This is a genomic window from Streptomyces sp. NPDC046716 (assembly GCF_040645755.1).
In the GTDB taxonomy this organism is placed as follows: domain Bacteria; phylum Actinomycetota; class Actinomycetes; order Streptomycetales; family Streptomycetaceae; genus Streptomyces.
In genome coordinates this window covers 57,672-106,552 of sequence record NZ_JBEYYU010000009.1, presented here as the reverse complement: position 1 = coordinate 106,552, position 48,881 = coordinate 57,672, and the positions used below count along the sequence as shown (strand labels likewise).

Sequence of the window (48,881 nt, the reverse complement as noted above, 5' to 3'; positions counted from 1 at the left end):
GGCCGGTGGGGACTTCTCGCGCAGTTCCCCGCGCCCCTGGGTGGTTCTTCGGGTGCCGGCCGGTGGGGACTTCTCGCGCAGTTCCTCGCGCCCCTGGGTGGTTCTTCGGGTGCCGGCCGGTGGGGACTTCTCGCGCAGTTCCTCGCGCCCCTGAAGCATGCGCTGCGCGCAGCTTCTCCGATGAGATGCCGCACGCAGTGCGCATCTCAGGGGCGCGGGGAACTGCGCGACCAGCCACGACGAGAGCCGCGGACGAAGGCGCGAGCTCTCGGGCCCTTTCGCTCCGGGGGCGGAAAGGGCACCGTAACAACGATCACGTTTCCGCCAGCCACTGGACGACATACCGACTGGTCGGCATGATGAGTCGCACCCGTCCCGGATTCTCGGAGGACCACGATGAGTCACCCCCCAGGCCTCGACCTCGCCCAGCTGCGCGCCCACCTCGATCGCGAGCGGCCGGGCCTGGTCGGCGGCCCGCTGTCCGGGCGGCTCATCGAGGGCGGACGGTCCAATCTCACGTACGAGGTGAGCGACGGGACGTCGAAGTGGGTGGTGCGCAGGCCGCCGCTCGGCCACGTACTGGCGACCGCGCACGACATGAAGCGCGAGCACCGCGTCATCGCCGCGCTGCACGACACCCCGGTCCCGGTCCCCGAGGCGCTGCTGCTGTGCGAGGACGACAGCGTGGTCGGGGCGCCGTTCTACGTCATGGAGTTCGTCGACGGGACGCCCTACCGGACCGCCGAGCAGCTCGCCCCGCTCGGCGCGGAGCGCACCCGCGCCGCCGTGCTCGGCCTCGTCGACACCCTCGTCGACCTGCACGCCGTGGACCCGGCCGAGGTGGGACTCGGCGACTTCGGCCGGCCCGACGGCTTCCTCGACCGCCAGCTGCGCCGCTGGGGCAAGCAACTGGACGCCTCCCGCAACCGCGAGCTGGCCGGCATCGACGAGTTGCAGGCCGCGCTCGGCCGCTCGCTGCCCGACTCCCCCGCCGCGACGATCGTGCACGGCGACTACCGCCTGGACAACGTCCTGGTCCGGCGGGACGAGGTGGACGGCGTCGACCGGATCAAGGCCGTCCTCGACTGGGAGATGTCGACGCTCGGCGATCCGCTGACCGACCTGGGCCTGCTGGCGATGTACAGCGCCCGGCTCGAACTGCCCGACTCCCCCATCTCCACGACGGCGTCGGCCGCCGGGCACCCGGCCCCGGCCGAGCTGATCGAGCGGTACGCCGCGCGCTCGGGGCGCGACGTCTCCGCGGTCTCCTGGTACACGGCGTTCGCCTGGTTCAAGCTCGCCGTGATCCTCGAGGGCATCCACTACCGCTACACGCTCGGTCAGACGGTCGGCGCCGGGTTCGACCGGATCGGCGAGCTGGTCCCGGTCTTCATCGAGCACGGCACCGACACCCTCCAGAAAGGCTGACGCGCATCATGGACTTCGCATTCGACGCCCGTACCGAGGAGCTGCGCGGCAAGCTCCTCGCCTTCATGGACGAGCACGTCCACCCGGCCGAGGCGGTCGCCGCCGAGCAGCGCGCCGCGCTCGGCTCGCCGTGGGAGACCCCGGCCGTGGTCGAGGAACTGAAGGCGGAAGCGCGTCGGCAGGGCCTGTGGAATCTCTTCCTTCCCGACGCCGAGCACGGCGCCGGGCTCACCAACCTCCAGTACGCGCCGCTGGCCGAGATCACCGGCCGCAGCCCGCAGTTGGCCCCGACCGCGCTGAACTGCGCGGCCCCCGACACCGGGAACATGGAGGTGCTCGCCCAGTTCGGTGACGACGCGCAGAAGAAGCAGTGGCTGGAGCCGCTGCTCGCCGGGGAGATCCGCTCCGCGTTCGCGATGACCGAGCCGGAGGTCGCCTCGTCCGACGCCACGAACATCACGACCCGGATCGAGCGCGACGGCGACGACTACGTCATCACGGGCCGGAAGTTCTACATCTCGGGCGCCATGAACCCGAACTGCAAGATCTTCATCGTCATGGGCAAGACCGACCCCGACGGCGCCGACATCCGCCGCCAGCAGTCCATGGTGCTGGTGCCGCGCGACACCCCCGGGGTCGAGGTGCGGCGGGCCATGACCGTCTTCGGCTACGAGGACCACTGGCACGGCGGGCACGCCGAGGTGATCTTCGACGGGGCCCGGGTACCGGCGGGCAACCTGATCGGCGAGGAGGGCGGCGGCTTCGGCATCGCCCAGGCGCGGCTCGGTCCGGGCCGTATCCACCACTGCATGCGGCTGATCGGCATGGCCGAGCGGGCCATCGACCTGATGTGCCAGCGCGCCGTGGCCCGCACCGCGTTCGGCAAGCCGCTGGCCCAGCAGGGCGTCGTGCAGGAGTGGATCGCGGACGCGCGGGTGGCCGTGGAGCAGTTGCGGCTGCTGGTGCTGAAGACGGCCTGGCTGATGGACACCGTGGGCAACCGCGGTGCGCACACCGAGATCCAGTCGATCAAGATCGCGACCCCGCGGACCGTGGTCGACATCATCGACAAGGCGGTGCAGTTGTACGGGGCCGGTGGGGTGTCGCAGGACTATCCGCTGGCGGAGCTCTGGGCGGGGGCGCGGACGCTGCGCTTGGCCGACGGTCCGGATGAGGTGCATCAGCGATCGCTGGCTCGGCGGGAGCTGAAGCGGTTCGCGTAGGTCTCTTCGCCGGGTGCGGGTGAGCTGTGGCTGGTCGCGCAGTTCCCCGCGCCCCTGGGTTGTTCGTCGACCGCGGGCCGGTGGCCGCTTCTCGCGCAGTTCCCCGCGCCCCTGAGGCAGGCGCTTCGCGCTGCCTCCCCTGGGGGCCGCAGGGGGAGGTCAATAGCCGCCGCCCGGCACATGGTCGGCCAGGGCCAGGTGTCGCAAGAAGCGGCGGGCGCGCCGGAGTTGGCGGGCGGCGGAAGTCCGGAGGGCGCGTACGTGGTCCATGCCCACCAGACTCCCGGCATCGCCCTCACCCCGTCCAACAGATCGTTTCGCTCGGACCCATCCATAGAATCGATGGATGGAGATACGCCAGCTGCGCCACTTCGTGGCCGTCGTCACCGAGGGCGGTTTCACCGCGGCGGCCCGCGCCGAACTCATCGTCCAGTCCGCGCTCAGCACGTCGGTCCGCAATCTGGAGCGCGAGCTGGGCGCGGAGCTGTTCGACCGCACGGGCCGCCGGGTCGTGCTCACCGAAGCAGGGCGGGCGCTGCTGCCGCAGGCACGGCAGGTGCTCGCCGGGGCGGCCGCGGCCAGGGAGGCCGTCGCGCAGGTGTCCGGGCTCGGTACGGGCCGGGTCGCGATCGGCACCATCCAGACCCTCACCTGTGTGGACCTGGCGGCCGAACTGGCCGGATTCCACCGGGAGTTCCCGGGCATCCAGGTGTCGGTGCGGGAGGCGCCGGTGGCGGAGCTGACGGAGGGGCTGCGGGCCGGCGAGCTGGACCTGGCGTTCCTCGCGCCCGACGCGCGGCGGCTCCCGGACGGACTTGCCGCGTTCGCGACCTGGCGGGAGGACCTCGTGCTCGTCACCGCGCCCGGGCATCCCCTGGCCGGTGCCGGGCGCACGCTCATCAGGGATCTCGCGGACGAGCCGTTCATCGACTTCAAGGCCGGTACGGGGCTGGAGACCGCGGTGCGCAGGCTCGCCGCGCACTGCGGTCTGGAGCGGCGCATCACCTGTGACGTGACGCAGATCGGGCTGCTCGTCGATCTCGTGCGGGCCGGGATCGGCGTGGCGATCGTGCCGCGGCGGATCGGGGAGGCGGCCGGGCTGCCGTGCGTGACCATCCGGCAGCCGGAGCCGGGCCGGGCCGTGGTGCTGGCCGGGCGGGCGCCTCGGCCGCGCAATCCCGCGGCCGAGGCGCTGCTCGGCCGCTTTACGGGCGCAGCGCGCGCAGCAGCAGATCCGCCAGCTGGTCGGCGAGCTGCTGCGGGGTGAGCTGGCCGCCCGGCCGGTACCAGGTCGACAGGTGGTGCACGGAGCCGAAGTGGTAGTCGACGACGAGGTCGGCGGGTGTCCGCGTCGAGAAGACGCCGGCCTTCTGGCCCTCCTCGATCAGCGCCCGGAACCGCTCGTGGTAGCGGCGCCGCTCGGCCCGTACCTGCTTGTTCTTCTCGGGGCTGAGGTGGTGCATGGAGCGGAAGAAGATGGCCGCGTCGTCGAGGTTGTCGATGGTGGTGACGACGACGTCGGCCGCCGCCTCGCGCAGCCGCTGCTCGACCGGCTCGTCCCGGTCGGCGAAGGCGTCGAGCCGGTCCTGCTGGAGGCGGAGCAGCCGCGCGTACACCTCGTGCAGCAGATCGTCCTTGGAGCCGAAGTAGTGGTAGAGGGCGCCCTTGGTGACGCCCGCGGCCTCCACGATCTCCTGGACGGAGGTGCGGTCGTAGCCCTGCTCGGCGAAGAGCCGGGTGGCGGCCGCGAGGAGGCGCTGCGGAACGGGTGTGCCGTCGCCGCCCGTCGTCGTCCTGGGCACTGCCGCCACCTGCCTTTCGTTGTTCACTGTCCGTGGCTTGCGGGAGAACGCAGTTCCCGCCGGAGGATCTTCCCACTTGCCGTCTTGGGCAGCTCGCGCAGGACCTCCACCTCCCTGGGATATTTGTACGCCGCGAGCCGGTCCTTGCAGTAGGCGGCCAGCTCCTCGGGGGACGCTTCCGCGCCGGGACGCAGGCTGACGTACGCCTTGACGCTCTCGCCGCGGTAGGGGTCGGGGATGCCGACGACGGCCGCCTCCCGCACGCCGGGGTGGGTGTAGAGGACGTCCTCCACCTCGCGCGGCCACACCTTGAAGCCGGACGCGTTGATCATGTCCTTCTTGCGGTCGACGACGTACAGCCAGCCGTTCGCGTCCATGAAGCCGATGTCGCCGGTGCGCAGTTCCCCGTCGGGGAAGCCCTCGGCGGTGGCTTCGGGGCGGCGCCAGTAGCCCGGTACGACCTGCGGGCCGCGGACCGCGATCTCGCCCTGCTCGCCGAAGGGCACCTCGTTGCCGAGGTCGTCGACGATGCGGACCACCGAGTCGGGGCCCGGTACGCCGACCGCGAGGGTGCCGGAGACCGGGTCGACCGGCGCCTCGGTGCCGGGCGGCACGGACGCGCAGGGCGCGGTGCACTCGGTGAGGCCGTAGCCGTTGTGGATGTACGGGCCGAAGGCGGCGCGGAACTTCTCCACCAGGGCGGGCGGCACCGGGGCGCCGCCCGACGAGATCGAGGAGAACGACGCGAAGTGCTCGCGGGTGGCCTGCGGCTGGGCGCCGAGGGCCATGAAGGCGGTGGACGGGCCGACCGTGTACGCGGGCTTGTGCTCGGCGAACGCGTCGAGGACGACGCCCGGCTCGAAGCGGTAGGCGAGGGCGAGGGTGCCCGCGTTGGCGAAGGAGGCGACGAGTTCGCACACCATGCCGGTGATGTGGAAGAGCGGGGCGAGCGCGAAGTAGGTGGCGCCCTCGGGCAGGCCGAGGCCGGTGCGCTGGCGCTCCGCGTTGTACGTGATGTTGCGGTGCAGGTTGGTGGCGCCCTTCGGGGTGCCGCTGGTCCCGGAGGTGTAGCTGATGAGGGCGATGTCGTCGCCGGTCAACTCTCGGTCCGCGGGCGCCTTGTGGCCAGCGCGGGCGACGGCGAGCAGGTCGTCGGCGTCCGTGGCGGCCGGGGTGACTCGCTCGAAGTTCAGCACCCGCTGGTCGCCGCGCGTCTGGAGGTCGAGTTCGCAGGCGGTCAGCACGATCCGTACGGGCGAGTCCGCGGCGGTCTCGCGCAGGTACGCCTCCCAGGCGCGGTCCGTGCAGACGAGCCCGGTGACCTCGGCGTCGTGCAGGACGTGCCCGACCTCGCCGGACTTGTACATCGGGTTGACCGGGACCACGACGGCCCCGGCCTTGAACGCGCCGAGCAGCGCGAGCACGAAGTGCGGCGAGTTCTGCAGCATGACCGCGACGCGGTCGCCGCGGGCCAGGCCGCGCTCCGCGAGGTGCCCGGCCACCGAGTCGGACAGGGCGTCCACCTCGGCGTAGGTCAGGCGACCGTCGAAGTAGGCGAGGGCGGTGGTGTCGGGGGCCCGGCGGACCGCGTCGGCGAAGGCGTGCGCGACGGAGGCGGCCGGGACGACGGGGGCCCGCTGCGCCTCGTTGAGGACGCCGAGCCAGGGCTGGGCCGCGTAGATCGAGGACACGGTCGGGTCGCTCACTGTGCGGCCTCCCACTTCTGCTGGATGTGGTTCATGTTCGTGAGCCAGCGGTCGGGGACGGCGGCGCGGGCCGTGTAGTACTCGGCGACCTCCGGGTGCGGCAGGATCAGGAAGCGGTCCTCCGCCATGCCCGCGAAGAGCGCGTCGGCGACGTCGGACGGCTCGATGGCGGTCGGGGCGAGGACCAGGTCGCCGGCGGAGCCGGAGGCGGTGAGCATGTCGGTGCGCACGCCCTGCGGGCAGATCGCGTGGACCTTGAGGCCGCGGTGGCGGTACGTGAGCGAGAGCCATTCGGCGAAGGCGTACGCGCCGTGCTTGGTGACGCTGTACGGGGCCGCCCCGACCATGCTGAGCAGGCCGGCCGCGGAGACCGTCGAGACGAAGCGGCCGGTGCCGCGCTCCAGCCAGTCGGGCAGCAGGACGTGGGCGGCGCGGACGTGCGCCATCACGTTGACGTCCCAGGCCGCGGCCCACACCTCTTCGGGCGCGGCCTCGGTGCCGCCGGAGGCCAGGCCCGCGTTGGCGCAGTAGACGTCGACGGTGCCGCCGAGGGCGTCGCGGGCCTGCTCGACGACGGTGGAGGCGTCTCCGGGTACGGCGATCGCGCCGATCTCCTCGGCGACGGCCCCGGCCCTGTCGGCGTCCAGGTCGTTGACGACGACCCGGGCGCCGGCCGCCGCGAAACGGCCGGCGAGCGCGGCACCGATGCCCCCGCCCGCGCCGGTGACGACGACTGACTGGCCTTGCAGACTCTCCACCATCGGTCTCCTTCGACACGATTTCGACAGGACGGGATCGGCTCGCCGTCCCAGCAGACTAACCAGTCGGTATGGAGCGGTGGAAGGGGTTCGGACCTGGTGATCCGCCGCGGCTCGTTCCGCGCGGCCCGTCCACGGGCTAGCGTGCATGGCCATGCCAGTTCCGATGATCACGGAGGTTCCCGCATGAACATGTCGAGACGGGTGCTGCTCGCGGCGGGCGCGGGGGTGGCGGGCGCCGCCGGCGTCAGCGGTACGGCGCGCGCCGCCGGGCGGGGCCACGGGGGCCGGCCGCTGCGCACGGGCTTCGAGCGGCTGGAGGCGGACGGCTACCGGCTCCTCGACGGCGAGAAGGTCGGTGTCGTCACCAATCCGACCGGCGTCACCCGCGACGTCCGGCACATCGTGGACGTGATGCACGACGACGACCGCGTCGACCTGAAGGCGGTGTTCGGCCCGGAGCACGGCTTCCGCGGCACCGCGCAGGCGGGTGGTTCGGAGGGCCGCTACGACGACCCGGCGACCGGACTCCCGGTCTACGACACGTACTTGAAGAGCGGGCAGCCGCTCGCGGACGTCTTCACGGCGTCCGGCGTCGACACGATCGTCTTCGACATCCAGGACGTGGGCGCCCGCTTCTACACCTACATCTGGACGCTGTACGACTGCATGGAGGCGGCGCAGCTCGCGGGCAAGCGGTTCGTGGTCCTCGACCGGCCGAACCCGATGACGGGCCGGAACGCCTACGGGCCGGTGCTGCACAAGGAGTTCGCGACGTTCGTCGGCCGCCGCGAGATCTCCCAGGCGCACGGCATGACCGTCACGGAGCTGGCCCGGCTGTTCAACGGCGAGTTCCTGACGCACTCGGTCGAGCTGGCCACGGTCCCGATGACCGGCTGGCGGCGCGGCGACTTCTACGACGCGTCGGGCCTGCCCTGGGTGCCGCCGAGCCCCAACATGCCCACGCCGGACACCGCGCTGGTGTACGCGGGCACCTGTCTGTTCGAGGGTACGAACCTCTCCGAGGGGCGTGGCACGACCCGACCCTTCGAGCTGCTCGGCGCCGAGGGCGTCGACCGGGCGTGGGCCGCGGCCGCGAATGAACTCGCGCTGCCCGGGGTGCACTTCAGGGAGGCGTACTTCGCCCCGACGTTCTCCAAGTTCCAGGGCAAGACGATCGGCGGGGTGCAGCTCCACGTCGACGACCGGGAGTCGTTCGACCCGGTGCGCACGGGCATCGCGCTCCTCGTCACCGCGAAGCGGGTCTGGAAGGACTTCGCCTGGCGCTCGGACAACTGGATCGACAAGCTCACCGGGTCGACCCAGGTCCGCACGATGATCGACGCGGGGGCCTCTGTCGAGGAGGTCGTGGGGGGCTGGCAGCGGGAGTTGGCGGCGTTCCGGGCCCAGCGCGCCCGCTATCTGACCTACAAGTAGGCAGGCTTGCCAGGGGCGCGGGGAACTGCGCCCCTGGCGGCGCTCATCTCACCCCGCGAGACAATGTGTCCCATCCATTGACTGCACCGTACAGCTAACGCGACAGTGCACGGCGTGCTCAAAGACGACTCCATCAGGGAAGACGCGGCCCAGGACCGGACGGGACAGCCGGAGAGCCTGCGCCGCGTGGCGGTGGCCAGTTTCATCGGTACGGCCATCGAGTTCTACGACTTCTACGTCTACGGAACCGCCGCCGCGCTCGTCCTCAACGACGCGTTCTTCCCGAACCTCTCCGACCTGAACGGCACCCTCGCCTCCTTCTCGACGTACGCCGTCGCGTTCGCCGCCCGCCCGCTCGGCTCGCTGGTCTTCGGCCACTTCGGCGACCGCGTCGGCCGCAAGTCGGTGCTCGTGGCCTCGCTGCTCCTGATGGGCCTGTCCACGGCGTGCGTGGGACTGCTGCCCGGCTACTCCACGCTCGGCGTGTGGGCGCCGATCCTCCTCGTCCTGCTGCGCTTCCTCCAGGGCGTCGGGCTCGGCGGCGAGTGGGGCGGCGCGGCGCTGCTCGCCGTGGAACACGCGCCGCGCGGCAAGCGCGGCCTGTTCGCCGCCTTCCCGCAACTCGGCCCGTCCGTGGGCTTCTTCGCGGCCACCGGCATCTTCTGGCTGCTGTCGGAGACGCTGTCCGACGACGCGTTCACGTCGTGGGGCTGGCGGGTGCCGTTCCTGCTCTCCTTCCTGCTCGTCGCGGTCGGCCTGTTCGTCCGCCTGAAGATCAGCGAGACGCCGGTCTTCCAGAAGGTGATGGATCAGCAGGAGGCCAGCAGGGCACCGGCGTTCGAGGTGTTCAAGCGGCACCCGAAGGAGATCCTGCTCGGCGCGGGCGGCATGGTCATCGCGTACGGGCTGTTCTACACGGCCACCACGTACTGCCTGGCCTACGGCACCAAGACGCTCGGCGTCCCGCGCGGCACGATGCTCACGACGCAGCTCGTGGCCTGTCTGTTCCTGGCCGCCGGCACCTGGCTGGCGGCGACCCGCTCGGACGCGGGCGGCCGGCGCCGGATGGTGCTGATCGGCTCCGGGATCGCGATCGCGTGGGGCCTGGTGCTGTTCCCGCTCATGGACTCCGAGCAGCCGGTGCTCATCGCGCTCGCGCTCGGCGGCGCGCTGTTCTGCATGGGCGTGGTGTACGGGCCGATGGGCGCCTATCTCCCGGAGCTGTTCGGGGTGCGGGTGCGGTACTCCGGCGCCTCGTTCGCGTACAACCTGGGCGGGGTGCTCGGCGGCGCGGTGGCCCCGCTGGTGGCGACCCGCCTCCAGGGTTCCTTCGGCTCGGCGTCGGTGGGCTGGTACGTGAGCGCGATGGCGGTCGTCTCGCTGCTGTGCGTACTGGCCCTGCCGGAGACGCGGGAGCGCGAACTCGGCTAGCCGTACTTGACTTTGACGGGCTGTATGGCCAACTCCCGGGCCCGGCGGGACGATGCGGCACACCGCAGGGACACTGCCACGGGGGTTGGCCATGGCTGCACCGGAAGTACACGTACGCCCTTACTGGGAGCTGACGTTCGACGCCGACGGGGACCCGGACCGCGGACAGCGGGACGCGCTGGTGCGCGGGGTGCGCGAGCGCGGGGTTCGGGACCTCGTCCTCCTCACGCACGGCTGGAACAACGACCACGGCACCGCGACCCGGCTCTACGACCGCTTCTTCGCGCCGTTCCCGTCCCTCGCGCCCGGCGCGCACCTCGGATACGCGGGGGTGCTGTGGCCGTCGATGCGGTTCACGGACGAGCGCGTCGCGGACTTCGCCCCGGCGGCGGCCGCCGCGGGCCCCGCCGTGCCGCGGTCGGCTCTGGACGGGGAGACCCGGCAGGCGCTCGACGCCGTCTTCCCGGGGCGCGGCCCCGTCATCGACCGGCTGGCCGCGATCCTCGACGAGCAGCCGCCGGACGCGTTCGACGAGTTCGGCGGTCTGGTACGGCAGTTGACGGGGGTGCGGACGGACGGGATCGCCGCCGACACGGTGCCGGAGCTGTCGGCGCACAGCGCGCTCGCCATGTTCCAGCGGGACACCCGGGACATCTGCCTGGAGTTCGCCGACGCGCTGGCGAAGACGGCCGGGGACGTCGCCACGTTCACCCTGCCCGGCGGCCTGTCCAAGGTGTGGAACGGCGCTCATGAACTCCTGCGCCAGGCGACGTACTTCGCCATGAAGCGGCGGGCGGGGACGGTCGGGCAGAAGGGCCTCGGGCCCGTGCTCGGGCGGCTCGCCGCCGACGCGCCGGACGTACGGGTGCATCTGGTGGGGCACAGCTTCGGCGCGCGGCTCGTGTCGTTCGCGCTGGCCGGGCTGCCCGCGACGGCGCGGAACGTGAAGTCGGTGACGCTGCTCCAGGGCGCCTTCTCCCACTACTCGTTCGCGCGGCGCGGGTCCCTGGGCGGACAGCAGGCCCGTGTCGACGGCCCGCTGGTGGGCTGCTACTCCCGTTTCGACACGGCGCTGAGCGTGCTGTACCCGATGGCGTCCCGCCTCGCGGGCGACGACCGCGGCCTCGTCGATCTCGGCCTGCGCTGGGGCGCCCTGGGGCACGACGGGATCCTGGAGGTGAACGGGGCGGTGCGGAAGTCCCTGGCCGACGTGCTGGGGTCCGGGGTGCCGGTCTCGGGGTGCGTGAGCGTGGACGCCTCGCAGGTGGTCCGCACCGGACCTCCCCCGTCGGGCGCCCACAGCGACATCTGCCATCCGGAGCTGGCCCGCGTGGTCCTGGGGGCGGGCCGGATCGGCCCGTGAGGGGCGCGGGGCGAGCCCCGCGCCCCCGGAAGGGAGGCTACCGGTGTGCCGGGAACTCCACGACCTGCTGGTACGTCGGCCGGTTCTGCCACTGCATCGAGCGGTGGGTGATCCCGCCGAGCGCCCGGTGGACGATGGTGTCCGCGCACCACTGGTCCCCGGCCTTGCAGTTGTCGTCACCGGGGTAGACCTCGGTGGCGGGCTTCGCGGCGGCCGTCGTCAGGGTCTTCAGGAGCGCGTCGCGGCAGGCGGAGAGGTCTCCGGCGCCGCAGTACTGCGCCCCCAGCTTCCCCTGCACCGGCTGGCCGAGCACCGCCCGCAGATCCTTGTCGACATAGCCCCACCAGCCGTACTGGAACGAGGATCCGGCGTGCGAACCCGTCGGCCCGTGCCCGGCGGACGGTGCCTCGTCCACGGTCAGTTCACCGGTCAGCGCCTGGTAGAGGTCGTCGCCGAGACCCGGCCTGAACTCGGCCTCGACCAGGAGCGGCCACCACGCGTCCATGATCCGTACGGCGTCCGGATGCGCGTACGTCTTGGAGCCTGCGGACGTCTGGTTGCGCTGGGCGCCCCCCTTCTGCCAGGCCTCCAGCTGCTGCACGGCCTTCGCCTGCGCCGGGTCGTCGACCGGCTTGCTGCGGATCACCTTGAGGATCTCCGGCAGCACCTGTTCGCCGCGCAGATCGGTGACCGCGGCCTCCTCCATGGCCTGCGTCAGCGAGGCGCGGGTGACGCCGCCCTGCTCGGCGAGCTTCTTCACCCGGTCGTTCAGCAGATCGGCGCGGTGCACGGCGCCGAGGCTGAAGTTGGCCGACCCGAAGCCCTTGGCCTGCTTGTTGTTCCAGGAGATGTAGTAGTCCTGGTTCACCGAGTTCGGGTGCTGGTCCGGCGGGGTGTAGGCGGCCGTGTTGTCCGCCGGGTCGAAGTCCTTCCACTCGTAGGCCGGTTCGGCCTTCACGGGCAGCGAGCCGTCGACGTCGGCCGCGCGCACCGGGTTGCTGCCGCTGTTGTAGTACGCGATGTCGCGCGAGTCGGCGTAGAACCAGTTGAAGGCGTAGCTGATGTGCTGCGCCGCCTTCTCGAAGGACGCGGCGTCCTTGACGTAGGACGGGTCGTTGAGCATCTGGAAGCCGATGATCGAGTCGGCCTCGTGCCGGTAGGTGGAGCGCAGCGCGGTGTACGCGACGGGCTTGCCGTCGGCCGTCGCGCGGTGCGTGACGATGCCGTACTTCGTGCGGAAGACCTGCATGCGGTAGGAGCCGGCCGCCGTGGAGTCGGCCACCGTGGGCTTCCAGGAGTTCTTCTTCTCCAGCTTCTCCATCGGCGTGCAGGTGCCGTGGTAGAGGTACGACGTCGACTGCCTGGTGGGCGTCGAGCCGTCGGCCTCGCAGAGCGGGACCGCGTAGGTGTCCGTGATGTCCTGTCCGGCCGAGGTCGCCGACCAGGAGTAGTCCTGGCCGCGGCCGAGCTGGATGTACATGCCGACACCGGCGAAGGAGACGCCGCGCGCGCTGATGCCGGGGCCCTGGAGCTCCTGCATCATCAGCAGCTGGGGCGCGAAGTAGCCGGTCTGCGGGCCGAAGACGGCGACCGGGTGGCCGGACGCGGAGCGCGCGCCGGAGACGAGCAGGGCGTTCGACATGCCCTTCCTGGTCCCGGAGTCGTTGCCGGCGAAGAGGTCGGCGGGGAGCACTCCGTCGTCGTACATGCCCTGGAGCGGCTTGAGCTTCTTCGTGGTCTTCACGGGGTCCTTGGCGATGCTGTCGCCGGACGTGGCGGAGGCCGTGGCGGCCGAGCCGGTGCGGTCGTAGACGACCGGCTCGGTCTGGACGGATCCCTTGTCGGGCAGCGCCTGGCCGCGCGCGTTCGCGGGTTTCTGGCCGTAGGGGAAGCTGGTGCCGTCGTGGATGGTGCTGACGGCTTCGGGGTCGTCGCGGCCGCGGAAGGACTCCCAGACCTCGGTGCCCTTCTGGACGCCGTACTTCTCCTGCGCCTGCATCAGCGAGAGGGCCTGGCCGACCTCTCCCCCGCCGCCGTTGCCGAACAGACCGCCGACCACCGAGGCGAGCGCGATCATGTCGGTCACCTTGAACGGCTGGATCTCGCCGATGTTCGTGATCGCGTCGACCTTGCCGGTGAGCACGTACTCACCGGGGAAGTGGCGGCCGTTCTTCGACTTGACCCGGTAGGCGTTGAGGCCGTCGATGTAGGCCTGCGCGTCGTCCATGGCCTGCTGTCCGCGGGCGCCGCCCTGGCTCTTGATGAAGTCGACCTGCTTCTGCAGATCGTCCTCGGTGTAGGGGGCCTGCGGCCAGAACTCCTGTTCCAGTCCTTGGTTGGCCAGCGCGCCGCCCGCGAAGGACGTCAGCTCGCCGCGGCCGATGTGCCGGAACAGGTCGATGAGCCACATGCGGTCCTGACCTGCGGCGAAGCCGGCGCCGAACTCGGTTCCGTAGCGCGTGGAACCTTTGATGTGGGGTACGCCGTTCTTCTTGTCACGGGTGATGGTCACGTCGTCGCGCGGGCGCGTGACGGAGGCGACCTGATCGTCCCGTACACCGAAGGAGGAGTCGTTGAAGAAGTTCGAGAGTGTGTCGTCCGTGAGCGACGGGTAGCCGGACGACAGCGCGTCATAGGGACCGAGCTGATCGTCAGCGTGCTGCGGCTGCGTGCCGAACAGCTTGTTCCCGAGGATCTCGGCGAGCGTCGCGCTGCCGTTCGCCCCGGGCGGCAGTATGTCCGAGCACTGCCCCTTGCAGTAGTCGGTGACCGGGACGGGCTCATCGGCGGCGCTGGCCGCCGAGGTCGTCAGTGGGGAAAGCAGTCCCGCGGTGAGCAGGAGAGCCGCGGCGGCCGTAACTCTCCGCAGAGGACCGCGAGTCCTGCTGGGCACTCTGTTCAGGGTGGTGCGTGGAATGCGTCGTCGCATGCCTGGTCCTCCCGACGATGGGTGTGCCGGAGGTTACCGGCGGTTAGCCAACGACAGAAGATGAACATGCGTCACGTTTTCGGAATCATCACAGGGATCACAAAGCAAGTCCCCGGCCTCACAAGGTGCCGGTGATGGACCCCATCGGAAATCGAATGGGAATCGGCGGCCCTTGAAGGGATCCGAATCGTGTGTCGGTACGTCTACTCGGCGACGTCGCTCCATAGCTGCGGCGACGCCGACGTACGTGTGACGGAGGTGCAGGGCGATGGCTGGATTCCGGAGTCTGGCAAGACAGGTGCGCGATCCGCGCAACGATCTGGCACTGCGGCGTTACTCACTGCGCAAGTGCCTTGAGAGATTCGCCCCCTACGGGCACCGGGCGACCTGGGACCACCTGTGTTCACGGGCCGGTTTCGGGCCCGAGGACCGCTCCCCGGAGCCGGCCAGGCTGGTCGCGGCGCTGGAGGAGCTGGAGGAGGCGCGGGCCGTGTGGCTCGCGTACGAAGTCGCCTTCGCGGAGCGCAGGCGCAAGGAGAAGCACGACGGGCTGCGCCGCCCGGGCACGGTGGACGACTGGCACCGGCTGACCTGGGGCGGCTTCGGAGTCGCCTGGTGCGACGACCCGTCGGTGCACCCCACCGGAGCGCTGGCCGAGGTTCTCCGCCGGCTGATCGCCGCTCTGGAGCGCGACCCGGGCGCGTGCTGCCCGGTCTGCGCGGACAGCGGACTGGTCTGGATGCACGACCTGGCGCACGAGCCGTCGTCGGGCCCCGTCTGCACCCACTGCGGCATCGTGGTGCCGCGCCCCGTTCTCACTGCCGAGGCCCTTACCGAGGCCCGCCGGGCACGGCTGCTGGTCTCGGCCTAGCGCTCCCCGCGGGGAGCGACGTACAGCGCGACGGGGGTGCGGGCCGGCGCATCGGCCACCATCGCACCCCCGGTTCACACCGCTGCCCTCAGCCCCGGGCGAGCGAGTCGGGGATCGCTTCGAGACGTCCCCGGTCGAGCAGATGCCGGGGCAGGAACGGCTGGTCCGTGCCGACCGGAAGCTCCCCGTCGTACGCGAGGCAGGCCAGCGCCAGCGGGCCGAGCGCGACCCGGGAGCGCGGCGCCGTGGACCCGGCCCAGTAGCCGCGGTGCTCCTCCAGCGCCTGCGCGAGCAGCGCCGTGAACCGGTCGTCCTCCTGGGTGAGCAGCCGGTGGAAGAGGCCGATGGGCTGGTAGTCGACGGCGTTGACGAAGTCCTTCGGCGCGAGCGTGGCGGTCTTGGGGTGCGAGGCGTCCATCGCGGCGGCCAGCTTCTCGACGACCTCGTCGACGGGGCGGCGCAGCCAGTACGCGCGCAGGGTGTCGGCGAAGTGCCGGACGTGGTCGTCGGCCGGCGTCCGCTCGTCGCGCGGGGTGCCGGGCTCGACCTGGCACAGCCGCTCCGTGCGCTCGCGCTCCCGGGTCACCAGGGTCAGCCAGAACACGTCGAGCCAGGCGCGGGCGTCCCCGCGCACCTCGGGTCCGGTGGCGGGGACGGTCAGTTCCCGCTCGCCGAGCCGGGTCGTGACCTCCTGGGTCGCGGTGAACAGGGCGGTGCCCAGTTGCAGCGCGGTGACCCAGGCGTCCCAGGTCTCCACCCGGTCCGCGTCGGGGTCGTCGGCCGCGTGCGCGTGGGCGAGGGTGAGCGCGGCGTCGAACGCCTCGGGCAGCCGGTCCGCGTCCGCGGCGGCCTCGATGATCGATTCGGCGACGGTCCCGGTGAGTTCGGGCACCCCGACGGCCGGCGCCGAGGTCACGAGCCGTCCGGCCCGGTCGAGTCCGCGCAGGTCGCGCAGGATGTCGAGGAGTTCCCGCGGCGGCCGCTGGGCGACGGTGCGGGTCTCGTCGTCGATGACGGTGAGCGAGGTGAGGCGCCCGTCGTGCCACCAGTAGACGCGCGGCGAGAGCGATCCCGGGCCGTCCGCGTGGGCCTTGACGGCGTACGTGGCCAGGTCGTCGACGGCGTCGGCCGCGGTGCCGTCGACGATGGGGTGGAACGCGAGCAGGTGCCGGGTCGGGACGACGACGAGCGCGCCCGCGTCCGGCATCCGCTTCCCGGTGGCCTCGGCGACGAGGTCGGGCAGGATCAGCGCCTTGGTGGAGACGAACGGCGAGTCGCCGTACACGGAGTACAGGACGGGGTGCCCGTCGAGCCGCACCTCCTCGTGCCGCATCTGCGCGCGGACGAGGTTGCGCTCGGCGGCGGCCCAGAGCGCGTCGGCGCCGGCCCGCTCGACGTCGGCGTCGGTGAGCAGCCGCACGGAGGTGGGCGCGTCGAGGGCGAGGGTGAGGTTCAGCCCCTCGGCGACGCCCCTCATGTACCCGTATTCGTCGGCCGCTTCGGCGGGGACCGCGCCCGGCGGCACGAGTCGCAGACAGGTCCGCTCCAGCAGCTCCTCGGCGCTCTCGCCGCCCCGGGACGCCTCCGCCAGGTGCGCGAAGAACGCCTCGACCGTCGCGGGCCACTCCGCCTCGGGTGCGACACGGCAGCGCTGCGCCAGATTCGTCAGCGGGTGGCGGTGTCCCTCGGACTCGGCCGCGTCGCCGGTCATCGTGGGGTGCGCGCCGGTACGGGCGTGCAGGTGGCCGGCGACGAGGGCGCGCAGGTGGTCGGCCTGGGCGCCGGTGAGCATGGACAGGTGCGGGTCGGACGTGTCGTGTGAGGTCACGGCCCCGACTCTACGAGGCGCGCCGCCAGCGCGTCCTCGTCGGGCAGGAACCAGAGCTGGCCGCCGCGGTTGCTCTCCCGGACGAAGTCGCGAAGTGCCGTACTGGTGGCTGTTCTTGACCGGATGTCGCCGAGAATCGCCAGTCCCATGCGGTAGTTGGCGAACTTCTGGACGATGTCGCCCGCGATCCGGGTGCGCAGCCGGAAGAAGTCGTCGCCGCAGCGCGCGGCGGGGACCGCGACCCAGCGCGCGCCCCGGTACCCGGCGTCGCCGATCAGGTCGAGCGCGGCCCGCTCGTCGGCGAGCGGCGGCCCGTCGGCGCAGACGAGGACGGTCACGCCCGCCATGTCCCGCATCGTGAACGGCTGTTCCGTCATCGGGGGTCCTCCACCAGGGTGTCGACGATCCTGAGCACTTCGGCCGTGTCGGCGAGACCGCCGAGGACGATGATCTTCAGCGTGGCGCGCTCCTCGTCGTACACGCTCTCCACGCGCAGCCGTCCGCCGCCGTCCCCGCGGCTTCCCGCGCTCGCGACGACGGTGTTGGACAGCCGCATCGCCGCCTGCGGGCCGACCCCGTCGACCTGGACGACGACCGAGGCCTCGGCGTGCGGGGTCCCGGCGGACGGGAGGCCGGCCGGCGGGGTGCCGGTGAACTCCTCCAGGTCGGCGCGGGTGACGCGGTACCGGCGGCCGACCTGGGCGGCCTTCAGCCGCCCGTCGCGGACGTAGCCGCGCACCGTCCGGACATGAAGTCCGAGCAGCTCGGCCACCTGGTCGAGGGAGTAGTACTGTTGCTGCACTCCCTCAAAGTACCTCAAACGAAGAATTCGAGGGAAGGTGAAGGTATGAAAGGGACTCTTAGGGGCGGATCACCTCGGTCTCGATCGCCAGCTTGAACTCGGCCAGCGCGAGCGGCACCGCGAGGTGCGTGTCGCCGCGGCGGGCCGCGACCTTCAGCCCGACCGGGGTGCCCGGGTGCACGAACATCTGCCAGGTGTAGGAGCGGTACTGGCCGCCGCCGGTGGCCGCGATGTCGGTGGTGGCGGTCGAGTCGTAGCCGGTGGACAGGTTCAGCGGGTCGCGCACGAAGCGGGCGCGGTACTCGGTGGCCCGGTCGTTCGCCGCCCAGAAGACGAGCGCGGACAAGGTTCCCCAGCCGTCGTGGCTCGGCCAGATCAGGCCGGAGCGGGCGTCCGGGTACTTCGAGGAGCCGCCGCCGGCGGTCGGGGCGTGCATGTTCCAGGGGTCGTACGACTCCTCGGCCTTGGCGTACGGGAACCGCACCAGGTGATAGCCGTCGCTGTCGTACGTGATCTTCTGGGCGCCCGAGTGGGCGGCCTCGAACTTCAGTGAACTGATCGCTACTGCCATGTGCTGCGCACTCCTCCGTCGTCGTGGTTCGGCTGCTGTCGTCGGTGGCCGGTGGCACCATCACAGGGATGGAGTTCGTACAGGTGTGTCTCAACGGCGCTCGCGGCGCGGGCGACGGAGCGGTGGTCCCGCTGTCTCCCGGCGCGCTGGGCGACGCCGCGGCGGCGGCCGTCGCCGCCGGTGCGTCGGATGTGCATGTTCACCCCAAGTCCCCTTGCGGACAAGACTCGTTGTCCCCGCGGGCGGTCGCGGCCACACTCGACGCGATCCGGTCGCGGGTGGCGGTGCCGGTCGGGGTGACGACGGGCGCGTGGGCGGAGCCGGACCCGGCGGCCCGGGTGGCGCGGATCCGTTCCTGGACGACGCTGCCGGACCACGCGTCCGTGAACTGGCACGAGGAGGGCGCGGAGGCGGTCGCCGCGGCGCTGCTGGAGCGGGGCGTGGGCGTGGAGGCGGGGCTGTGGTCGGGCACCGACGGCGCCGCGCGGTTCGCGGCGTCGCCGCTGGCGGGGCGGGTGCTGCGGGTGCTCGCCGAGGTCACGGACGCCGATCCGGGCTCCGCGCGGGGCTCGGCGTCGGCGCTGCTGGCGGAGATCGGCACCGGGTGCGGCAGGCCCGTGCTGCTGCACGGCGAGGACGGCGGGGCTTGGCCGGTGCTTCGGCTCGCGCAGGAGTTGGGGCTTGCGATCCGGGTCGGCCTTGAGGACATGCTGGTTCTGCCGGACGGGCGGCGGGCCGTGAGCAACGCGGAGTTGGTGGAGAGCGCCGTTCGAGGGGGCGCTCAGTCGTAGAGGAGCCGCGGGCGCGTCTGCTCGGCTGATGAGCGGTCGCGTCTGCGGCCTTCGCCGTGGCTGAGCGCGCAGTTCCCCGCGCCCCTCACGGGGCCGCGACTCCCACCACCAGGACCCTCGTTCCCGGTTCCAACGGGCGCCAGCGGTGCGGTAGTTCGGCCGCGCAGTACAGGGTGTCGCCGCGCTCCAGGCGGTAGCGGACGCCGTCCGCCTCCACCTCGGCCGCGCCGTCGGCGACGTAGAGGAGTTCGTCGCCGCGGTGCCGGTACTCGCGGTCCCAGTCGTGGTCGCCGGTGAACTCCAGGGCGTGCAGCCGCTGCGCGCCGCGGACCAGGGGCCGGGTGCCGTCGGCGGTGGCGGCGCCGTCGGCGGCCCGGACGACGTCGACCGGGCGGGGCTCCTGCGCCGCCGCGAGGATCTCGACGGCCGTGGTGTCGAGCGCGTCGGCGATCCGCTGCAGTGAACCCATGCTGGGCCGCGACCGGCCGTTCTCCACCTGGCTGAGGAACGGGACGGAGACCCCGGCCCGCCGGGCCACCTCGGCCAGGGTCAGTTCCAGGGCGCGGCGCCTGCGCCGGATGCCGGGTCCCACGTTCATGAACCTGTAACGCCTTTCCGCCGCTCTCCCTGTTCCTGGCACCTTACCGTCGTGGTTAACTCCTTCACCGTCACTTAAAAAAGTTAACCACTGGAGGGAGAGCCCCCATGGCTCGCGTGGACCAGAACCAGCGGCGCCGCCGCGGCACCGGCCTGATCGCCCTGGACGAGGACGCCTCGTACGGCGGGTACACGCTGTTCGCGCCGCTGACCGGAACGGGCGAGGTGTACCTGATCGACCTGCGCGGCGAGACGGTCCACCGGTGGAACCTGCCGCACCGCCCCGGGCGCCACGCCCGCATCCTGGGCAACGGCAACCTCGCCTACAACGGCGTGCTCCCCGACGAGCCCGCGCTCTTCCCCATGTGGCACAAGTACCGCGGCGGCCTGATGCAGGAGATCACCCCGGACGGCACGGTGGTCCGCGAGCACCGCGACCCGCTCCAGCACCACGACGCCCACCACTACGGCGACGGCCGGATCCTCTACACCGCCCTGGAGCCGCTGACCGAGGACGCCGCGGCGGCCGTGCGCGGCGGGGTGCCGGGGTCGGAGGCGGCCGGCGGGACCGTCTGGGCCGACACGATCGTCGAGGTCGACGCCGAGGGAAACCGCACCTGGGAGTGGAAGGTCTCCGAGCGGCTCGGCCGGGACGGGTTCCCGCTCCACCCCGACTACGCCCGCGAGCACTACCCGCTGATCAACAGCGTGCTGCCGCTCGCCGACGGGAACGTCCTCGCCAGCTTCCGCTCGGTGTCGGCGGTCGTCGTCATCGAGCGCGCCACCGGCGACATCGTCTGGCGCTCCGAGCCGGGCACGGTCTCGCAGCAGCACTGCCCGACGGAGCTGGAGAACGGCAACTTCCTGGTCTTCGACAACGGCGTGTTCCGGCCGCGCTGGGACGTGCCGTTCAGCCGGGTCATCGAGATCGACCGCGGCAGCGGGAAGATCGCGTGGGAGTACCACGACCCGGCGCGCGAGTCGTTCTTCGCGCCGTTCATGGGCAGTGCGCAGCGCCTGCCGAACGGCAACACGCTCATCACCGACTCCCCCGCGGGCCGTCTCTTCGAGGTGACCGCCGACGGCTATCTGTGCTGGGAGTACATCGTCCCGTTCTTCGGCGGCTACGCCGAGGAGGAGGTCCGCAGGCTCTTCCCGTCCGAGCCGAACGCCGTCTTCCGCTCCTACCGTTACTCCGCGGCCGAGCTTCCCTGGCTCGGCAAGTGAGTGCCGCGGTCGACGAGTTGCCGCCGGCGCGCCGCCTCGTCCCCCTCGCCTGCCAGCACGTGCTGGCGGGCGTGGCCGCGCCCGTCTCCTCCGTCATCCTCATCGCGACGACGCTGCGGCTGTCGGCCGACCGGACGGCGTCCCTGCTCAGCGCGACGCTCGTGCTGTGCGGGGTGGGCGCGCTGCTGCAGTCCCTCGGGGTACGGGTGCTGCGGGTCGGGGCCCGGCTGCCGTTCCTGATGCTGCCGGGCGGCGCCGCCGTCGCGATCTTCCTGCAGATCGCGCAGGAGTACGGCCCGGCGACCGCGTCCGGCTCGGTGCTGGTGGCCGCCGCCTTCCTGCTGTGCGTCCTGCCGTTCTACGGGCGTCTGGTCCGGCTCTTCCCGCCGCTGGTGATGGGGACGACGGTCGTCCTCATCGGCATCAACATGATCAAGGTGACCGCCCCGATGGTCGCCGCGGGCCCGGGCCTCGGCTTCGCCACCCTCGGCGTGATCGGCCTCTTCTTCCTGGTCCTGCGGGGCGTGTGGCGGCAGATGGCGGTGCTGCTGGGCCTGGTCGGCGGCACCCTCGTGGCGGTGCTGACCGGCACCGAGCTGCACGTCGCGCACGGCGGCACGTTCGCGCTGCCCGAGCCGTTCCCGTACGGCACCCCGCACATCGACCTGCTCGCCGCCGTACCGCTGCTGGTCTTCGCCCTCGCCTCGCTCGCCGAGGCCACCGGGCAGACCGTGCTCAACAGCGAGGCCGTCGGCCGCACCCCCGACCCGGGCCGCGACGTGCCGCGCATCGCCCGCGCCGACGCGCTGGTCTCGCTCGGCTCCGGCGTCTTCGGTACGTCGCTGATGGTGACCAGCGCCGAGAACATCGGCATCGTCCAGCTCACGCGCGTCCGCAGCCGGTTCGTGACGGCGGCGGCCGGTGTGCTGCTCGTCGTGTGCGGGCTGCTCACGCCGCTCACCCGGGTACTGGCCGCCGTACCCGGGCCGGTCGTCGGCGCGGCGGGCCTCGTCATCTACGCCGTCATCGCCGTCATGGGGTTCGGGATGCTCTCCCGCACCGATCTCGCGCACGGCACCGACAGCGTCGTCATCGCGCTCGCGCTGGTCGTCGGCATGCTGCCCATCGTGGAGCCCGGGATGTACGCGGGCCTGCCCTCCTGGGCCCGCACCCTGTTCGGCAGCGGGGTGGCGGCCGGGGCGATCGCCGCGGTCGTGCTCTGCGCCGTGTTCCGGGCGCTCGGGCCCCGGGTCACGGGCGGGAGCGGCGCTCCCCCATCAGACGCGACCCCGTGAGCCGCTCGCCGAAGACGTCGTCCGGGTTGGACAGCACACAGGTGTCCAGGGAGAGGCAGCCACAGCCGATGCAGTCGGTGAGGTGATCGCGGAGCCTGCTCAACTGCGTGATCCGCTCGTCCAGTTCGGATCGCCAGGTCTCCGACAGGCGTGCCCAGTCCTCCTGGGTCGGGGTGCGTTCCTCGGGGAGTTCGGCCAGCGCCTCGCGGATCGTGGCGAGGGGGATGCCGACGCGCTGCGCGGCCCGGATGAAGGCGACGCGGCGCAGGGTGTCGCGACCGTAGCGGCGCTGGTTGCCGGAGGTGCGGCGGCTGGCGATCAGGCCCTTGGACTCGTAGAAGTGCAGCGCGGAGACGGCGGCGCCGCTGCGCGCGGCGACCTGCCCGACGGTGAGCTCGTGGATCTTCTCCGGGATCTGTGGCACCCGGTCGAGCCTAGTCGCAGCGCGACCTCGTTGTTAGCATGCTGAGCAAGCGCTTAGACATTGCGATGGAGGATGGACAGCATGGCGGAGCCGCGGGTTTTCAAGGACGTCGACGAGCTGAAGGGCGCCGTCGGCGAGCAGCTCGGACACAGCGACTGGGTCGAGATCGAGCAGAGCCGCATCGACCGGTTCGCCGAGGCCACGGGTGACCACCAGTGGATCCACGTGGACCCGGAGCGGGCGAAGGCCGGGCCGTTCGGCACGACGATCGCGCACGGCTATCTGACGCTGTCGCTGCTGCCGCTGTTCGGTCCGCAGCTGATCGCCGTCGAGGGCGTGAAGATGGGCGTGAACTACGGGACGAACAAGGTGCGTTTCCCCGCGCCCGTCCCGGTCGGCTCGCGGCTGCGCGCCACCGGGAAGATCACGTCCGTGGAGGACGTGGCGGGCGGTGTGCAGGTGTCGGTGGCGTTCACGGTGGAGCGGGACGGCGGCGACAAGCCGGTCTGCGTCGCCGAGTCGGTGTCCCGCTACTACCTCTGAGCACCGGGGGCTCACGCGCGGGGCGCGGCTCCCACCATCCTGAGCACGAGGTCGGCGTAGAACACGCCGACCTCGTCGGGCGTCCGGCGGCCCTGTGTGTTGAACCAGCGCGCCACGTCGATGCAGAGGGAGAGGATCGCGACCGTCGTGCCGGGCACGTCGGGCACCTGGAACTCGCCCTTCGCGACCCCGTCGTCGATGATCTCCCGCACGGCGGCGTCGCTCTCGCGGCGCAGCGCAACGATCTCCGGCCGGTGCTCGTCGCCGAGGGAGTCCAGCTCGTACTGGACGACGCGCGCCGTGGTGTGGTGTCCGGCGTGCCAGCGGACGAAGGAGCGCACCGCCTCGGTGAGCCGCTCGGTGGCCGTGCCCTCGCCGTCGGCCGCCCGGCGCAGGATGCGCAGCGCCTTCTCGTGGCCGATGCGGCTGATGCGGAGGAGCAGCTCCTCCTTGGTCTTGTAGTGGATGTAGAGCGCGGCCGGGCTCATGCCGGCGCGGCTCGCGATGTCCCGGGTCGTCGTGGCGTGATAGCCGCGCGCGGCGAAGGCCTCGACCGCGGCGACGAGCAGGCGCCGGGCGGCGTCGGGGGTGACCTCGGCCCAGGGCATCTCTTCGGCGTCTTCGGGGTGCAGGCCCTCGACCCGCTCGTCCTGCGTCATCGCTGTCGCTCACATCCTGTCGGTGGGGCTGGTGCTCACCCTACCTCCCGAGGTGAGCGGGCGCTTAGGGCTGCTTCGGCCCCCGCCCCGACCTCGGGTGTGCCCCTCAGGCGACCGGCTTGAACGGATCGTGCTCGGCGAGGATCTTGTCGATGCGGGCCTTGTCGACCCGGCTGACGATCTGGTCGGCCTCCTGGCGGTCTCTGATCACCTTGGCGAGGGTGAACGCGGACGTCGTCAGGTAGAGCACGGCGATGGCCAGGAAGGCTCTGATCCAGCCGCTCGCGTCGAGGCGGTAGATGCCGATGGTGACGGCCGCGAGCGCGATGGCGAAGGACGCGATGGCCTGTCCGTAGTAGGCCGTGGTGTTCTGCTGCTTGACCGGTGTCTCACTCATGCCGCACAGCATGGAGCGGACGGGGCCGGTGCCCCATCCGCTCCCGTACTCATCTACGTACTCAGGCCGTTGGCCGTCAGAACGCCGATACGCCCGTCAGCGCGCGGCCGATGATGAGCTTCTGGATCTGGCTGGTGCCCTCGTAGAGGGTCATGACGCGGGCGTCGCGCAGCAGCTTGCCGACCGGGTACTCGTCGATGTAGCCGTAACCACCGAAGACCTGGAGGGCGTTGTTGGCGCAGCGCACGGCCGCCTCGGAGGCGAAGAGCTTGGCCTTGGACGCGGCGACCTGGAAGTCCTCGCCGCGGTCGATCAGGTCGGCGACGCGCCAGGTCAGCAGGCGGGCGGCGTCCACGTCGAGGGAGATGTCGGAGATCATCTCCTGCACCAGCTGGTACGAGGCGATGGGCTTGCCGAACTGCTCGCGCTCCTTGGCGTAGCCGACGGCGGCGTCCAGCGCGGCCTGGGCGATGCCGACGCAGCCGGCCGCGACGGACATCCGGCCCTTGGCGAGGGCGGACATGGCGACGGAGAAGCCCTTGCCCTCCGGGCCCATCATCGCGGAGGCGGGCACCCGTACGTCCTCGAGGACCAGCTCGGCGGTGGCCTGGCCGCGCAGGCCGAGCTTGCCGTGGATGGTGTTGCGGGTCAGGCCGGGGGTGTCGGTGGGGACCAGGAAGGCGGAGATGCCCTTGTGGCCCGGGGTGTCGTTGGTGCGGGCGAAGAGCAGGACGACATCGGCCCAGGTGCCGTTGGTGATGAAGATCTTGGTGCCGTTGACGACGTAGTCGCCGGTGGCGTCGTCGCGGACGGCCTTCGTCCGCAGCTCCGCCGGGTTCGAGCCGTGGCCGGGCTCGGTCAGGCCGAAGCAGCCGAGCGCGTCTCCGGCCGTGAGCCGGGGCAGCCAGTACCGCTTCTGCTCCTCGTTCGCCCACTGCTGGATCGGCTTGGTGACCAGACCGAGCGAGACCGAGACGATGCCGCGCACCGACGAGTCGCCGCGCCCCAGCTCCTCCGTGACCAGGCAGTACGAGAGGTGGTCGCCGCCGGAGCCGCCGTACTCCTCGTCGATCGTCAGGCCCAGGAAGCCGACCTCGCCGAGCTTCTTGACGATCGAGCGGTCGACCTCCTCCGCGCGGTCCCACGTCACGACGTTCGGCGCGATCTCGCGGTCCACGAAGTCCTTGGCGAGCCGGCGGACGGCCGTCTGCTCCTCGTTCAGCTCCAGATTCATGGACGACACTCCCAGGACGGACCGCAGGCTTCTTCTTTAAATTAGCACTGCTAGTTTAAAGCGGACAGCCCTACTATGTGCGCCATGGCCCGACCGCGCAAGCCCCTCCTCAGCCGAGACCGCATCGTCGACGCGGCTCGCGCCCTCGTCGACGCCGAGGGGCTCGCCGCCGTCTCCACGCGGCGGCTCGCGGCCGAACTCGGGGTGAGCGGGCCGTCCCTCTACAACCACTTCCGGACCAAGGACCAGATCCTCGAGGCGGTCGCCGACTCGGTGAGCGCGCAGGTCGATCTGTCGATGTTCGGGCCGGACGACGCGCGCGACTGGCGGACCGCCCTGCACGACTGGGCCGTCTCGTACCGGGCGGCGCTGCGCGAGCACCCGAACATCGTGCCCGTGCTCGCGCAGGGGCCCGGGCGGCGGCCCGCCGGTCTGCGGCTCGCGGACGCCGTGTTCGGGGCGATGGTGGACGCCGGGTGGCCGCCCGCGCAGGCGACGTCCATCGGCGCGCTCATGCGGTACTTCGTGATGGGGTCCGCGCTCGGGTCGTTCGCCGGTGGCTTCGTGGACGACGAGACCGCCTACGATCCCGCCGACTATCCGCACCTCGGGCAGGCGCACCTCCTCGCCGACAAGCAGGAGCTGATCGACGACCGGGCCTTCGAGACCGGGCTCACGGCGCTGCTCGACGGGCTGTCCGTGCAGTACGCGCAGGTGGCGACGGCCGCGCACTGACGGTTCGGCGCCGGGCGAAACGTGCCGGGCGCATCCTGGGGTCATGGCCGCTTCCAGAGATCCCCGCGCCCGGCGACTGGCCGGGCTCGCCGCGCTGGTGTCCGACGAGACCCGTGCCGCGTTCCTGCTCGCGCTGCTCGACGGGCGGGCCTGGACGGCGGGCGAGCTGGCCCGGCACGCCGGGGTCGCGCCGTCCACCGCCAGTGAGCATCTCGGGAAGCTGACCGCGGGCGGGCTGCTCGCCGAGGAACGGCAGGGGCGGCACCGGTACGTGCGGCTCGCGGACGCGCGGGTGGCGCAGTTGGTGGAGGGCCTCGCCGGGTATGCCGCCCCGGACGGCGCGGACCCGCCCCGGACGCTGCGGGACGCGTCCGCGCGGGATGCGATGGCGCGGGGGCGTACGTGTTACGACCATCTCGCGGGGCGGCTCGGGATCGCGGTGACCGACGGGATGGTGGCGCGGGGGCTGTTGCGGGTCGACACCGGGTTCGCGTTGACCGAGGCCGGGGTGGGGTGGTTCCGGGGTCTCGGGGTGGAGCTGGGCCCGGGTGGGCGGCGGCCGTTGGTACGCGGGTGTCTGGACTGGACGGAGCGGCGGCAGCATCTGGCCGGGGTGGCCGGGGCTGCGCTGTGCCGCCACGCGCTGGCCTCCGGCTGGGTCGAGCGGATCGGGTCGGAGCGGGCGGTTCGGGTGACCGGGGGTGGGGCGCGGGTGTTGTGGGACGAGCTCGGGGTGCGGGGTGATGTCTGAAGGCGCGCCCTCCCGTCTGCCGGGTCCCGTTGTCCGGCGGCCGCGGACCCGTCGTGGCCGGCCGCGCAGTTCCCCGCGCCCCTGAGGCATGCGCTGCGCGCAGCCTCCCCTTGAGGCTGCGCTCCGCGCGCCTTCCCCCCTGAGGCTTCGCCGCGCCTCCCCTGGGCGAGCGGAGCTCGCTTCCAGGGGCGCGGGGAACTGCGTGGCCGGCCACAGGGCACCCGCGCCCCTAGAACACCACCAGCGCCCGACCCCCCTTGCCCGCGACCATGTTGTCGAACGCGGCCGGGATGCCGTCCAGGGCGATGTGCTCCGTGACCAGCGCGCTGAGATCGAGGCGCCCGGCACGGATGTGCTCGGCGAGGACCGGCAGGTCACGGGCCGGGTCGGAGTTGCCGTAGACGCAGCCGGACAGCGTGCGGCCCCAGTGGAAGAGCTCCAGGGCGTTGAAGGTGACCTGCTGGTCCTTGCCGCCGATGCCGACGACGGTGGTGCGCCCACCGCGCCGGGTGGACTCCCAGGCCGTCCGGATGGTCACGGCACGCCCGACGCACTCGACGGCCACGTCGACGCCCTGCTTGCCGGTGAGCCCACGGATCTCCCGGGCCGTGTTCTCGGAGGCCACGACATAGTCCGTGGCACCGGCGGCGAGCGCCAACTCCTCCTTCTCCGGGGAGACATCGACCGCGATGATCTTCGAGGCGCCCGCGATGCGCGCCGCCTGGATCGTGGCGAGGCCGACGCCGCCGACGCCGTACACGGCGACGGTCTCACCCTCGCGCACGCGCGCCGAGTGATGGACGGCGCCGTAGCCGGTGAGGACGGCGCAGCCCAGCAGGGCGGCGTCCGTGAGCGGGACGCCGTCGGGGACCGGCAGCACCGTGTTCCCGGCGACGACCGTCTCCTCGGCGAACGCGGCGACGTTCAGCCCGGGGTGCAGATCGGAGCCGTCCGAGGCCCGACGCGCGTACACGTTGCCCGCGCCGGCCAGCGCGTTGGCGCACAGCCAGACCTCGCCCAGCGAGCAGGCGTGGCAACAGCCGCACGAGGGGGCCCAGTTGAGGACGACGGAGTCGCCGGGCGCGACATGGGTGACGCTCTCGCCGACGGAGACGACCGTGCCCGCGCCCTCGTGGCCGAGGACGGCCGGGAGCGGCACGCGCATGGTGCCGTTGGTGAGGGACAGGTCGGAGTGGCAGACCCCGGCGGCGGCGAGCTTGATGCGGACCTGCCCGGGGCCGGGCTCGGGCAGGTCGATGTCGGTGATCTCCAGCGGGGAACCGACGGCGGTGCAGACAGCGGCGCGGACCATGGTGATCGGTGACTCCCTTAGAACTGGAGGGACTTGGTCTGGAGGTACTCGGACAGGCCGTGCGAGCCGAGCTCCCGGCCGACGCCCGACTGCTTGTAACCGCCGAACGGGGCCTGCGGGTTGAACCGTCCGCCGTTGATGTCGACCTGGCCGGTGTCCATGCGGCGCGCGAACGCCACGGCCTCCGCCTCGTCGCCCGCCCAGACCGCGCCCGCGAGCCCGTACACGGTGCCGTTGGCGATCCGCAGGGCGTCGTCCTCGTCCTCGTAGCGGATGAGGGAGACGACCGGGCCGAAGATCTCCTCCTGCGCGATCGTCATCTCGGGGGTGACGTCGGCGAAGACGGTCGGGGCGACGAAGTAGCCCTTCTCGTGCGGGGCCTCGGTGCCGCCGACGACGAGCCGCGCGCCCTCCGCGACGCCCTTCTCGATGTAGCCGCGCACCCGCGCCTGCTGCTTGGCGTTGACGAGCGGGCCGATGCGGTCGCCGTACTTGGCGGCGGCGGCCCCGGCGAGTTCGACCGCCTCGTCGTACTGGTCCGTGTGGACCAGCATGCGGGTCCAGGCGCTGCACGTCTGGCCGGAGTTGCCCATGACGTTGGCGATGCCGACGTTGACGGCCTTCGCGAGGTCGGCGCTGGGCAGGATGACGTTGGCCGACTTGCCGCCCAGTTCCAGTGCCACCCGCTTGATCGCGGCGCCGGCCGTGGCGCCGATCTGCCGGCCGACCGCCGTCGACCCGGTGAAGGAGACCAGGTCCACGTCCGGGTGCTCGGCGAGGGCCTGGCCCGCGACCGCGCCGATACCGGTGACGAGGTTGAAGACACCGGCCGGGATGCCCGCCTCGGCGACCGCCTCCGCGAACAGCTGGGCCGTCAGCGGGGTGTCCTCGGCGGGCTTGAGGACGACGGTGCAGCCCGCGGCGAGCGCCGGGGCGACCTTCGCGACGATCTGGTGCAGCGGGTAGTTCCAGGGCGTGATCGCGCCGACGACGCCGACCGGCTCGGCGTAGACGGTGGAGTTGCCGACCTTCTCCTCGAAGGGGTGGGAGGCGGCCAGCTCCGCGTACGAGCCGGAGACCAGGATCGGTACGCCCGCGTGCACCATCTGCGAGAACGGCAGGGGCGCGCCCAGCTCGGCCGTGACGGTCTCGGCGACCTCGTCCTTGCGCGCGACGAGCACGTCCCGCAGCGCGGCGATCCTCGCGGCGCGCTCGGCGGGGGCCGTGGCGGCCCAGGCCGGGAAGGCGGCGCGGGCGGCGCGCACGGCGGCGTCGATGTCCTCGGCGGTGCCCGCGGGGACCTGGCCGATCACCGACTCGTCGACCGGATTGACGACGGCGATGGTGTCGCCGCCCGCGGCGGCGCGCCACTCTCCGCCGATGTACATCCCCTCATGGGCCTTCATGGCACTCCTCCCGGTACTTGCTGCTCGTCCGACGACCAAACTAGCGGTGATAGTTTTCTGGCGCCAGAGACCCACCGGAGACCCCGGTCACGCTGCCGGTAATTCCTCAGTAACGCCGCCTTTCTAGCGTGCGCACTCCCCCGTACCGTTCCCGGAGGAGTGCCCCCGATGCACCTGCCCCGACCGCCACGGCGCAGTACAGCCGTTTGGGCGGCGGCCGCGTTCACCGCGACCGCTCTGGCCGCCGGCGCCCTGCCCGCCGCCGCCGCAGCAGCCGACACCTCGTCCGCCGCCGCCACCGCGAAGATCGACTCGTCACTGAGCAAGGCCGTCGCCAAGGGCGGTGACGCGACGTTCTTCGTCACGCTCAAGGACAAGGCGGATCTGAAGACCGCCAAGAAGCAGTCCTCGCACGCGAAGGCCGCCAAGGCCGCGTACAAGGCGCTGAAGACGAACGCCGAGGACAGCCAGAAGTCCCTCGCCTCCTTCCTCGACAAGAAGAAGGTCGGCCACAAGGACTACTGGATCGCCAACACCGTCAAGGTGACCGGCGACCAGGCCCTGGTCGACGAGCTCGCCAAGCGCTCGGACGTCAAGTCGATCGTCAAGGAGCAGACGTTCAAGCTCGACGCGGGCGAGACGTCGAACACCAAGGTCACCAAGACGCCCACCAAGGCGGGCACCGACTCGTCGGCCAGCGGTGACGACACCCCCGAGTGGGGCGTCTCGGACATCAAGGCCGACCAGGTCTGGAACCAGTACGACGACCGCGGCGAGGGCATCGTCATCGCCAGCGTCGACTCCGGTGTGCAGTACGACCACCCGGACCTCGTGGACAACTACCGCGGCAACAACGGTGACGGCACGTTCACCAACGACTACAACTTCTACGACGCGACCGGCGCCTGCGCCACCACCAGCACGCCGTGCGACGACAACGGTCACGGCACCCACACCATGGGCACGATGGTCGGCAAGAACGGCATCGGTGTCGCGCCGAACGCGAAGTGGATGGCGGCCAAGGCCTGCGCGACCTCGCAGGGCAGCTGCCAGGACGACGACCTGCTCGCCGCCGGTCAGTGGATCCTCGCGCCGACCGACGCCAACGGCCAGAACCCCCGCCCGGACCTCGCCCCGAACATCGTGAACAACTCCTGGGGCGGTGACGGCACCTTCTACACCGACATCGTCAACGCCTGGAACGCTGCGGGCATCTTCGAGGCGTTCGCGGCCGGCAACGACGGCGACGGCACGACCTGCTCGACGACCCACCCGCCGGGCGCGCAGACCGAGACCTACGGGGTCGGCGCCTACGACGTGAACAGCAAGATCGCCAACTTCTCCGGCTTCGGCCCCTCGCCGATCGACGGTTCGGCCAAGCCGAACATCTCGGCCCCGGGCGTCAACGTCGAGTCCACCTGGCCCGGTTCGTCGTACAACGCCGAGTCCGGTACGTCGATGGCGACTCCGCACGTGTCGGGCGCCGTGGCGCTGCTCTGGTCGGCCGCCCCGTCGCTGATCGGCAACATCGCCGAGACCCGCGAGCTCCTCAACGAGGGTGCCCGCGACGTCGATGACACGCACTGTGGTGGCACCGCCGCCATGAACAACGTCTGGGGCGAGGGCAAGCTCAACATCCTCGCGTCCATCGACAAGGCCCCGCACACCGCCGTGACGGTGTCCGGCAAGGTCACCGACAAGGACACCGGCGCCGGGGTGCAGGGCATCTCCGTCAAGGCCGGCAACGACACCGAGGGTTACCGCACGGTCGTCACCGGCGCCAACGGCGGCTACCGTCTGTCGTTCACCCCGAACACGTACGACTTCACGCTCAGCGGCTACGGCTACGCGACCAAGACGGTCTCCGGCGTCGAGCTGTCCGGTGACCAGCCCGTCACCCAGGACTTCTCACTGACCGCCATGCCCGTCCACAAGGTTTCCGGCACGGTCCTCGACGTCACCGGCAAGGCCCTCAAGGGCGCGACCGTCCAGGTCGTCGGCACCCCGCTCGACACGGTCACCTCCGCCGCCGACGGCTCGTTCACGCTGCCGAAGGTCGCCGAGAGCACCTACACCCTGAAGGTGACGCCCGCCGCGCCCATCCTGTGCAACGGCGTCTCGACCACCAGCCTGGTCGTCGCCGGTGACGAGACCCGCACCATCCGGCTCCCGGCCCGCGCCGACAACTCGGGCAACAGCTGCACCCCGGCCACCTACTCCTGGATCTCCGGTTCCAGCAAGGTCGCGCTGTCCGGTGACGAGGACGCCAAGACGGTCTCGCTGCCCTTCCCGGTCTCGTTCTACGGTGTGAAGTACTCCAGCGCCGCGGTCACCACCGACGGCCTGATCGACTTCCTCTCGCCGCGCATCGGCGACTACGCCAACGAGGCCCTGCCGACGGAGGCCCAGCCGAACGGCATCGTCGCCCCGCTGTGGGACGACCTGACCCTCGACAAGAAGTCGACCGTGCAGACGGCCACCACCGGCAAGTCCGGCAGCCGTAAGTTCGCGATCGTCTGGAACAACGTCCTGTTCGCCGACGGCGGCAAGGACCGCGCCACCTTCGAGGCCGTCTTCGACGAGGCCACCGGCGCGCTCACCTTCCAGTACAAGTCCGTCCCGGGCAACGGTTCGTCGGCCACCGTCGGCATCGAGAACCAGGCCGGCACCGACGCCCTCCAGTACTCGTTCGACCAGGCCGTCCTGAAGGACGGCTCGGCGATCCGCTTCGCGCAGGGAGCCAAGTAACCATGAGAGCCACCACCTCCCGGCGGGCGCTGACGCTCGCTTCCGCCCTGGTCGCGGCGGGCCTGACGCTGACGGCGGCGCCGCACGCGCTGGCCGCCGACAACTCGACCGACGCGATGACGCTGACCAGCTCCGAGGCCACCACCCTCGCCGACCACGTCAACGTGGACGTGTACGGGGACGACAACGAGTACGCGGCGAAGGACGACACGTCCGCCGACGACTCCGGCTCGGGCACCTCGAACTCCTCGGGTTCGTCGGACTCCTCCGGCAGCGGGTCGAAGCTGGACGCCGCCGGCACCGACGCCACCACCTCCGTCACCTTCACCGACAAGTCCACGCTCGAAGGCGTGCGCGGCGTCGGTGCCACCGTCCCGGCCGGCTCCGACGGCAGCTACTTCACCGTGCACAGCCTGGGCAACGTCCAGCTGCACAAGGCCGACGGCTCCACCGCCTGGGCGCGCTCCAACGCCTCGTTCTACACGGACTGGCAGGCCCAGCCGACGCAGGTCTGGCGGACCGAGCCGTACCCGGCGCGCATCCAGATGGGCTACAACGCCGTCTCGCCGTACGGAACCTACTCGGACCAGGGGTACGACACCGCCGACCTGACCGGTGACGGCACGAAGGACATCGTGATCTCCGCGTCCGTCGGCATCGACGACGCCCGGGCGATCACCACGCCCGACTCGTCGCTCAAGGCCGGCACCTTCGTGACGGTGCTCGACGGCAAGACCGGCAAGACGCTGTGGTCGAAGCTGTACGCGTTCGCCGGCAACATCAAGGTCGTCGACGGCACGCTGCTCATCGCCAACTCGCCGCGCCTGAACTGGAACGCGCCCACGACGGACACGGCCACCCTCACCGGTATCCGCTTCGCGTACGCCGACGGGAAACTGACCCCGTCGAAGACGTGGACGTACGACACCGGCTCGACCACGGGCGCCACCTGGGCCGCCCTGGAGTCCGTCGGCGACGGCAAGGTCGCCGCGGTCTGGGACCTGCGCAAGACCGCCACGAACGCCTCGCGCGGCCGCACCCTCGTCCTGGACACGGCCGACGGCTCGGTCGCATGGCAGACGGACAGCGCGCTGTACGGCCGCCAGCTGCACCTCGACGCCTCCCGCAAGCGGATCGTCGCCCTGGAGCAGGCGGACACCTCCGACGCCGTGAAGTACGAGATCGCCGCGTACGACCTGGCCGACGGCAAGCGCACCACGCTCGACAGCCGCGTCAACGTCCTGCCCACCGCCCTGACGATCGGTGACGCGGCGTCGGGCGGCGGCGACGAGATCTCGGTCAGTGAGTCGGTGCTCAGCTCGTCGTTCAACGTCACCGCCAGCACGATCCGGGTCCTGGACGGCTCGGACGGCGCGACGGTCAAGTGGACCTACACCACCAAGCGTTCCGCCGACAACGACCACGACGGTGCCAGCACCTGGAACCTCGTCGCCACGAACGGTTCACTCACCGCCTCCGCGATCGACGACCAGGACGAGAGCAACGCGCTCAACCCCGGCGGTCTGCGCTACGGCTCGCTGACCGCGTTCACCAGCGGCGGCAAGGTCAAGTGGCGCCGGCACGGCTACAACGCCTCACCGATGTACCAGCAGGTGTACTCCTCCGGCGGCAAGGACTACGTCCGCACCGTCGACCAGCAGCAGAACATCCGCGAGTACAAGCTGGGCAACGGCGGCCAGAAGAACCTGACGCCGCTGCAGGGCGACCTGTACACCGGTAGGACGGCCGACTTCGACGGCGACAAGAAGCCGGATGTCGTCGTCGGCGGCTCCTCGCACGGAGTGTGGGCGTACTCCGGCACCTCCCTGGTCAGCGGCGAGCCGAAGCTGCTGTGGAAGGCCACCGTCCCCGGCGAGGTCCACAACATCGCCACCGGTGACGTGAACGGCGACGGCACCCCCGACGTCGCCGTGGCCGCGGACAACGCGACCGCCGTCATCAACGGGAAGACCGGCAAGGTCCTCTCCACGGTCGACGGGGCCGGCCAGTACGTCCGCTCGGTGACCCTCGCCGACGTCAACGGCGACGGCAAGGCCGAGGTCATCGTCCCGACCGACGCCCTGCGCGTGTACAACGCCAGCGGCAAGAAGCTGTGGTCGTACTCCGCCCCGGCGAGCGCGGGCGACGTGGTCTTCTCCGACACCACCGTCGCCGACGGCAAGGTGTACACGCAGTACAGCTCCCTGAACGCGTTCCACGATTCGGACGCCGTCGTCAACGGCGTCGCGCTGAACGGCAAGGGCGTCGTGCAGTGGACCGCCGACCCGAAGGCCCCGGCCGCGGCGGCCGACGGCAAGCTGCACGGGGCGCTCCTGGTCAATGGCACCTTCGCCTCGCCGGACATCCCCTACGCGGACGGGCACGCGGTCGTCTACACGTGGATCGCGATGACCGACCCGACCACGGCCGGCGATCTCTCCACCGCCTCGCCGACCGTCGTCATGGAGATCCGCGACGGGCGCACCGGCGAGGTGCTCCACCAGGTCATCAGCAAGAGCAGCCCGTACTCCCAGGGCAACTTCTTCACCGACGCGGACACCAAGTCGCTGTACTGGGCCACGCTCGGCACGCTCCAGACCTTCGGCGCCGACGGCAACGACTCCAAGTTGTCGTTCGTCGCACCGATGCGCACCCTGCAGTCCATCAACGGCCCCGGGGGCCTCAAGCTGCTGGCCGGCGGTGTCGGGGGCGGCCTGAGCGCCTACGACCTGTCGTCGCTTTCCGGTGGGGCCTTCAAGGCCCCCAACGGCTCGGCCAAGCTCATGGGCGGCCAGAACTTCCTGGCCGCCGACCTCGACGGTGACGGCACCGACGAGATGGTCTCGCTGAACTACGACCACCACGGCATCAACCGCATGGCCGAGCAGCTGGGCGGAGGCGTCCTCTCCCTGGACGACGCCATCCACCAGATGTCGACGTTCAAGCTCTCCTGACCTCCGCGCAGCGGCAGTCCACGAAACCCCCTGGGCCCCGCCCAGGGGGTTTCTCCCGCTCACGGCCACCCCGCCACCCGTCCCCAACTCCCAGTAATTCCACAGTAACGGCGGCTCCCTACGGTGCACGCGATCTCGTCCCGACCCGGAGGAGCACACCCCTGATGCATCTGCCCAGACCGCCCCGACGTAGATCCGCCTCATGGGCGGCGGCCGCGTTCACCGCGACCGCACTGATCACCGGCGTGATACCGGCCGTCGCCGCCGACACCCCGGCCGCGGCCGACACCGTCGCCGCGAAGATCGACTCTTCACTGAGCAGCGCTGTCGCCAAGGGCGGTGACGCGACGTTCTTCATCACCCTGAAGGACAAGGCCGACCTGTCCGGCGCCAAGAAGCAGAAGACGCACGCGAAGGCCGCCACGGCCGCCTACAAGGAGCTGCGCGCGCACGCCGACGACAGCCAGGCCTCGCTGCGGTCCTTCCTCGACAAGAAGAAGGTCGGCCACAAGGACTACTGGATCGCCAACACGATCCAGGTCACCGGCGACAAGGCCCTCGTCGACGAGCTCGCCAAGCGCTCGGACGTGGCGTCGATCGTCAAGCGGCGTTCGTTCAAGCTCGACGACATGGAGACCTCCGACAAGAAGGTCACCACGTCCCGTACCGCGTCGGCGAGTTCCGACGTATCCACCGACAGTGACGCGACGCCCGAGTGGGGCATCTCGGATGTCAAGGCCGACCAGGTCTGGGACCAGTACAAGGACCGCGGCGAGGGCATCGTCGTCGCGAACGTCGACTCGGGTGTGCAGTACGACCACCCGGACCTCGTCGCCAACTACCGCGGCAACAACGGCGACGGCACGTTCACGAACGACTACAACTTCTACGACGCGACGGGCCAGTGCGCCACCAGCAGCACCCCGTGCGACAACGCCGGTCACGGCACCCACGTCATGGGCACGATGGTCGGCAAGAACGGCATCGGCGTCGCGCCGAACGCCAAGTGGATCGCCGCCAAGGGCTGCGCGTCCGACACGTGCTACAACGACGACCTGCTCGCCGCCGGTCAGTGGATCCTCGCTCCGACGGACCACAACGGGCAGAACCCGCGCCCGGACCTCGCCCCGAACATCGTCAACAACTCCTGGGGCGACCCGGAGGGGACCGAGCCGTTCTACCAGGACATCCTCGACGCCTGGAACGCGGCGGGCATCTTCGAGGCGTTCGCGGCCGGCAACGAGGGTGACGGCACGACCTGCTCGACGACCCACCCGCCCGGCTCGCAGGCCGACTTCTACGGTGTCGGCGCCTACGACTCGGCCGGCAAGATCGCCCATTTCTCCAGCTTCGGCCCCTCCCCGATCGACGGCTCGATGAAGCCGCAGATCACGGCGCCGGGCGTCGCGATCAAGTCCGCGTGGCCGGGCTCGACGTACAACACCATCCAGGGCACGTCGATGGCGACCCCGCACGTCGCCGGCTCCGTCGCGCTGCTCTGGTCGGCGGCCCCCTCGCTGATCGGCAAGATCGACGAGACCCAGAAGCTCCTCAACGAGGGCGCGCGCGACGTCGACGACACCCACTGCGGTGGCACCGCCGACGCCAACAACGTCTGGGGCAACGGCAAGCTCGACATCCTCACCTCCATCGACAAGGCCCCGCACACCGCGGCCGACGTCACGGGCAAGCTCACCGACAAGGCGACCGGCGCCGCTCTGCCGGGCATCACCGTCACGGCCACCGAGGCCGGCGGCACGGTCCGCACCGTCACCACCGGTTCGGACGGCACCTACCGCCTGACGCTGATCCCCGGCACCTACGGCTTCACGTTCAGCGGCTACGGCTACGCGAACGGCTCGGCGAGCGCGGTCACCCTCACCACCAGCCAGACCTTCACGCAGGACATGGCGCTGACCGCGGCGGCCTCCCACAAGGTCTCCGGCACCGTCCTCGACGTCACCGGCAAGGCCCTCGCCGGTGTGAAGGTCGAGCTGACCGGCACCCCGCTGGACGCCGTCACCACCGACGCCAAGGGTCAGTACTCCTTCGCCAAGGTCGCCGAGGGCACCTACAGCCTCACCGCCACGCCGGCCACCCCGGTGCTGTGCAACGGCGTGTACAACGGCTCCGCCACCGTCGGCTCCGCCGATCTGGCCAAGACCGTCCAGGTCCCGAACCGCACCGACGCCTCGGGCAACTCCTGCGCCCCGGCCGCCTATGCGTGGATCGCGGGCTCCAAGAAGGTCCCCCTGTCCGGTGACGAGGACGCCGCCACGGTCGCGCTGCCCTTCCCGGTCAAGCACTACGGCGTCTCGTACACCACCGCGTCGATCACCACCAACGGCCTGGTCGACTTCCTGGCCCCGCGCGTCGGCGACTACAACAACACCGCGCTGCCGACGACCGGTTACAACAGCGCGAAGGGCTTCGTCGCCCCGCTGTGGGACGACCTGACGCTGGACAAGAAGTCGTCCGTGCAGACGGCCACCACCGGCACAACCGGCAGCCGCAGGTTCGCCATCGTGTGGAACAACGCCGCCTACGCGAACGGCACTTCGGGCCGCGCCACGTTCGAGGCCGTCTTCGACGAGGCCACCGGCGCCGTGACCTTCCAGTACCAGTCCGTGCCGGGCAACGGAGCGGGCGCCACGGTCGGCATCGAGAACCAGGCGGGCACCGACGCCCTCCAGTACTCGTACAACCAGAACGTGCTCAAGAACTCCTCCGCCATCCGCTTCACCCCTAAGGGCGCGTGATGAACAAGACTTCCAGACGAGGCCTGCGCCTCGCGTCCGCCCTCGCAGCGGCGGGCCTCGCGCTCAGCGCGGCCCCGGCCGTCGCGATCGCCGACGACGGCAACGGCGTGCTCTCCCTCACCGACTCCCAGGCCGAAAAGCTCAGCCGGCGGCTCCAGTTGGACGCCTACGGAGACACTGCCGCGACGGACGACACGTCCTCCGACGCGGACGGTGCAGCGGGGGCTGTCTCCGGTTCCGCCGACTCCGGTTCCGCGGACTCCGGCACCACCGACGCGACCACCGCCGACTCGGCCACCGCCGCCCTCCCGACCCCGACGGTCACCGCCAAGGGCTACTCCGAGGGCGCGACCGGCATGGCCGCCACCACCCCCGTCGCGGGCAGCAACGGCGACTACTTCACCCTGCACGCGGGCGGGAACATCTCCCGGCGCTCCGCGGACGGCAAGGAGACGTGGACGCGGGACAACAACTCCCTCTACAAGGAGTGGGACGTCCCCGTGATGTCCCCGCGCTACGCGAAAGAGCCGTACCCGGCCCGCATCGTGATGGGCTTCAACGCGGTCACGCCGTTCTCTCCCGTGTCCGACGAGGGCTACGACACCGGCGACCTGACCGGTGACGGCGTACCGGACCTGGTGTTCACGGCCGACGTGGGCACGTACCCCTACCGGCCGTTCGTCCACGGCGACAGCAGCCTGCACACCGGCACGTTCGTCACCGTCCTCGACGGCGCCTCGGGCAAGACGCTGTGGACCAAGCTGTACGAGGGCGCGTACCAGATCAAGCTCGTCGGCAAGACGCTGCTGGTCGCGAACACGCCGTACTACAACACCTCCGCCGCCACCACCTCGACGTCCACGCTGACCGGCGTCCGCTTCGACCACGCCGACGGCAAGCTCACCGAGGCCGACTCGTGGACGTACGACACGGGCCTGTTCAAGGGCGCCGCCTGGTCGAGCCTGGAGCCCCTGGGCGGCGGCCTGGTCGCGGCCTCCTGGAACAAGCGCAAGACCTCCGCCACCGACACCACGGCCGGTCACACCCTGGTCCTCGACACGGCCGACGGCAGCGTCAAGTGGCAGTCCACGAACGGGCTCTACTCACGCCAGCTCCACCTGGACGCCTCCCGCAAGCGCCTGGTCACGCTGGAGATGTCCGACGTGAACGACGCCGTCGGGTACGAGGTCGTCGCCTACGGCCTCGCCGACGGCAAGCGCACCACCCTGGACAAGCGGACCAACGTCTTCGCCATGGACCTCGAGGTCGGCGACATCCAGGGCGACGCGAAGGCGGAGTACGCGGTCAGCGAGGACTCCCTCGACGAGAACATGTGGGTGAACGCCAACACGGTCCGGGCCCTGAACGGTTCCGACGCCTCCGTGCTGTGGCAGCGCACCGTCAAGCGCGACCCCGACAACTCCCAGGACGGGGCCACCGCCTGGAACCTGACGGCGGTCGACGGCACTCTCGTCGCCTCCTACAAGGACGACCAGAAGTTCAACGACGCGGTGAACGGCCACGCGGGCAGATTCGCCCGGCTCTCCGTGCTCAAGGGCGCCGACGGCTCGGTGAAGTGGGAGAAGCGCGGCGTCGTCGCCTCGCAGGCCTGGGCCCAGCCGTTCGCCGAGGGCAAGAGCCGGCGTCTGCGCACCGTGGACACGGACCAGAACATCCACGTCTACGCCCTCGGCAACGGCAAGCAGGACTCGCTCACGCCCATCCAGTCCCAGCTGTGGTCGGCCGCCCTGACGGACGTCAACGGCGACGGCAAGCAGGACATCGTGGCCGGCGGCCAGTCCCAGGGCCTGTACGCCTTCGACGGCCCGTCGATGACGGCCGGCAAGAAGAAGCTGCTCTGGCAGACCACCGTCCCCGGCCAGATCCACAAGATCGTCAAGGCTGATGTCGACGGCGACGGCACCGACGAGATCGTCGTCGCGGCCGACAACTCGACGGTCGTGGTCGACTCCACCACCGGCAAGGTCCGCTCGACCATCGACGGCCAGGGCCAGTACGTGTGGTCCCTCACCACCGGTGACCTGAACCACGACGGCAAGGACGAGATCATCGTCCCCACCGACAAGATCCGCGCCTACGACGGCAGGGGACGCCAGAAGTGGGCGTACACCGCCCCGGCGGCGAACACCGTCTTCGGTGACGTCAGCGTCGTCGACGGCCAGGTCTACGGCCAGTACGGCAGCCGCAACGCGTTCACGTACGACCACTCGGACCCGAACGCGAGCTCCCCCGGCGGGCAGCCGACCGGCGCCGTCGCTGTGCGGGGCTCCAACGGCAAGGCCGTCTGGGAGGACGCGGACCCGAAGCCCGAGGGCGCGAAGATCCTTTACGGCACCGCCATGCGGGGCGCGGCCTTCGCCTCCAAGGAGATCCCCTACGCGGACGGTCACGCGGTCGCCGAGACCTGGTACATCCGGGACGCCAAGGGCGGCCTGAGCGCGGTCGTCGAGATCCGCGACGGCCGCACCGGCGAGGTGCTGCACTCCGTCGCCACCGGCGGGGCCTGGACCCAGGGCAACTGGTTCACCGGCCCCGAGGGCCTCTACCTGGTGGGCACCGCCAGGATCACGCTGTTCGGTCCCGACGGCCAGGACTACGCAGCGTCCAGCACCGGCATGATCCAGACCGGCGGCTTCCTCACCGGCCCGAACGGCGTGCGCTACCTGGTCGCTGCGGGCGCGACCGGCTTCGACCTGGTGGACCCGGCGCAGGTGAAGCAGGGCTCCCTCCCCCGGATCGCCTACGGCAACGTCTACGGCGGCCGCGAGTACGTCTCCGGTGACCTCAACGGCGACGGCACGGACGAGGTCGTCTCGCTCAACTTCGACGACGTCGGCACCAACCGGATGGCAGAACTCGAAGAGGGCGGCTACTCCGTCCCGTACACCGCGATCCGCCAGCTCACGGTGTTCACCGTGTCCTGACGGCCGGACGGGACCGGACGGACGGGACCGGACCGACGGACCCCCTGGGCCTGGCTCAGGGGGTTCTCAGTCTGCTCGGTTACAGTTGCGCCCTCATGAACGAGCAGCAGCCAGCCCGCACGAATTCGGCCACTCCGCTGCTGCGTCTGCGCCTTTTCGGGGGTTTCGCGGCGACTCGTGCCAACGGGCCCTCGCCCGCCGAGCGTTGGACCCGGCCGAGCGCCCAGACCTTGGTAAAACTGCTCGCCGTCACCCCCGACCACCAGCTCCATCGCGAGCAGGCCATGGACATCTGCTGGCCGGACGCCGACCAGCACTCCGCGACCGGCTCGCTGCGCGTCGCCCTGCACGCCGCCCGCCGCGCCCTGGAGCCCGAACTCGCGCCCCGCGCCGCCTCCTCGTACCTGATAACCGACGGCGCGCTGCTGCGACTGGATCCGGCCACCGTACGGATCGACGCCGACGACGCCGAGGCGACGGCACGGGCCGCGCTCGCCTCCCCGACTCCGGGGCAACTCGCCACCGCTCTCGACCTGTTCACCGGCGAGCTGCTGCCCGAGGACCGCTACGCGCACTGGGCCCAGTCGCGCCGCGACCAGCTGGCCGCCCTGCGCGAGGAGGTGCTGCTGGCGCTCGCCGCGGCGCACATGGCGCAGGGATCCCCGGCCGAGGCCGCCGCAGCCGCCGAGCAGGTGCTTCTCGGCAGCCCCGCCGAGGAAGCCGCCCACCGGGCCCTCATGGAGTCGTATCTCCAGCGGGGCCTCCGCCGGCTCGCGGTGCGTCAGTACCACGTGTGCCGTCAGGCGCTCGACGCCGAGCTGGGCGTGCGGCCCGGACCCGGTACGGAGCGGCTGCACCGGATCGCGCTGACCGACTCCCCCGGGCCCGCCCTGACCGCGCCGACGCTGCCCGCCCCCCTGCGCGCTCCCGCCGCGCCCCTGCACGGTCGTGACAACGTTATCGAGCGCCTGCTGGAGACGGCCCGGCCGCCGGTCACCCTGCTCACCGGCGAGGCCGGCGTCGGCAAGACCACGCTGGCCCGGGAGACGGCGCGGCGGGCCGCCGCGGCCGGCACCGCCGTGCTGTGGGGCGGCGGGCACGACGCCGAAGGGCACACGCCGTACGGGGCGTTCGCCGAGGCCCTCGACGGCTGGCTCGCCGAGTGGGACGCCGGGGAGCGGGCCCGGGTGGGCGCCGAGTATCCCGAACTGGCCGCGTTCCTCCCGTCGTTGGGGCGGGTCAGGGCGGGCGGTGAGCGCAGCCCGGAGGAGGAGCGGGACCGGCTGTTCCGGGCGGCGGGCGCACTGCTCGGCGAACTCGCCGCCGCACAGGCGGTACTGGTCGTCCTGGACGATCTGCACGCGGCCGACGAGGGCTCGTTCCAGCTCCTCAGCCATCTGGCCCGGCGGGTCACGGGCGACGGGACGGCACTGCGGTTCCTCGTCACCTACCGGGACGAGGAGGTCCCCGAGGGCGATCCGCGCCGCTCGGCCCTCGTCGCGCTGCGGCGCGCACGGCTTTCCGCGCACGAGGACGTGGGGCGGCTCGACCGGGCGGCCTGTCTGGCCGTGGTACGCGACGTCGGCGCTCCGGACGAACGCCTCGACCGGGTCTGGGAACTCTCCCTCGGCAACCCGCTGTTCGCGCTCGAACTCGCCCGGGAGCCCGTCGGCGACGTCACCGGCGAAGCGCCCGACGGCGTACGGCAGTTGGTGGGCGAGCGGCTCGGGCGGCTCGGACGGGACACCCGCCGGGTCGTCGAGGCCCTTGCGGTCGCGGGCGGTGAGGTCGCGCTGAGCGAACTGCTCGACGTCGCCGAGCACGGGCTGCGGCCGCCCATGGACGCGGTGGCCGCCCTGGAGGACGCCATCGGGGCCGCCCTCGTCGAGGAACGGCAGGTCGTGGTCGCGGGCCGGGCCGAGGCCGGCCTCGCCTTCCGTCACCCTCTCGTCCGTCTCACCTGCTGCGAGCAGCTCACGGTGGTACGGCGCCGGCAGCTCCACGCCGCGTTCGCGCAGACCGTGCTGCGCCGCCGCCCCGACGCCGTCGACACCCTCGCCTCCCATTTCGCCCGTGCCGACGATCCCCGGGCGGCCGAGTACCTGCGCCGGGCCGCCGAGCGGGCCGCCGCCGTCTACGCCAACGACACCGCCGACCGCTACTACCGCGACCTGGTCTCCCGGCTCGACGTGGACGCCGCCCGCGCACGGCTCGGGCACGCCCAGGTCCTGCGCCGCATGGGGCACTTCACGCAGGCCGCCGACGTCCTGCGGCTCGCGCTCGCCGAGTTCGTGCGGCGCGGCGACCACGACGACACCGTGCTCGCGGCGGCCCGGCTCGCCGAGACCCTCGTCAAGGCCGAGTCCCCGGAGGCGAGCCTCGACGTGCTGCGCGCCCACCGGCCGGGCGAGCGGACCGGCCCCGAGCCGGCCGCCTCCCACTTCCTCGCGCGCGGGATCGCCCTCACCGTGCGGGGGCGGTACGAGGACGGATACGCGGCCGCGCGGCAGGCGCTCTCCGCCGCGCTGCGGGTGCCCGGCGTCACCGGGCAGGGGCTCCTCGCCCGCTGCCATGCCGGGCAGGCCACGAATCTGGCCCTGGCCGGGCGGTTCCGGGAGGCCAGGGAGGCCGCCGATCTGGCGTTGGCCCCGGCCGAGGCGTACGGGGACTCGGCGCTGCTCGGGTCCGTCCTCTCCGTCCTGCGGGAGAACGCGCGGCGGGAAGGGCGGCTGCGGGACGCCGTCGACACCGGGCAGCGGGCGCTGAGCCTCGCCGAGGAGTCCGGGGATCCGACGGCGGCCGCGTTCGAGCGGGCCAATCTCGCTGAACTGTGGCTGCTGCTCGGGGAGTTCGAGGTCGCCAAGGAGGCCGCCGAGGCGGCGGTGGCGGGCGTGGACGCGGAGGACGCCTGGTCGTTGCCGTATGCGCTGGCCGCGTTGGCACGGGTGCTGATGCGGGGCGGTGCTCTCTTCGGGGTGGCCGAGTTGCTCGGGCGGGCCGAGCGGGCGGCCGGGATGGACCAGCAGGCGCGGTTCGAGGTACGCACCGCCCGCGCGGAGCTGGCGCTGCGCGAGGAGCGGCCCGGGGTGGCGTCCGGGCTGCTGCGGGACGGGGAGGCTCCGGTGCTCGCGGCGTGGGCTCATCTGCTGTGTGGGGAGCGGGAGTCGGCGCGGTGGGTCGCCGCCGGGGAGATCGAGCGGGCCCGGAGGAGCGGGGAGCGGTTGGCCGAGGTGGAGGCGGGGGTGGTGCACGCGGTGGCCCTCGGCGAGGGCGCGGGGGTGCGGGCGCTCGCCGCGGTCGAGGGGGTGGCCCGGGGGTTGCCGTACCCCGCCGGGGTGGGGCGGGTCGTCGCGGCTCGGGGGTTGCTGAGCCCGGGGTGATGCGGCTCGCTCGTATCCCGGGTGCGGCCCGGCGGGGCTTCTCGCGCAGTTCCCCGCGCCCCTGAGCGCCGTTGCACGCCACGCCGTCATAGCGAGTGCAGCTCTCGCCGTGGCTGAGCGCGCAGTTCCCCGCGCCCCTGAGCACCATTGCACGCCACGCCGTCATAGCGAGTGCAGCTCTCGCCGTGGCTGAGCGCGCAGTTCCCCGCGCCCCTGAAGGCTTGCGCTGCGCGCGCCTTCCCCTGAAGGCCGCGCCCCCTCCCCGAGGCTGGCCCTGGGGACACACGGAGTGTGTCTCTCAGGGGCGCGGGGAACTGCGCGGTGCAGGGTCGCCGGGGCGCGCGCCGCGACGAACAGGACCCGGCAGACGCGACCGCCTCCCCTCCCGCACGCCCAGGCCGGAAGCCACCAGCAACAAGGCGCCCAGCATCACGAACGGAGCCGCCGTACCCGCCACCCCCGCGATCAGCCCCGCCGAGGCCGGCGCCGCCACCTGCCCCAGCCGGTTGCCGGTGAGGCGCAGGGCCAGGGCCGTGGAGCGGGCGTCCGGCGGGGCGGCCTGGACGACCGTCGTCATCGACAGGGGCTGACCCACGCCCAGACAGAAGCCCAGCAGAACCAGGATCACCGCCAGCGCCCACACCGGCACCGGAAGAGCGATCGTCGCGCACAGCAGCGCCGCCAGGAGGCACGTCGACGTGATCAGAAGAGCCCGGCCCAGCCAGTCGATCAGCGGCGTCATCACCAGCCGGCAGGCGATCGTCGCGCCCGCGCGCAGGCTCAGCAGCACACCGACGACGGACGGCGCGATGCCCCGGTGCTCACCGACCACCGGCAGGTACGCCGTGAGGATGTCGGTGGCCGACAGCACGGCGAGGCTGATGAAGATGCCGCCGGGCACACCCCGGGTGCGCAGAATCCGGTGCACGGGAACCCGGACCGCGCTCACCCCCGTACGCGTACCGGAAGCCGGACGGCGCGCCTCGATGCGCCACAGCGAGGTGAGGGCGAACGCGCAGACGGCCGCCGAGATCAGCAGGGCCAGCGCGCTGGTGCCGCCCATGTCGGCGCCGTCGATCACCGCGCCCGCCGCGATCGGCCCGACCAGCTGGCCGAGCGAGGCGCCGATCGTGAAGTGGCCGAAGTTGCGGTCCTGTTCGTCGGGGGCCGACTGACGGGCCACGATCGACTGGGCGCCGATGACGAAGCAGAGGTGGCCGAGGCCCATCACACCGCTCCACGCGGCCATCCACACCAGGGAGTCCGCGGTGCCGCTGAGGGCGCAGCCGCCCGAGATCAGGACCACGCCGACCGGCAGCAGAGGCGCGCACCGGCCGTGATCGGTGCGCCGTCCCAGCGGTACGGCGGCGAACAGCGGCAGCAGCGCGTAGACACCGGCGATGACACCCACCGCCCGCTCGTCGGCGCCGAGCGCGAGCGCCCGGTAGGAGACGGCGGGCCGCGCCATCGACACCGCCCCCTGCGCGAAGCTGAAGGCGATGACGAGGCGCAGCAACCAGGTTCGGCTCATGGGTCCCGTCACACGATCCCGAAGAGCAGGCCCGCGCCGAGGACGACGAGCGCGGTCAGCGCGGCCCACTTCACGGTGAACCGGGTGTGGTCGCCGAACTCGACCTTCGCCATGCCGACGAGGACGTACACGGCCGGGACGAGCGGGCTGGACATGTGCAGCGGCTGGCCGACGAGGGAGGCGCGGGCGATCTCCAGGGTGGAGACGCCGTGCGCGTTCCCGGCCTCGGCGAGGACCGGCACGATGCCGAAGTAGAAGCCGTCGTTCGACATGAAGTACGTGAAGGGGATGGAGAGCACGCCGGTGACCAGGGCCATGTGCGGGCCCATCCAGTCGGGGATGCCGCCGACGACCCACTTCGCCATGTGGTCGACCATGCCGGTGCCCTGGAGGACGCCGGTGAAGACGGCGGCGGCGAAGACCATGCCGGAGACGTTGAGGACGTTCTCGGCGTGGGCGCCGATGCGGGCCTTCTGGTCGGGCATGTGCGGGTAGTTGACGGTCAGGGCGAGCGCGGCGGCCAGGATGAACAGGACCGGGATCGGCAGCCACTCCATGATCATGGCGGTCAGCAGAACGACCGTGAGCAGGGCGTTGAACCAGTAGAGCTTCGGCCGCAGGGTGGGGCGGTTCGGGTCGAGGCCGGTGAACGTCTCGCCGTCCTCGTTCCGGTACGAGGGGGTGGCGCCGCCGGAGTGGTCGCCGCCACCGGCGCCCGCGCCCGCACCGGCGCCCACGAGCACCTTCTCGTCGGCCGTCTCGGTCACGGTCTCGGTGACCTCGTCGAGGGAGAGATAGCCGAGGCGCTTGCGCTCGCGGCGGCCCAGGACGTACGCGAGGACGAGGACGAAGAGCAGGCCGACGCCGAGCGCGGGGATCATCGGCACGAAGATGTCGGTGGCGTTGAGCTTGAGGGCCGTCGCCGCGCGGGCGGTCGGGCCGCCCCAGGGCAGGGTGTTCATGACGCCGTTGGCGGTCGCGGCGACACCCGTCATCACGACCAGGCTCATCTTCAGGCGCTTGTACAGCGGGTACATCGCCGAGACGGTGATCATGAAGGTGGTGGAGCCGTCGCCGTCCAGGGAGACGATCGCGGCGAGCACGGCGGTGCCGACGACGATGCGCACCGGGTCGGCCTTCGCGAACTTCAGGATGGCGCGCACGATCGGGTCGAAGAGACCGACGTCGATCATCACGCCGAAGTAGACGATCGCGAACATCAGCATGGCGGCGGTGGGCGCCAGGTCGCCGATGCCGGCGATGACGTAGTCACCGAGGTGGGCTCCCTTGCCCACCAGGACGCAGAAGAGCGCCGGGATGAGCACGAGCGCCGCGATCGGCGACACCTTCTTCATCATGATCAGCACCAGGAAGGTGGCGATCATGACGAATCCGAGGATCGTCAGCATGGAGGGGGTTCCTAACGTCGTTCGCCCTTGAACTTCCGCCCGGGGGTCGGCGGTCAGCGAGACGCTAGGGCCCGTCCGTCGGCGTTAACAAGACGTTGACACGCGAGCAATAAGCGCAAAACTCCAGGTCACGGCTTTACGACGAAATGCGCCGCCGTCAATCGAGGGTGCGGGCCAGGTAGGCGCGCAGCAGTTCCCTGGTCTCCGCGATGATCTGTTCGTCGCCCGCCGGGTCCAGCCGGAACGCGAGCCGCACCAGCGCGTCGGCGGACTCCACCGCCACCAGGAACGTCCGCCGCAGCGCGTCGTCGACGGCCCGGCCGAGGTGCGGGGCGAGGAGGTCGGTGAGGGTGTCCGCGACCCGCAGGTTGGGGGCGGAGTCGGGGTCGCCGACCGGGATCTGGGTGCCGAAGTCGACCAGGGAGAAGCCCGGGGCGGTGCGCTTCATGGCGAGGTACTCGTCGAGGATCGCGTCCATCGCCGCGCGCCAGTCGTCGGCCGGGATGGCGCCGAGGCGCCCGGTGACGCGCTCCGCGTAACGCTCCAGGTTGCGCTGGGCCAGGGCGTCGACCAGGGCGCGCTTGTTGGTGAAGAAGCGGTAGACCGAGCCGATGGGGACGTCGGCGGCGCCCGCGACGGCCCGGGTGCTCAACTGCTCGTAGCCGACCTCGTCGAGGAGATCGGCGCAGGCGTCGAGGATCCGGCTCAGCCGCTCGGCGCTGCGCTGCTGAACGGGCGTACGACGCAAGGAGGTCGGATGAGGCATGCCGGTCACCCTACGGCCGACTCACGGAGATGGGGACGCCGACGGGGACGCCGTCTCCGCTCCGGACGCGGTGAGGTCGGCGGTGGCCTCGACGGGTCTGCCCTCGACGGCCCAGACCGTGCCGTCGTCGGCGTAGAGCCGGACGGTGACCTTGTGGGTGCCGCGGCTGACGCGGGTGCCGGGCAGCCGGTAGTCGACGGCGTGCAGCCGGGTCAGGCGCGTGCCGTCCAGGGAGAGCTGGGCGTAGCCGCGGCCGTGCACGGCGCGGTCCGCGGCGTCGTCGGCGCTGAACCGGAAGTTGCTCACCCGCAGCCGGATGTCCCAGCCGCCGTCGGGCCGCGGGTCGGGCTGCACGATCAGGCCGACCTCGGGGGCGTCCTCGGTGGGGACCTGGCGGAAGTGGTGGCCGTCGTCATCGGTCGTGTCGAGCACCTTGCCGACCCGGCGCGGGCCGCCGTCGTCGTCACCGCACCCGACGAGGCCCGTGAGGAGGGCGCAGGCGAGGAGGGTGGCGGCGAGGGCGCGGGCCGGCGTCGTCCTGGGCATGCTCGGACAGTAGGGGACCGGACACGTTTTCGGATCCGTCTCGGGGAGGAGGCCTTCAGAGGGAGATCGAATCCGGCCGGACTGCGTCTTGCGTGGGCCGATCCCGAATCCTACGGTTGAGCATAGGAATCATGGACGAGGGGCGAGGGAGCGATTCATGAGCGGGGACGCACGCAAGACGGCCGATGCCCTGGCCTACGCGACGGGCTTCGGGAACGAACACGGCTCGGAGGCGGTGCCGGGCGCCCTGCCGCAGGGGCGCAACGCACCGCAGCGCGCCCCGCTCGGTCTCTACGCGGAGCAGCTCAGCGGCTCCGCGTTCA

At 71.6% G+C, this 48,881-nt stretch carries 38 protein-coding genes (1 of these 38 only partly in view); 19 read left to right on the top strand and 19 right to left on the bottom strand.

Annotated features, from left to right (window positions below):
* The first annotated feature begins 396 nt into the window (after positions 1-396).
* The 3 genes from ABZ930_RS09605 (at position 397) to ABZ930_RS09595 (ending at position 3,918) form a co-directional block, all read left to right on the top strand.
* Positions 397-1,428: a phosphotransferase family protein gene (locus ABZ930_RS09605; RefSeq protein WP_361544221.1), complete on the top strand. Its 1,032-nt coding sequence runs from the start codon at positions 397-399 to the stop codon at positions 1,426-1,428.
* Between the two features lie 8 nt (positions 1,429-1,436).
* Positions 1,437-2,651, top strand: coding sequence for an acyl-CoA dehydrogenase family protein (locus ABZ930_RS09600; RefSeq protein ID WP_361544218.1), 1,215 nt, complete (start codon positions 1,437-1,439; stop codon positions 2,649-2,651).
* A gap of 346 nt (positions 2,652-2,997) precedes the next feature.
* Positions 2,998-3,918, top strand: coding sequence for a LysR family transcriptional regulator (locus ABZ930_RS09595; protein WP_361544215.1), 921 nt, complete (start codon positions 2,998-3,000; stop codon positions 3,916-3,918).
* On the opposite strand, the gene ABZ930_RS09590 is transcribed toward ABZ930_RS09595, so the two are convergent.
* The 3 genes from ABZ930_RS09590 to ABZ930_RS09580 are packed head-to-tail and all read right to left on the bottom strand — an operon-like array spanning position 3,857 to position 6,920.
* Positions 3,857-4,453, bottom strand: a complete 597-nt coding sequence (locus ABZ930_RS09590) for a TetR/AcrR family transcriptional regulator (protein WP_361544212.1) — start codon at positions 4,451-4,453, stop codon at positions 3,857-3,859. The genes ABZ930_RS09595 and ABZ930_RS09590 overlap by 62 nt on opposite strands.
* 23 nt (positions 4,454-4,476) lie before the next feature.
* On the bottom strand, positions 4,477-6,159 hold the full coding sequence (locus ABZ930_RS09585; protein WP_361544209.1) for an AMP-binding protein: 1,683 nt from the start codon (positions 6,157-6,159) through the stop codon (positions 4,477-4,479).
* Positions 6,156-6,920: an SDR family oxidoreductase gene (locus ABZ930_RS09580; protein ID WP_361544206.1), complete on the bottom strand. Its 765-nt coding sequence runs from the start codon at positions 6,918-6,920 to the stop codon at positions 6,156-6,158. The genes ABZ930_RS09585 and ABZ930_RS09580 overlap by 4 nt, the downstream gene beginning before the upstream one ends.
* A gap of 183 nt (positions 6,921-7,103) precedes the next feature.
* Between ABZ930_RS09580 and ABZ930_RS09575 the strand changes: the two genes are divergently transcribed.
* The 3 genes from ABZ930_RS09575 to ABZ930_RS09565 all read left to right on the top strand — a co-directional run bounded on the left by ABZ930_RS09575 (position 7,104) and on the right by ABZ930_RS09565 (position 11,148).
* A complete protein-coding gene (locus ABZ930_RS09575; protein ID WP_361544203.1) occupies positions 7,104-8,354 on the top strand; it encodes a DUF1343 domain-containing protein in 1,251 nt (416 codons plus the stop codon).
* Positions 8,355-8,468: 114 nt separating this feature from the next.
* Complete coding sequence (locus tag ABZ930_RS09570; RefSeq protein ID WP_361544200.1) at positions 8,469-9,785, top strand: MFS transporter; 1,317 nt, start codon at positions 8,469-8,471, stop codon at positions 9,783-9,785.
* Positions 9,786-9,876: 91 nt separating this feature from the next.
* Positions 9,877-11,148: a serine-threonine protein kinase gene (locus tag ABZ930_RS09565; protein WP_361544197.1), complete on the top strand. Its 1,272-nt coding sequence runs from the start codon at positions 9,877-9,879 to the stop codon at positions 11,146-11,148.
* Between the two features lie 37 nt (positions 11,149-11,185).
* Here the strand turns inward: ABZ930_RS09565 and ABZ930_RS09560 are convergent, their stop codons facing one another.
* Positions 11,186-14,041, bottom strand: coding sequence for a penicillin acylase family protein (locus tag ABZ930_RS09560; RefSeq protein ID WP_361544194.1), 2,856 nt, complete (start codon positions 14,039-14,041; stop codon positions 11,186-11,188).
* Between the two features lie 304 nt (positions 14,042-14,345).
* Between ABZ930_RS09560 and ABZ930_RS09555 the strand changes: the two genes are divergently transcribed.
* Complete coding sequence (locus ABZ930_RS09555; RefSeq protein ID WP_361544191.1) at positions 14,346-14,948, top strand: hypothetical protein; 603 nt, start codon at positions 14,346-14,348, stop codon at positions 14,946-14,948.
* 88 nt (positions 14,949-15,036) lie between these two features.
* Here ABZ930_RS09555 and ABZ930_RS09550 read toward each other — a convergent pair whose 3' ends face one another.
* From ABZ930_RS09550 to ABZ930_RS09535, 4 genes are read right to left on the bottom strand one after another with little or no spacing between them, the layout of a single operon-like run.
* Positions 15,037-16,776: an immunity 49 family protein gene (locus ABZ930_RS09550; protein WP_361544188.1), complete on the bottom strand. Its 1,740-nt coding sequence runs from the start codon at positions 16,774-16,776 to the stop codon at positions 15,037-15,039.
* Positions 16,773-17,153 (bottom strand): DUF4180 domain-containing protein, encoded by a 381-nt coding sequence (locus ABZ930_RS09545; protein WP_361544186.1) that lies wholly within the window; start codon positions 17,151-17,153, stop codon positions 16,773-16,775. Before ABZ930_RS09545 ends, ABZ930_RS09550 begins: the two co-directional genes overlap by 4 nt.
* Positions 17,150-17,578: a helix-turn-helix domain-containing protein gene (locus tag ABZ930_RS09540; protein WP_361544183.1), complete on the bottom strand. Its 429-nt coding sequence runs from the start codon at positions 17,576-17,578 to the stop codon at positions 17,150-17,152. The genes ABZ930_RS09545 and ABZ930_RS09540 overlap by 4 nt, the downstream gene beginning before the upstream one ends.
* A 58-nt stretch (positions 17,579-17,636) precedes the next feature.
* On the bottom strand, positions 17,637-18,149 hold the full coding sequence (locus ABZ930_RS09535; RefSeq protein WP_361544180.1) for a hypothetical protein: 513 nt from the start codon (positions 18,147-18,149) through the stop codon (positions 17,637-17,639).
* 68 nt (positions 18,150-18,217) lie between these two features.
* On the opposite strand from ABZ930_RS09535, the gene ABZ930_RS09530 reads away from it, so the two are divergent.
* Complete coding sequence (locus ABZ930_RS09530) at positions 18,218-18,940, top strand: 3-keto-5-aminohexanoate cleavage protein (protein WP_361544177.1); 723 nt, start codon at positions 18,218-18,220, stop codon at positions 18,938-18,940.
* Between the two features lie 85 nt (positions 18,941-19,025).
* Here ABZ930_RS09530 and ABZ930_RS09525 read toward each other — a convergent pair whose 3' ends face one another.
* Positions 19,026-19,538, bottom strand: a complete 513-nt coding sequence (locus tag ABZ930_RS09525; protein ID WP_361544174.1) for an XRE family transcriptional regulator — start codon at positions 19,536-19,538, stop codon at positions 19,026-19,028.
* A gap of 107 nt (positions 19,539-19,645) precedes the next feature.
* On the opposite strand from ABZ930_RS09525, the gene ABZ930_RS09520 reads away from it, so the two are divergent.
* Together ABZ930_RS09520 and ABZ930_RS09515 are read left to right on the top strand one after the other, a co-directional pair.
* The gene (locus tag ABZ930_RS09520) at positions 19,646-20,764 is read left to right on the top strand and encodes an aryl-sulfate sulfotransferase (protein WP_361544171.1); all 1,119 of its coding nucleotides are present in this window, start codon (positions 19,646-19,648) and stop codon (positions 20,762-20,764) included.
* A complete protein-coding gene (locus ABZ930_RS09515; RefSeq protein WP_361544169.1) occupies positions 20,761-22,059 on the top strand; it encodes a solute carrier family 23 protein in 1,299 nt (432 codons plus the stop codon). The genes ABZ930_RS09520 and ABZ930_RS09515 overlap by 4 nt, the downstream gene beginning before the upstream one ends.
* Here the strand turns inward: ABZ930_RS09515 and soxR are convergent.
* The gene (soxR, locus tag ABZ930_RS09510) at positions 22,016-22,483 is read right to left on the bottom strand and encodes a redox-sensitive transcriptional activator SoxR (protein WP_361544166.1); all 468 of its coding nucleotides are present in this window, start codon (positions 22,481-22,483) and stop codon (positions 22,016-22,018) included. The genes ABZ930_RS09515 and soxR overlap by 44 nt on opposite strands.
* Positions 22,484-22,564: 81 nt before the next feature.
* Here soxR and ABZ930_RS09505 point away from each other — a divergent pair, with 81 nt between their 5' ends.
* Positions 22,565-23,026, top strand: a complete 462-nt coding sequence (locus tag ABZ930_RS09505; RefSeq protein ID WP_361544163.1) for a MaoC family dehydratase — start codon at positions 22,565-22,567, stop codon at positions 23,024-23,026.
* An 11-nt stretch (positions 23,027-23,037) separates the two neighbouring features.
* Here ABZ930_RS09505 and ABZ930_RS09500 read toward each other — a convergent pair whose 3' ends face one another.
* From ABZ930_RS09500 to ABZ930_RS09490, 3 genes are all read right to left on the bottom strand, one after another.
* On the bottom strand, positions 23,038-23,685 hold the full coding sequence (locus tag ABZ930_RS09500; protein WP_361544160.1) for a TetR/AcrR family transcriptional regulator: 648 nt from the start codon (positions 23,683-23,685) through the stop codon (positions 23,038-23,040).
* 106 nt (positions 23,686-23,791) lie between these two features.
* The gene (locus ABZ930_RS09495) at positions 23,792-24,082 is read right to left on the bottom strand and encodes a YiaA/YiaB family inner membrane protein (protein ID WP_361544157.1); all 291 of its coding nucleotides are present in this window, start codon (positions 24,080-24,082) and stop codon (positions 23,792-23,794) included.
* 76 nt (positions 24,083-24,158) lie between these two features.
* Positions 24,159-25,316, bottom strand: coding sequence for an acyl-CoA dehydrogenase family protein (locus ABZ930_RS09490; protein WP_361544154.1), 1,158 nt, complete (start codon positions 25,314-25,316; stop codon positions 24,159-24,161).
* Between the two features lie 84 nt (positions 25,317-25,400).
* On the opposite strand from ABZ930_RS09490, the gene ABZ930_RS09485 reads away from it, so the two are divergent.
* Both ABZ930_RS09485 and ABZ930_RS09480 read left to right on the top strand, forming a co-directional pair.
* Positions 25,401-26,051, top strand: coding sequence for a TetR/AcrR family transcriptional regulator (locus tag ABZ930_RS09485; protein WP_361544151.1), 651 nt, complete (start codon positions 25,401-25,403; stop codon positions 26,049-26,051).
* 43 nt (positions 26,052-26,094) lie between these two features.
* Positions 26,095-26,802, top strand: a complete 708-nt coding sequence (locus ABZ930_RS09480) for a winged helix-turn-helix domain-containing protein (RefSeq protein WP_361544148.1) — start codon at positions 26,095-26,097, stop codon at positions 26,800-26,802.
* A 229-nt stretch (positions 26,803-27,031) separates the two neighbouring features.
* On the opposite strand, the gene ABZ930_RS09475 is transcribed toward ABZ930_RS09480, so the two are convergent.
* Together ABZ930_RS09475 and ABZ930_RS09470 are read right to left on the bottom strand one after the other, a co-directional pair.
* The gene (locus tag ABZ930_RS09475; RefSeq protein WP_361544145.1) at positions 27,032-28,114 is read right to left on the bottom strand and encodes a Zn-dependent alcohol dehydrogenase; all 1,083 of its coding nucleotides are present in this window, start codon (positions 28,112-28,114) and stop codon (positions 27,032-27,034) included.
* A 17-nt stretch (positions 28,115-28,131) separates the two neighbouring features.
* Positions 28,132-29,520 (bottom strand): aldehyde dehydrogenase family protein, encoded by a 1,389-nt coding sequence (locus ABZ930_RS09470; protein ID WP_361544142.1) that lies wholly within the window; start codon positions 29,518-29,520, stop codon positions 28,132-28,134.
* A 168-nt stretch (positions 29,521-29,688) separates the two neighbouring features.
* On the opposite strand from ABZ930_RS09470, the gene ABZ930_RS09465 reads away from it, so the two are divergent.
* From ABZ930_RS09465 to ABZ930_RS09445, 5 genes are all read left to right on the top strand, one after another.
* Entirely contained in the window at positions 29,689-32,268 is a 2,580-nt protein-coding gene (locus ABZ930_RS09465) for a S8 family serine peptidase (protein ID WP_361544139.1), read from the top strand.
* A gap of 2 nt (positions 32,269-32,270) precedes the next feature.
* Positions 32,271-35,222 carry a VCBS repeat-containing protein gene (locus ABZ930_RS09460; protein WP_361544136.1) on the top strand — a complete coding sequence of 984 codons (2,952 nt, stop codon included), beginning with the start codon at positions 32,271-32,273 and terminating at the stop codon, positions 35,220-35,222.
* A gap of 164 nt (positions 35,223-35,386) precedes the next feature.
* A complete protein-coding gene (locus ABZ930_RS09455; protein WP_361544133.1) occupies positions 35,387-37,981 on the top strand; it encodes a S8 family serine peptidase in 2,595 nt (864 codons plus the stop codon).
* Complete coding sequence (locus ABZ930_RS09450) at positions 37,981-40,926, top strand: FG-GAP-like repeat-containing protein (protein ID WP_361544130.1); 2,946 nt, start codon at positions 37,981-37,983, stop codon at positions 40,924-40,926. Before ABZ930_RS09455 ends, ABZ930_RS09450 begins: the two co-directional genes overlap by 1 nt.
* A 95-nt stretch (positions 40,927-41,021) precedes the next feature.
* Positions 41,022-44,306 carry an AAA family ATPase gene (locus ABZ930_RS09445; protein WP_361544128.1) on the top strand — a complete coding sequence of 1,095 codons (3,285 nt, stop codon included), beginning with the start codon at positions 41,022-41,024 and terminating at the stop codon, positions 44,304-44,306.
* Positions 44,307-44,604: 298 nt separating this feature from the next.
* On the opposite strand, the gene ABZ930_RS09440 is transcribed toward ABZ930_RS09445, so the two are convergent.
* From ABZ930_RS09440 to ABZ930_RS09425, 4 genes are all read right to left on the bottom strand, one after another.
* A complete protein-coding gene (locus ABZ930_RS09440) occupies positions 44,605-45,837 on the bottom strand; it encodes an MFS transporter (protein ID WP_361544125.1) in 1,233 nt (410 codons plus the stop codon).
* Between the two features lie 8 nt (positions 45,838-45,845).
* Entirely contained in the window at positions 45,846-47,303 is a 1,458-nt protein-coding gene (locus tag ABZ930_RS09435) for a CitMHS family transporter (protein WP_361544466.1), read from the bottom strand.
* Between the two features lie 100 nt (positions 47,304-47,403).
* Complete coding sequence (locus ABZ930_RS09430; RefSeq protein WP_361544122.1) at positions 47,404-48,021, bottom strand: TetR/AcrR family transcriptional regulator; 618 nt, start codon at positions 48,019-48,021, stop codon at positions 47,404-47,406.
* A gap of 12 nt (positions 48,022-48,033) precedes the next feature.
* Positions 48,034-48,558: a hypothetical protein gene (locus tag ABZ930_RS09425; RefSeq protein ID WP_361544119.1), complete on the bottom strand. Its 525-nt coding sequence runs from the start codon at positions 48,556-48,558 to the stop codon at positions 48,034-48,036.
* A 157-nt stretch (positions 48,559-48,715) separates the two neighbouring features.
* Between ABZ930_RS09425 and hmgA the strand changes: the two genes are divergently transcribed.
* A protein-coding gene (gene hmgA, locus ABZ930_RS09420) for a homogentisate 1,2-dioxygenase (protein WP_361544116.1) crosses the window boundary here: on the top strand, positions 48,716-48,881 show its start. It continues 1,148 nt past the right edge of the window; only the first 166 of its 1,314 coding nucleotides appear in the window; it begins with the start codon at positions 48,716-48,718; its stop codon lies beyond the right edge, outside the window.

Bases quoted from the DNA above. Each gene is read 5' to 3' on its own strand.
- ABZ930_RS09605 (WP_361544221.1), top strand. From the start codon at position 397: ATGAGTCACCCCCCAGGCCTCGACCTCGCCCAGCTGCGCGCCCACCTC.
- ABZ930_RS09600 (WP_361544218.1), top strand. From the start codon at position 1,437: ATGGACTTCGCATTCGACGCCCGTACCGAGGAGCTGCGCGGCAAGCTC.
- ABZ930_RS09595 (WP_361544215.1), top strand. From the start codon at position 2,998: ATGGAGATACGCCAGCTGCGCCACTTCGTGGCCGTCGTCACCGAGGGC.
- ABZ930_RS09580 (WP_361544206.1), bottom strand. From the start codon at position 6,920: ATGGTGGAGAGTCTGCAAGGCCAGTCAGTCGTCGTCACCGGCGCGGGC.
- ABZ930_RS09575 (WP_361544203.1), top strand. From the start codon at position 7,104: ATGAACATGTCGAGACGGGTGCTGCTCGCGGCGGGCGCGGGGGTGGCG.
- ABZ930_RS09565 (WP_361544197.1), top strand. From the start codon at position 9,877: ATGGCTGCACCGGAAGTACACGTACGCCCTTACTGGGAGCTGACGTTC.
- ABZ930_RS09555 (WP_361544191.1), top strand. From the start codon at position 14,346: ATGGCTGGATTCCGGAGTCTGGCAAGACAGGTGCGCGATCCGCGCAAC.
- ABZ930_RS09545 (WP_361544186.1), bottom strand. From the start codon at position 17,153: ATGACGGAACAGCCGTTCACGATGCGGGACATGGCGGGCGTGACCGTC.
- ABZ930_RS09535 (WP_361544180.1), bottom strand. From the start codon at position 18,149: ATGGCAGTAGCGATCAGTTCACTGAAGTTCGAGGCCGCCCACTCGGGC.
- ABZ930_RS09530 (WP_361544177.1), top strand. From the start codon at position 18,218: ATGGAGTTCGTACAGGTGTGTCTCAACGGCGCTCGCGGCGCGGGCGAC.
- ABZ930_RS09525 (WP_361544174.1), bottom strand. From the start codon at position 19,538: ATGAACGTGGGACCCGGCATCCGGCGCAGGCGCCGCGCCCTGGAACTG.
- ABZ930_RS09520 (WP_361544171.1), top strand. From the start codon at position 19,646: ATGGCTCGCGTGGACCAGAACCAGCGGCGCCGCCGCGGCACCGGCCTG.
- ABZ930_RS09505 (WP_361544163.1), top strand. From the start codon at position 22,565: ATGGCGGAGCCGCGGGTTTTCAAGGACGTCGACGAGCTGAAGGGCGCC.
- ABZ930_RS09500 (WP_361544160.1), bottom strand. From the start codon at position 23,685: ATGACGCAGGACGAGCGGGTCGAGGGCCTGCACCCCGAAGACGCCGAA.
- ABZ930_RS09495 (WP_361544157.1), bottom strand. From the start codon at position 24,082: ATGAGTGAGACACCGGTCAAGCAGCAGAACACCACGGCCTACTACGGA.
- ABZ930_RS09490 (WP_361544154.1), bottom strand. From the start codon at position 25,316: ATGAATCTGGAGCTGAACGAGGAGCAGACGGCCGTCCGCCGGCTCGCC.
- ABZ930_RS09485 (WP_361544151.1), top strand. From the start codon at position 25,401: ATGGCCCGACCGCGCAAGCCCCTCCTCAGCCGAGACCGCATCGTCGAC.
- ABZ930_RS09480 (WP_361544148.1), top strand. From the start codon at position 26,095: ATGGCCGCTTCCAGAGATCCCCGCGCCCGGCGACTGGCCGGGCTCGCC.
- ABZ930_RS09475 (WP_361544145.1), bottom strand. From the start codon at position 28,114: ATGGTCCGCGCCGCTGTCTGCACCGCCGTCGGTTCCCCGCTGGAGATC.
- ABZ930_RS09470 (WP_361544142.1), bottom strand. From the start codon at position 29,520: ATGAAGGCCCATGAGGGGATGTACATCGGCGGAGAGTGGCGCGCCGCC.
- ABZ930_RS09465 (WP_361544139.1), top strand. From the start codon at position 29,689: ATGCACCTGCCCCGACCGCCACGGCGCAGTACAGCCGTTTGGGCGGCG.
- ABZ930_RS09460 (WP_361544136.1), top strand. From the start codon at position 32,271: ATGAGAGCCACCACCTCCCGGCGGGCGCTGACGCTCGCTTCCGCCCTG.
- ABZ930_RS09455 (WP_361544133.1), top strand. From the start codon at position 35,387: ATGCATCTGCCCAGACCGCCCCGACGTAGATCCGCCTCATGGGCGGCG.
- ABZ930_RS09450 (WP_361544130.1), top strand. From the start codon at position 37,981: ATGAACAAGACTTCCAGACGAGGCCTGCGCCTCGCGTCCGCCCTCGCA.
- ABZ930_RS09445 (WP_361544128.1), top strand. From the start codon at position 41,022: ATGAACGAGCAGCAGCCAGCCCGCACGAATTCGGCCACTCCGCTGCTG.
- ABZ930_RS09440 (WP_361544125.1), bottom strand. From the start codon at position 45,837: ATGAGCCGAACCTGGTTGCTGCGCCTCGTCATCGCCTTCAGCTTCGCG.
- ABZ930_RS09425 (WP_361544119.1), bottom strand. From the start codon at position 48,558: ATGCCCAGGACGACGCCGGCCCGCGCCCTCGCCGCCACCCTCCTCGCC.